The sequence below is a fragment of the Flexivirga sp. YIM B11880 genome (genome assembly GCF_058148645.1).
On sequence record NZ_JBMAMH010000003.1, the window covers coordinates 173,015 to 227,981 of the forward strand.

General features: G+C 68.5%; 59 protein-coding genes (2 of these 59 cut by a window edge). 30 read left to right on the top strand and 29 right to left on the bottom strand.

The genetic code is table 11. The features are described from left to right. Window positions 1-282, top strand: partial view of a hypothetical protein gene (locus ACN8HC_RS06855; RefSeq protein WP_490074218.1) — the 3' portion only. 69 nt of this gene lie to the left of the window's left edge; the window shows 282 of its 351 coding nt (coding positions 70-351); the start codon falls outside the window, past its left edge; it ends in the stop codon at window positions 280-282. On the opposite strand, the gene ACN8HC_RS06860 is transcribed toward ACN8HC_RS06855, so the two are convergent. Then, window positions 219-779: a hypothetical protein gene (locus ACN8HC_RS06860; protein ID WP_490074073.1), complete on the bottom strand. Its 561-nt coding sequence runs from the start codon at window positions 777-779 to the stop codon at window positions 219-221. The genes ACN8HC_RS06855 and ACN8HC_RS06860 overlap by 64 nt on opposite strands. A 753-nt stretch (window positions 780-1,532) precedes the next feature. Between ACN8HC_RS06860 and ACN8HC_RS06865 the strand changes: the two genes are divergently transcribed. Next, the gene (locus ACN8HC_RS06865) at window positions 1,533-2,918 is read left to right on the top strand and encodes a hypothetical protein (RefSeq protein WP_490074074.1); all 1,386 of its coding nucleotides are present in this window, start codon (window positions 1,533-1,535) and stop codon (window positions 2,916-2,918) included. A 263-nt stretch (window positions 2,919-3,181) separates the two neighbouring features. Here ACN8HC_RS06865 and ACN8HC_RS06870 read toward each other — a convergent pair whose 3' ends face one another. Beyond that, window positions 3,182-4,501, bottom strand: coding sequence for an HNH endonuclease (locus ACN8HC_RS06870; protein ID WP_490074075.1), 1,320 nt, complete (start codon window positions 4,499-4,501; stop codon window positions 3,182-3,184). A 302-nt stretch (window positions 4,502-4,803) separates the two neighbouring features. Here ACN8HC_RS06870 and ACN8HC_RS06875 point away from each other — a divergent pair, with 302 nt between their 5' ends. Next, window positions 4,804-5,751 (top strand): ferredoxin family protein, encoded by a 948-nt coding sequence (locus ACN8HC_RS06875; RefSeq protein ID WP_490074076.1) that lies wholly within the window; start codon window positions 4,804-4,806, stop codon window positions 5,749-5,751. A 49-nt stretch (window positions 5,752-5,800) separates the two neighbouring features. Here ACN8HC_RS06875 and ACN8HC_RS06880 read toward each other — a convergent pair whose 3' ends face one another. Further along, window positions 5,801-6,292 (bottom strand): GNAT family N-acetyltransferase, encoded by a 492-nt coding sequence (locus ACN8HC_RS06880; protein WP_490074077.1) that lies wholly within the window; start codon window positions 6,290-6,292, stop codon window positions 5,801-5,803. Beyond that, window positions 6,289-6,852, bottom strand: coding sequence for a DinB family protein (locus ACN8HC_RS06885; protein ID WP_490074078.1), 564 nt, complete (start codon window positions 6,850-6,852; stop codon window positions 6,289-6,291). Before ACN8HC_RS06885 ends, ACN8HC_RS06880 begins: the two co-directional genes overlap by 4 nt. Before the next feature lie 70 nt (window positions 6,853-6,922). Between ACN8HC_RS06885 and ACN8HC_RS06890 the strand changes: the two genes are divergently transcribed. From ACN8HC_RS06890 to ACN8HC_RS06930, 9 genes are all read left to right on the top strand, one after another. After that, entirely contained in the window at window positions 6,923-7,498 is a 576-nt protein-coding gene (locus tag ACN8HC_RS06890) for an HhH-GPD-type base excision DNA repair protein (protein WP_490074079.1), read from the top strand. A gap of 14 nt (window positions 7,499-7,512) precedes the next feature. Continuing rightward, the gene (locus ACN8HC_RS06895; protein ID WP_490074080.1) at window positions 7,513-7,737 is read left to right on the top strand and encodes a thiamine-binding protein; all 225 of its coding nucleotides are present in this window, start codon (window positions 7,513-7,515) and stop codon (window positions 7,735-7,737) included. Then, entirely contained in the window at window positions 7,730-8,110 is a 381-nt protein-coding gene (locus ACN8HC_RS06900) for a helix-turn-helix domain-containing protein (protein WP_490074081.1), read from the top strand. Before ACN8HC_RS06895 ends, ACN8HC_RS06900 begins: the two co-directional genes overlap by 8 nt. 330 nt (window positions 8,111-8,440) lie before the next feature. Beyond that, window positions 8,441-10,369, top strand: a complete 1,929-nt coding sequence (uraD, locus tag ACN8HC_RS06905; RefSeq protein WP_490074082.1) for a 2-oxo-4-hydroxy-4-carboxy-5-ureidoimidazoline decarboxylase — start codon at window positions 8,441-8,443, stop codon at window positions 10,367-10,369. Continuing rightward, a complete protein-coding gene (locus tag ACN8HC_RS06910) occupies window positions 10,366-11,742 on the top strand; it encodes an 8-oxoguanine deaminase (protein WP_490074083.1) in 1,377 nt (458 codons plus the stop codon). Before uraD ends, ACN8HC_RS06910 begins: the two co-directional genes overlap by 4 nt. Before the next feature lie 91 nt (window positions 11,743-11,833). Further along, window positions 11,834-13,282, top strand: coding sequence for a xanthine dehydrogenase small subunit (locus ACN8HC_RS06915; RefSeq protein ID WP_490074084.1), 1,449 nt, complete (start codon window positions 11,834-11,836; stop codon window positions 13,280-13,282). Further along, window positions 13,279-15,681, top strand: a complete 2,403-nt coding sequence (gene xdhB / locus ACN8HC_RS06920) for a xanthine dehydrogenase molybdopterin binding subunit (protein ID WP_490074085.1) — start codon at window positions 13,279-13,281, stop codon at window positions 15,679-15,681. The genes ACN8HC_RS06915 and xdhB overlap by 4 nt, the downstream gene beginning before the upstream one ends. Before the next feature lies 1 nt (window position 15,682). After that, complete coding sequence (gene xdhC / locus ACN8HC_RS06925) at window positions 15,683-16,504, top strand: xanthine dehydrogenase accessory protein XdhC (protein ID WP_490074086.1); 822 nt, start codon at window positions 15,683-15,685, stop codon at window positions 16,502-16,504. Then, window positions 16,501-17,781 carry a guanine deaminase gene (locus ACN8HC_RS06930; RefSeq protein WP_490074087.1) on the top strand — a complete coding sequence of 427 codons (1,281 nt, stop codon included), beginning with the start codon at window positions 16,501-16,503 and terminating at the stop codon, window positions 17,779-17,781. The genes xdhC and ACN8HC_RS06930 overlap by 4 nt, the downstream gene beginning before the upstream one ends. 5 nt (window positions 17,782-17,786) lie before the next feature. On the opposite strand, the gene ACN8HC_RS06935 is transcribed toward ACN8HC_RS06930, so the two are convergent. Genes ACN8HC_RS06935 through ACN8HC_RS06945 form a run of 3 tightly spaced genes read right to left on the bottom strand, consistent with a single transcriptional unit; the run spans window position 17,787 to window position 21,616 of the window. Then, entirely contained in the window at window positions 17,787-18,185 is a 399-nt protein-coding gene (locus tag ACN8HC_RS06935) for an MmcQ/YjbR family DNA-binding protein (protein WP_490074088.1), read from the bottom strand. Window positions 18,186-18,216: 31 nt separating this feature from the next. Next, entirely contained in the window at window positions 18,217-19,500 is a 1,284-nt protein-coding gene (locus ACN8HC_RS06940; protein WP_490074089.1) for a hydroxyacid-oxoacid transhydrogenase, read from the bottom strand. After that, entirely contained in the window at window positions 19,493-21,616 is a 2,124-nt protein-coding gene (locus ACN8HC_RS06945; protein WP_490074090.1) for a DNA gyrase/topoisomerase IV subunit B, read from the bottom strand. Before ACN8HC_RS06945 ends, ACN8HC_RS06940 begins: the two co-directional genes overlap by 8 nt. A 274-nt stretch (window positions 21,617-21,890) precedes the next feature. On the opposite strand from ACN8HC_RS06945, the gene ACN8HC_RS06950 reads away from it, so the two are divergent. Both ACN8HC_RS06950 and ACN8HC_RS06955 read left to right on the top strand, forming a co-directional pair. Next, window positions 21,891-22,112, top strand: coding sequence for a DUF7455 domain-containing protein (locus tag ACN8HC_RS06950; RefSeq protein WP_490074091.1), 222 nt, complete (start codon window positions 21,891-21,893; stop codon window positions 22,110-22,112). A gap of 97 nt (window positions 22,113-22,209) precedes the next feature. Further along, the gene (locus tag ACN8HC_RS06955) at window positions 22,210-22,689 is read left to right on the top strand and encodes a DUF456 domain-containing protein (protein WP_490074092.1); all 480 of its coding nucleotides are present in this window, start codon (window positions 22,210-22,212) and stop codon (window positions 22,687-22,689) included. A 10-nt stretch (window positions 22,690-22,699) separates the two neighbouring features. On the opposite strand, the gene ACN8HC_RS06960 is transcribed toward ACN8HC_RS06955, so the two are convergent. From ACN8HC_RS06960 to ACN8HC_RS06970, 3 genes are all read right to left on the bottom strand, one after another. Continuing rightward, window positions 22,700-23,095, bottom strand: coding sequence for an SCO2097 family morphological protein (locus ACN8HC_RS06960; protein ID WP_490074093.1), 396 nt, complete (start codon window positions 23,093-23,095; stop codon window positions 22,700-22,702). A gap of 159 nt (window positions 23,096-23,254) precedes the next feature. Then, window positions 23,255-23,692 carry an SAV_6107 family HEPN domain-containing protein gene (locus ACN8HC_RS06965; protein ID WP_490074094.1) on the bottom strand — a complete coding sequence of 146 codons (438 nt, stop codon included), beginning with the start codon at window positions 23,690-23,692 and terminating at the stop codon, window positions 23,255-23,257. Between the two features lie 85 nt (window positions 23,693-23,777). After that, the gene (locus ACN8HC_RS06970) at window positions 23,778-24,683 is read right to left on the bottom strand and encodes a methylenetetrahydrofolate reductase (protein WP_490074095.1); all 906 of its coding nucleotides are present in this window, start codon (window positions 24,681-24,683) and stop codon (window positions 23,778-23,780) included. Window positions 24,684-24,784: 101 nt separating this feature from the next. Here ACN8HC_RS06970 and ACN8HC_RS06975 point away from each other — a divergent pair, with 101 nt between their 5' ends. Continuing rightward, a complete protein-coding gene (locus tag ACN8HC_RS06975; protein WP_490074096.1) occupies window positions 24,785-25,864 on the top strand; it encodes a polyprenyl synthetase family protein in 1,080 nt (359 codons plus the stop codon). On the opposite strand, the gene ACN8HC_RS06980 is transcribed toward ACN8HC_RS06975, so the two are convergent. The 3 genes from ACN8HC_RS06980 to ACN8HC_RS06990 are packed head-to-tail and all read right to left on the bottom strand — an operon-like array spanning window position 25,800 to window position 26,872. After that, a complete protein-coding gene (locus ACN8HC_RS06980; RefSeq protein WP_490074097.1) occupies window positions 25,800-26,183 on the bottom strand; it encodes a lycopene cyclase domain-containing protein in 384 nt (127 codons plus the stop codon). The genes ACN8HC_RS06975 and ACN8HC_RS06980 overlap by 65 nt on opposite strands. Beyond that, window positions 26,180-26,497, bottom strand: a complete 318-nt coding sequence (locus tag ACN8HC_RS06985; RefSeq protein ID WP_490074098.1) for a lycopene cyclase domain-containing protein — start codon at window positions 26,495-26,497, stop codon at window positions 26,180-26,182. Before ACN8HC_RS06985 ends, ACN8HC_RS06980 begins: the two co-directional genes overlap by 4 nt. Window positions 26,498-26,500: 3 nt before the next feature. Continuing rightward, a complete protein-coding gene (locus tag ACN8HC_RS06990) occupies window positions 26,501-26,872 on the bottom strand; it encodes an Rv2175c family DNA-binding protein (RefSeq protein ID WP_490074099.1) in 372 nt (123 codons plus the stop codon). 177 nt (window positions 26,873-27,049) lie between these two features. Here ACN8HC_RS06990 and ACN8HC_RS06995 point away from each other — a divergent pair, with 177 nt between their 5' ends. Both ACN8HC_RS06995 and pknB read left to right on the top strand, forming a co-directional pair. Next, a complete protein-coding gene (locus tag ACN8HC_RS06995) occupies window positions 27,050-27,943 on the top strand; it encodes a transglycosylase SLT domain-containing protein (protein ID WP_490074100.1) in 894 nt (297 codons plus the stop codon). Between the two features lie 63 nt (window positions 27,944-28,006). Continuing rightward, window positions 28,007-29,869: a Stk1 family PASTA domain-containing Ser/Thr kinase gene (pknB, locus tag ACN8HC_RS07000; RefSeq protein WP_490074101.1), complete on the top strand. Its 1,863-nt coding sequence runs from the start codon at window positions 28,007-28,009 to the stop codon at window positions 29,867-29,869. 3 nt (window positions 29,870-29,872) lie between these two features. On the opposite strand, the gene ACN8HC_RS07005 is transcribed toward pknB, so the two are convergent. Continuing rightward, window positions 29,873-31,219 (bottom strand): class II 3-deoxy-7-phosphoheptulonate synthase, encoded by a 1,347-nt coding sequence (locus ACN8HC_RS07005; protein WP_490074212.1) that lies wholly within the window; start codon window positions 31,217-31,219, stop codon window positions 29,873-29,875. 77 nt (window positions 31,220-31,296) lie between these two features. Further along, window positions 31,297-32,097 carry a lysophospholipid acyltransferase family protein gene (locus ACN8HC_RS07010; protein WP_490074102.1) on the bottom strand — a complete coding sequence of 267 codons (801 nt, stop codon included), beginning with the start codon at window positions 32,095-32,097 and terminating at the stop codon, window positions 31,297-31,299. A gap of 135 nt (window positions 32,098-32,232) precedes the next feature. On the opposite strand from ACN8HC_RS07010, the gene ACN8HC_RS07015 reads away from it, so the two are divergent. Together ACN8HC_RS07015 and ACN8HC_RS07020 are read left to right on the top strand one after the other, a co-directional pair. Then, window positions 32,233-32,985 (top strand): alpha/beta hydrolase, encoded by a 753-nt coding sequence (locus ACN8HC_RS07015; RefSeq protein ID WP_490074103.1) that lies wholly within the window; start codon window positions 32,233-32,235, stop codon window positions 32,983-32,985. After that, window positions 32,982-33,479, top strand: coding sequence for a hypothetical protein (locus ACN8HC_RS07020; RefSeq protein ID WP_490074104.1), 498 nt, complete (start codon window positions 32,982-32,984; stop codon window positions 33,477-33,479). The genes ACN8HC_RS07015 and ACN8HC_RS07020 overlap by 4 nt, the downstream gene beginning before the upstream one ends. Here the strand turns inward: ACN8HC_RS07020 and ACN8HC_RS07025 are convergent. From ACN8HC_RS07025 to ACN8HC_RS07055, 7 genes are read right to left on the bottom strand one after another with little or no spacing between them, the layout of a single operon-like run. After that, complete coding sequence (locus tag ACN8HC_RS07025; RefSeq protein ID WP_490074105.1) at window positions 33,476-34,171, bottom strand: endonuclease/exonuclease/phosphatase family protein; 696 nt, start codon at window positions 34,169-34,171, stop codon at window positions 33,476-33,478. The genes ACN8HC_RS07020 and ACN8HC_RS07025 overlap by 4 nt on opposite strands. Further along, window positions 34,168-35,148, bottom strand: coding sequence for an ROK family glucokinase (locus ACN8HC_RS07030; RefSeq protein ID WP_490074213.1), 981 nt, complete (start codon window positions 35,146-35,148; stop codon window positions 34,168-34,170). Before ACN8HC_RS07030 ends, ACN8HC_RS07025 begins: the two co-directional genes overlap by 4 nt. Before the next feature lie 39 nt (window positions 35,149-35,187). After that, window positions 35,188-35,502, bottom strand: coding sequence for a hypothetical protein (locus ACN8HC_RS07035; RefSeq protein ID WP_490074106.1), 315 nt, complete (start codon window positions 35,500-35,502; stop codon window positions 35,188-35,190). Next, complete coding sequence (locus ACN8HC_RS07040; protein ID WP_490074107.1) at window positions 35,502-35,945, bottom strand: SRPBCC family protein; 444 nt, start codon at window positions 35,943-35,945, stop codon at window positions 35,502-35,504. The genes ACN8HC_RS07035 and ACN8HC_RS07040 overlap by 1 nt, the downstream gene beginning before the upstream one ends. Before the next feature lie 9 nt (window positions 35,946-35,954). After that, the gene (locus ACN8HC_RS07045) at window positions 35,955-36,794 is read right to left on the bottom strand and encodes a hypothetical protein (RefSeq protein WP_490074108.1); all 840 of its coding nucleotides are present in this window, start codon (window positions 36,792-36,794) and stop codon (window positions 35,955-35,957) included. Beyond that, entirely contained in the window at window positions 36,791-37,009 is a 219-nt protein-coding gene (locus ACN8HC_RS07050; protein ID WP_490074109.1) for a hypothetical protein, read from the bottom strand. The genes ACN8HC_RS07045 and ACN8HC_RS07050 overlap by 4 nt, the downstream gene beginning before the upstream one ends. Window positions 37,010-37,059: 50 nt before the next feature. Then, on the bottom strand, window positions 37,060-37,938 hold the full coding sequence (locus tag ACN8HC_RS07055; RefSeq protein ID WP_490074110.1) for a LysR family transcriptional regulator ArgP: 879 nt from the start codon (window positions 37,936-37,938) through the stop codon (window positions 37,060-37,062). Between the two features lie 72 nt (window positions 37,939-38,010). Between ACN8HC_RS07055 and ACN8HC_RS07060 the strand changes: the two genes are divergently transcribed. From ACN8HC_RS07060 to ACN8HC_RS07070, 3 genes are read left to right on the top strand one after another with little or no spacing between them, the layout of a single operon-like run. Beyond that, a complete protein-coding gene (locus ACN8HC_RS07060; RefSeq protein ID WP_490074111.1) occupies window positions 38,011-38,607 on the top strand; it encodes a LysE/ArgO family amino acid transporter in 597 nt (198 codons plus the stop codon). A gap of 49 nt (window positions 38,608-38,656) precedes the next feature. Further along, window positions 38,657-40,411, top strand: coding sequence for a DEDD exonuclease domain-containing protein (locus ACN8HC_RS07065; protein WP_490074112.1), 1,755 nt, complete (start codon window positions 38,657-38,659; stop codon window positions 40,409-40,411). Between the two features lie 21 nt (window positions 40,412-40,432). Next, complete coding sequence (locus ACN8HC_RS07070; protein WP_490074113.1) at window positions 40,433-40,714, top strand: Lrp/AsnC family transcriptional regulator; 282 nt, start codon at window positions 40,433-40,435, stop codon at window positions 40,712-40,714. Between the two features lie 7 nt (window positions 40,715-40,721). Here ACN8HC_RS07070 and trpD read toward each other — a convergent pair whose 3' ends face one another. Together trpD and ACN8HC_RS07080 are read right to left on the bottom strand one after the other, a co-directional pair. Continuing rightward, window positions 40,722-41,789 (bottom strand): anthranilate phosphoribosyltransferase, encoded by a 1,068-nt coding sequence (trpD, locus tag ACN8HC_RS07075; protein WP_490074114.1) that lies wholly within the window; start codon window positions 41,787-41,789, stop codon window positions 40,722-40,724. Between the two features lie 10 nt (window positions 41,790-41,799). Next, window positions 41,800-42,240, bottom strand: a complete 441-nt coding sequence (locus ACN8HC_RS07080; protein ID WP_490074115.1) for a response regulator transcription factor — start codon at window positions 42,238-42,240, stop codon at window positions 41,800-41,802. Window positions 42,241-42,432: 192 nt separating this feature from the next. On the opposite strand from ACN8HC_RS07080, the gene ctaE reads away from it, so the two are divergent. From ctaE to ACN8HC_RS07110, 6 genes are read left to right on the top strand one after another with little or no spacing between them, the layout of a single operon-like run. Continuing rightward, window positions 42,433-43,095, top strand: a complete 663-nt coding sequence (gene ctaE, locus ACN8HC_RS07085; protein ID WP_490074116.1) for an aa3-type cytochrome oxidase subunit III — start codon at window positions 42,433-42,435, stop codon at window positions 43,093-43,095. A 55-nt stretch (window positions 43,096-43,150) separates the two neighbouring features. After that, a complete protein-coding gene (gene qcrC / locus ACN8HC_RS07090; protein ID WP_490074117.1) occupies window positions 43,151-43,930 on the top strand; it encodes a cytochrome bc1 complex diheme cytochrome c subunit in 780 nt (259 codons plus the stop codon). Between the two features lie 41 nt (window positions 43,931-43,971). Then, the gene (gene qcrA, locus ACN8HC_RS07095; protein ID WP_490074118.1) at window positions 43,972-45,075 is read left to right on the top strand and encodes a cytochrome bc1 complex Rieske iron-sulfur subunit; all 1,104 of its coding nucleotides are present in this window, start codon (window positions 43,972-43,974) and stop codon (window positions 45,073-45,075) included. After that, window positions 45,075-46,877: a cytochrome bc1 complex cytochrome b subunit gene (qcrB, locus tag ACN8HC_RS07100; protein WP_490074119.1), complete on the top strand. Its 1,803-nt coding sequence runs from the start codon at window positions 45,075-45,077 to the stop codon at window positions 46,875-46,877. Before qcrA ends, qcrB begins: the two co-directional genes overlap by 1 nt. A gap of 22 nt (window positions 46,878-46,899) precedes the next feature. After that, window positions 46,900-47,898 carry a DMT family transporter gene (locus ACN8HC_RS07105; RefSeq protein ID WP_490074120.1) on the top strand — a complete coding sequence of 333 codons (999 nt, stop codon included), beginning with the start codon at window positions 46,900-46,902 and terminating at the stop codon, window positions 47,896-47,898. Beyond that, window positions 47,780-48,127, top strand: coding sequence for a metallopeptidase family protein (locus ACN8HC_RS07110; RefSeq protein WP_490074214.1), 348 nt, complete (start codon window positions 47,780-47,782; stop codon window positions 48,125-48,127). The genes ACN8HC_RS07105 and ACN8HC_RS07110 overlap by 119 nt, the downstream gene beginning before the upstream one ends. Before the next feature lie 55 nt (window positions 48,128-48,182). Here the strand turns inward: ACN8HC_RS07110 and ACN8HC_RS07115 are convergent, their stop codons facing one another. The 5 genes from ACN8HC_RS07115 to ACN8HC_RS07135 all read right to left on the bottom strand — a co-directional run bounded on the left by ACN8HC_RS07115 (window position 48,183) and on the right by ACN8HC_RS07135 (window position 53,107). Then, on the bottom strand, window positions 48,183-48,584 hold the full coding sequence (locus ACN8HC_RS07115) for a cytochrome c oxidase subunit 4 (protein WP_490074121.1): 402 nt from the start codon (window positions 48,582-48,584) through the stop codon (window positions 48,183-48,185). A gap of 9 nt (window positions 48,585-48,593) precedes the next feature. Further along, window positions 48,594-50,369 (bottom strand): aa3-type cytochrome oxidase subunit I, encoded by a 1,776-nt coding sequence (gene ctaD, locus ACN8HC_RS07120; RefSeq protein ID WP_490074122.1) that lies wholly within the window; start codon window positions 50,367-50,369, stop codon window positions 48,594-48,596. Further along, entirely contained in the window at window positions 50,369-51,295 is a 927-nt protein-coding gene (gene ctaC / locus ACN8HC_RS07125; RefSeq protein WP_490074123.1) for an aa3-type cytochrome oxidase subunit II, read from the bottom strand. Before ctaC ends, ctaD begins: the two co-directional genes overlap by 1 nt. Before the next feature lie 128 nt (window positions 51,296-51,423). Then, window positions 51,424-52,104, bottom strand: a complete 681-nt coding sequence (gene aat / locus ACN8HC_RS07130) for a leucyl/phenylalanyl-tRNA--protein transferase (protein ID WP_490074124.1) — start codon at window positions 52,102-52,104, stop codon at window positions 51,424-51,426. Window positions 52,105-52,120: 16 nt separating this feature from the next. Continuing rightward, entirely contained in the window at window positions 52,121-53,107 is a 987-nt protein-coding gene (locus tag ACN8HC_RS07135; RefSeq protein WP_490074125.1) for a carbohydrate kinase family protein, read from the bottom strand. Between the two features lie 55 nt (window positions 53,108-53,162). Here ACN8HC_RS07135 and ACN8HC_RS07140 point away from each other — a divergent pair, with 55 nt between their 5' ends. Both ACN8HC_RS07140 and ACN8HC_RS07145 read left to right on the top strand, forming a co-directional pair. Beyond that, window positions 53,163-54,464, top strand: a complete 1,302-nt coding sequence (locus ACN8HC_RS07140) for a M20/M25/M40 family metallo-hydrolase (protein WP_490074126.1) — start codon at window positions 53,163-53,165, stop codon at window positions 54,462-54,464. 134 nt (window positions 54,465-54,598) lie between these two features. Continuing rightward, on the top strand, window positions 54,599-54,967 hold the 5' end (the start) of the coding sequence (locus ACN8HC_RS07145) for a glucodextranase DOMON-like domain-containing protein (protein WP_490074127.1). It continues 2,940 nt past the right edge of the window; 369 of the gene's 3,309 nt are visible here — the first part of the coding sequence; the start codon lies at window positions 54,599-54,601; its stop codon lies beyond the right edge, outside the window.

Genomic DNA, 54,967 nt, shown 5'->3' on the forward strand with positions numbered 1-54,967 from the left:
TTGCAGGGGCAACTCGAAACAAACGAACTGCAGCTTCACGAACTCCGGATACAACTCGATGACAGTGCGGAGCAGCTCGCTGAATCACGCAACGAATTGGCAGTGACAAAAGGCAAGTTGGATGAAGTGGTGACTGCCAACTATGGGCATGAGAGGACGAGCGCGGCGATGTCCGTCAGTGGCCTGGCCGACTGCGAACACGGCGACCTCGGCTACCGTCAGTCTCCTTCGACCACCGTGGTCGGACTTTCGGCGAGCCTCATACCGGTTTGCTCGAAGTAGCGATCAAACTGGTGATTAGCGAACGAGTCGACAAGTCGAGCAAAGTCGAGTTCCCACCTCGTGACAACCTCCTCGAATTTCTCACCCATCGTCGGCTCGTCGTCGAGCGACTGGGTATGGCCGAGAGGCAGATAGACGCGGCCGCCGTCGGCGACGATCAGATGCTCGCGGTGTACAAGGGATCCGCGGTAGAAGATGTCTGCGAAAACGACGTGCGTCTTCGAGTTCGGAAATCCCTTCGACCACTCGAAACTGGTCTCATCGCCCTGGTCGCGATCAAGGCCCCAAGCGATGGTGATGTCGATGTCATCGCGGAGTATCGCCACCTCGGAGTGAGAGTCCTCCTCGATGAAGGCGCCTGGCCGTCCGTTATGCACGGAGTAGGTGCGGAACTCCCCGTGGTACGAGGGCCCAGTGCCGCCGCCCCAGCAGATGATTCGGTGCCAGTCGCGCGAACTGGTGTTGCGGATCGTGTTGCAGAGCTCGTCAAGACGCATGCGAAATAACTCCTTGGTTATCGGTGTGCTTACTGCCGATCGGACAACTGCGTGTCTACCAGCCACCACCGACACTCACCGCGAGTTGGATCCACACATGCCCAGGGACATCGTTCGACACCGGTAACTGAGCGCGGCACACCGCTCGCAGGTAGACGCGTAGCGCCCCATCGCTAACCTGCCCGCCGCGCCGACGCATGTCGATGAGGTAGCCGGGACTGCTGGGACGCGGTACGCGGCGGTGTGACTGTGCACAGGTGTCGGCGACGCTTGAAAATGAGGCTATAGCGCCGGGGCGTTTCCAGCGGTCATCGCATCCGCCTCAGATTGGAGCGCGGCCGACAACACGAGGCGAGATCCCTTGATGGTGCGCTGCAGAGGTTCCAGAGACACTGAGAGGCTCTAGCATGCAACTCGCGGGCCACACTCGGGGGTGGCGGCGGGATGACGCCATCGGCGGATCTTCGTGGCCGGTTATCTGAAGGCAAACGACGAGGGAACCCGCGCGCTGGCTTCGCCACTGGTATATCGTGCCTGGGTGGCCTATCGAGCCCGAAGGGGAGCACATTGTTAAGTCGAGCCAACCTGGGACAATTCAAGACTGCTCTTGGGGAGGCCTCGAGGACTCTGAACGAGAACGATCCCGAGCTATTACAGCGCTTCGTAGAGCTAACCCCAGGCATGCTGAATAGCCTCGAGGCGAACGTAAACCACCTAATTACGGGCCGACGTGGCGTCGGAAAGTCGACAACCTTGGCAGTTCTTCAGCAGAGGGCGAAGAACTCGGGCAAAAAGGTGATCTTTGTCGATGTCGAGACTCATAAGGACCGCGCATACCCGGACGTCGTAATCGAACTAATTCTTGATATTTTGGACCGTGTATCAATAAAACATGCCTGGTTCGGCGAAAGGCGACGATACATGCGTCAAGTTCGCAGCCTTACCAGCGTGCTGGCCGCCTTGCGGGACGCAGCTCCTGAGGTTCTTGTCGAATCAGGTGCGAGCCACCTCAGCAAGACGGCCGCCAGCATCGCCCTTGGCGGGCGCGTACAACGGCAGATGGCAAAGTTAACTGCGACTGTTTCGGCTGGGCGGTCCACGGTGGCAAGTCGTCGGACGTCTGCATCGTATTCGCGGAGAAAGGAGGATTATCTTCGTGACCTTGCTCCTGCGATATCCGAGACTCTGAACGACTCTGCACGCATCGAGGGAGCGTCTACCCTCTTAGTTGTTCTCGACGATTTCTATTTTGTTCAACGAGAGGCGCAGCCCATGGTGCTGGATCACCTCCATGGCATAACGAAAAAGAGCAGCATCCGCCTCAAGATTGGCAGCATCCAGTCACGCACTCAAACATACGCCGACGGTAACCCTCCCCGAGGCATGCAACCGCCGGGTGATCTGCAGAGATTGTCCTTAGACATCGGTCTCTCCGACTTCCATTCAGCCAAGGCATTCCTAGAGGAGGTTGCCGATAGGGTTCTCGCGCCTATAGGCCTAACCTTGCAAAGCACCGTCACCGAGACCGCCCGGGAGCGGGCAGTTCTCATTGCTGGCGGAGCGGTGAGTCGCGACTTCTTCGAGCTCTTGATTGATGCGTCAACGATCGCCTGGTCGGAACAGCAGCGTCTTGGCAAGGGTCGAGACGCCAAATTTCAGATCGCGGTGGAGGATGTCCAACGGGCGGCTCATCAACGACTGGATCAGAAGCGATCGGATCTTCGTAATGACGCAGGCAGGGATGCCGTCTCCTTAGAGGCCAGACTGGACGACATCATCGCTTTTGCGCGAGCGCGCAAGACGTACTACTTCCTCATTGAACAGGATCAGTTCAATTCGCATTGGGGTCAGGAAATCGTTGCCCTGGAGGACCTCAAATTTGTACACCGTATTCTGACCACGCGACCAAATACCGGAAAATGGCGCGGTGTGGATACCGTGGTGTTCATGGTGGATATCCCGACTCTCGTGACGCGCCGAATGAAACGTGCGCCCATACCTTTTTGGAAGGGTAGTGCTGAAGTTGACAAAATTCGCCGCGCTCAGTGGATATATCGTCCCGAGTGGAAATCGTTGCCAGCCAATGAAGGGCAGACACCAGAACTGGGTCCAGACCAAGAGGAACTTCCCTTTGAATAGAAGGCTGTTCCTCTGCGTCCCGAACGCATGGAAGGTGCAAAGCCTCGACGAAGCGCCCCTATCTGGGCGGAGTGCAGCAACCCTGTCTGGGCCGCGTCTCCGAGAACGCTCCAGCTGTACCTGCCGGGGTCCTCGCCGCCCGGGGAAGGCCGCCGGATGAAATGTCCGGAAACGTGGCGATGTTCGAGGCGCCTTCTCGAAGCGGGGATGTGACAGGTTCTCCAAGGGCCAACATGGGCTCCCATGAGAACCGAGGGCACGACTCAGCTCACAGTCGCCTTCGGAGCGTTCGCTGCTGAGCGGAACTCGATGCTCATCAAGGTCCGGGCGATCGGCGACGCCGTGGGCGGTCGGTGTCCGGGTGGCGCGGGCGGACGGCTGGTGAGCACGATGCCGCCGGTGACCACGACGGTTTCGCCGGCATCGCCGCCGACGAGGTGGTCGGGATGTTCTTTGTTGTAGTTGCAACGTTCGCAGAGGCCTTGGCCGTTGCGTTCGCTGGTGGCGCCACCGTGTGCGTAGGAGTCGATGTGGTCGATGTGCCGGATCGGAGCGTCGCAGAACGGAGTGCGGCAGGTGCGGTCGCGCAGGGCAATGAAGTCCGCGAGCAGCCCGGTGTAGCAGCGAGAAGGTGACTCCATCCCGACCAAGTCGCCGGTGCTGGGGTACGAGAAGAGCCGTCGCACCTGCACTGACTTTTTCGGGTCGCTGACCCATTCACGGGCCAGGTCGGCCGGGACCGGTCCATAGCCGGGAACCTCGGCCGGGATGTCACCGGTCAACGTGTCCAGCGGCATGATGAGGCTGACATGGACGTCGGCCGCGTCGCCGGCTGCGCGTCCGGTGACGCGTTCGACGAGGGTGTCGGCCATGACGTGTCCACGTGGGTGATCTGCGGTGGCATTCGCGTCGGCTTCGGCTTTGAGTGCCGCGTAGCAGGCGACGCCGTCCTTGACCGGCAGCAGAGCGGTCAGCCAGGTCATGCAGTCCGGGGCCGGTCGCAGACTGACCCGGCGGGCCGACTCGGCCTTGGCGCGGCGGGCGACGATAGCTTCGGGGTCGATCCGGTAGCCGGCGTCCTGAGTGGCGGCCATCAGCCGCCGGTATCCAACTCGGCCCAGTTGGGGCCGGATCTTCGCATCCACCTGCTCGCGGTCATTGACGGACAGGCAGGCCGTCTGGGCGACCACGCCGGTTGCCGCGTGTTCGTCGATCACGCCGGCCCGCAAGGCCTCGAAGGTCTGCGGCATCTCCCAGACCAGGGCGCGAGCCAGCCCGAGCAGTCGCGAGCCCAGATGCGGTGAGCAGCGACGTGCCGCCGCGACCTGTGAGCCGACGGCCCGGGCGGTGTCGGCCCGGCGCACGCCGCGTTCGACGTCCCGGGCACGCTGCCGGTCGTACAGCGCCGAGGTCGCCCGGGCCTGCCGGGCGCTGAGCGCGTTCTTCAACTCCTCGCAGGCCCGCACCTCCGCCAGCAGATCGTCGGCGTCGAGCGGCCCGTCGAGCCGGTCATGAAACGAGCGCAACACCTCAGCGGTGATCGGAGCCTCACTCCGTAGATCGTCACTGAGAATCTCGTTCATATGTCTCATAATACTCTCAATTTTGCTGGCGCACAACACCTTTCACTGATAGTGAGTCGTCATTTTTGGCTCGTCTTTGCGGTCCGAGCCGTCGAGGGTGGCACTCGTGATCTGGTTCGGGACTCGGCGTTGCGCTCCTGAGGCTCAGCGGTGGTTCGTTTGCGCCTCCCACCCGCACCGGCCCCCGTCCGACTCAGGCGGCGACTCCGCCAAACGCGCGACGACCTCGGACACAACACAACCTCCGGCGACCACTTCGTAGGCTTGGGCTCGAGACGGCCGCTACAGAACGGACACGCAGGATGACGACGCACGCCGCACCACGCCCGCCCGACGCCTGCTCCGTCGAATGGGACGACGCCGACCTGCCGGCGTGGGGCTCCGCGTCATACGCCACGTTCTGGGTGTGCCTGGAGCAGCCAGGGCCGTGGGGGCACAGCGCGATCACCGAGTCGCATCTCGATCCCCAGGCCGGTATGGCGCTCGAACGCGCCTGCGCCGACCGCGGCGGCCGGCTGCTGCTGATCCGGCGCCCCGGCGCGCACGCCGACGAGCCGCATGACGGGCCCCACGCGGTGTTCATCGCCGGCTGCCTCGACCGCGACCCCTGGCTGCTGACCGGCGAGATCCACGACCCGGCACAGCTGCTCGGGCTGCCCTGGGACGCCCTGCAGGAAGCCGATCCCGACCTCGTCACCGAGCGGCTGCCCGAGCTCGAAGAGACCCGCGACCCCGCGCTGCTGATTTGCACCAACGGCAAGCGCGACGTGTGCTGCGCGGTGCGCGGCCGGCCGATTGCGCTCGAACTGGGGGCAGCGCACCCGAACGCCGTGTGGGAGTGCTCGCACACCGGCGGGCACCGTTTCGCACCCACCGGCATCGCGCTGCCCTCCGGCCAGACCTACGCCCGGCTGACTCCGGCGCTGGCCGAGCTGGCCCTGCAGTCGGAGCGCCGCCACGAGGTTGCGGTGCAACTTGCCGGCCCGGAGCACTACCGGGGCCGCAGCTGCTTCCGGGCGCCTCTACAGGTCGCGGAAGCCTTTGTCCGCCAAGAGCTTTCCGGGCTCAGCGGGCCCGCGTTGACGGTGACCGGCCACCAGGTCGCCGACGGATCCTGGCGCTGTACGGTGACCCACACCGACGGCCGGCGCTGGACCGTGGACATCTCCGGAGAGGACGGCCCCGAGCTCAAGGCATCGTGCGCCAAGGCTCCGGCGCCGAGCACGGTATGGCGGGCCGCCTTCGCCTGATCTCGATACGGCCTCGGCTAGCGCCTCGGCCTACTCGATCAGCGTGGAGTCAGAGCTTCAGATACATCACGTGCAGTCCGACGAGCCCGTCCCGCGGATGCCGGAACGCCTCCGGGACCGTGCCGATGACCTCGAAACCCAGCGCCTTCCACAACCGCACGGCTGCAGCGTTCGACTCGACGACGGCGTTGAACTGCACCGCGTGATAGCCGGCGTCCCGCAGCCACTGCACGACATACTCACCGAGCGCCCGACCCACGCCACGACCGCGCGCCGCCGATCCGACCATGAAGCTCGCCGTGCCGATGTGGTCGCCGGGCCCGGGTCGATTCGGTCCCATGTGCGCGCTCCCCAGGACCGCTCCGCCTTCGTCGACCGCCACGACGGTGCACGCAGGTGACGTCTCCATCCACATCTCGCGAGCCTCGTCCTCCGACAGATCAGCGGGCAACGCGTAGGTCTCCGCCGCAGCGACGACTTCCTGCACGATCGGCCAGATCGCCGCCCAGTCCTCCTCGGTCGCCTTGCGAACACTGATCATTCGCCCACCCGCCCGTCGATCGACTGACGGAGCAGATCCGCGTGACCGTTGTGCCGGGCGTATTCCTCGATCATGTGGGTCACGATCCAACGCAGCGTGAACGGCGTCTCCGTGCGGCGGTCCGGCCGGGCGGACAGGGCGTCGAGGCCGCCGGACGCCAGAGCGCGATCGATGCCCGCGTCCGCGAGCGCCACGGACTTCTCGTAGAGCTCGGCGAGCGTTCCCGGCGCGTCCGTCGCACCGCTGTGCCAGTCCCAGTCCGGATCGCTCTTCCAGTCCACCGATGCCCACGGCTCCGGTTCCGCACCGCCGTGCAGCACCTGGTGGAACCACCACACCTCGACCAGCGCGAGGTGCTTGACCATCCCGCCGAGCGTCATGTCCGACGGCAGCAGGGCCACCCCGAGCTGCGCAGTCGTCAGCCCGCCGGTCTTCCAACGGAACGTGTCGCGCTGGTAGCGCAGGAATCCCAACAGCGTCGCGGCCTCATTCGCGCGGACCGGTGGGTCCTGGCGGGACGAGGGATCGACATCGGGCGTCGTCTCAGCTGCAGTGGTCATGGCGTCACCGTAGATGCGCCGAAAGTCCCGGCGCGAGTGAGTTGTTCACCGGAGGTCCTACGCTGTTCCCATGGCGCAGATCCGGATCGCACAGGACGACACCGCGGACGAGTTGCTCTCGACCGATCCGTTCGCGCTGCTCATCGGCATGCTGCTGGACCAGCAGTACGGCATGGAGCACGCTTTCCGCGGCCCGGCGAAGATCGTCGACAAGCTCGGCACCCTCGACCCCGCGACCATCGCGACGCAGGATCCGGAGAAGTTCGCCGACCTGTGCTCGACCCCGCCGGCCATCCACCGTTACGCCCGATCGATGGCCGGGCGCGTGCAGCAGCTCGCCCAGGTCGTCCTCGACGACTACGACGGCGACGCCTCCCGCATCTGGACCACGGCCGGCAGCACCGGGGAGCTGCTCGAGCGCCTCAAGGCGCTGCCCGGGTATGGCGACCAGAAGGCACGCATCTTCGCGGCACTCCTCGGCAAGCAGCTCGGCGTGACGCCGGACGGCTGGCGCGAGGCGATCGGCCCGTATGCCGAGCCCGGTTCGTTCCGTTCGGTGGCCGACGTCGTCGACGAGGTGTCGCTGCAGAAGGTGCGCGACTTCAAGAAGCAGGCCAAGGCGGCCGCGAAAGCCGGGGCGCAATGAAGGTGCGGGCAGAGATGACGACCGAGCCGTTCCAGGGCGAGGGCGAACTGCCGACCCATGTGCAGGCCGCGGCCGCCGCGCTGCGCGCCGACGGTCTCGAGCCGGACCTCGGGCCGCTCGGCACGTCGGTGGAGGGCGTGTCGGACGCCGTCATACCGGCGATATCGTCGGCCCTTCGCGAGGCACTCGGCGCTGGAGCGACACGCATCAGCCTGCAGGTGGAGCGGATCGATGACTGAGGCCACAGCCCGAGCCCACACCCTGGCGGACGCGTTGCAGCCGCTGCTCGACCGGGTCGGAGCGGTCGTCGTCGAGAGCGACCCGCAACCCGACGACATCCGGATCAGCTGGGAAGGCACCACGATTCACGTCCGCGTCCCCGGCGATCGCGACCTGTCCGACGGTCTCGCGCGACTGATTCAGAGCGTCGAGTTCGAGCTCGGCGGCAGTCTGGCGGAGCTGCCGCGCGCCGGGAAGCAGCATGCGGTGCGCCTGCTCGAGGAGCGGGGCGCGTTCGAGATGCGCCGTTCGGCGGAGACCGTGGCGGAGGCGATGGGCGTGTCCCGCTTCACCATCTACAACTACCTCAACCGCGTGCGCGTCGGCGACTGAGCAGGTGACAAGTCCCGTTCAACAAAGTGTTGACGGCGGTGTGACCCACCGCATACTCTTTTCCTCGCGATCAAATTTCATATCTTGAAATTCGCATTCCGTATAAGCGATCTATCGGTTCCTGTGGCATCTGAGACCACACCGACCGTCCGCACGCCAGGCGCGTGCGTCGCATGACCAGCGGAATCTCCCCCGGCCGGGCCGCCGAAGCGCGAAAATGCCCCTGCCACGCCCCACCATTGATGTCCCCCTGGACCGGAAGGACCGCTCGTAATGTCTGCTGCCACAGCTGAGGGAGTACGCCCCCGTGCGAAGCATCCCGTCGACGAAATGCTTCCCCCGCAAAAGCTCGCCGTCTACGGCATCCAGCACGTGCTGGCGTTCTACGCCGGCGCCGTCATCGTGCCCATCCTGCTCGCCGGCGCGATCGGACTCACCTCCGACCAGCTGATCCACCTGATCAACGCCGACCTGTTCACCTGCGGCATCGCCTCGCTGCTGCAGACCATCGGCTTCTGGAAGGTCGGGGTGCGCCTGCCGCTGCTGCAGGGAGTCACCTTCACGGCCGTGTCACCGATGATCATCATCGGCGTCAACGCCGGGGGCGGCGTCAACGGCCTGCTCACCATCTACGGGGCGGTGCTCGTCTCCGGCGTCGTGACGTTCCTGCTCGCGCCATACTTCGGCAAGATCGTGCGGTTCTTCCCACCGGTCGTGACCGGCTCGGTGATCACCGTCATCGGCTTCTCGCTGCTGCCCGTGGCCGCGGGCGACGCCCTGCTGCGCTGGGACCCCAAGACGCATTCCTACAGCGCCTCGGTGCTGAGCACCGACTCCCACGGCGCGTGGCACCTCGCGCCCGGCGGCTGGCGGACGCTCTGTCTGGCGCTCGGGACGGTCGTCGTCATCGTCGTCATCCAGCGCCTCTTCCGCGGCTTCATCCAGACCATCGCCGTGCTGCTCGGCCTGGTCATCGGCACCTTCGTCGCCTGGACGATCGGCGACGCCCACTTCGACGCGGTCAGCACCTCCAGCTGGGTCGGGGTCACCACGCCCTTCCACTTCGGTATGCCGAAATTCGCTGTCGCAGCCATTGTTTCGATGGTGCTGGTCATGCTGGTGACGATGGTCGAGACCTGCGGTGACGTCTTCGCGACCGGCGAGATCGTCGGCAAGCGACTGGACGGTGAGGACGTCGCCCGCGCACTGCGCGCCGACGGCCTGGCCACCTTCATCGGCGGCGTCTTCAACTCCTTCCCCTACACCTGCTTCGCCGAGAACGTCGGCCTGGTGCGGCTGACCAAGATCAAGAGCCGGTATGTCGTGGCCACCGCCGCGATCTTCATGATCATCCTCGGCCTGCTGCCGAAGGCCGGCGCGATCGTCGCCGGCATCCCGTCCTGCGTGCTGGGCGGCGCCGGCCTGGCGATGTTCTCCACCGTCGCGGTCGTCGGCATCCAGACGCTCGGCAAGGTGGACTTCAACGACCACCGCAACGGCATCATCGTGGCGACCTCCCTCGGACTGGCCATGCTGGTGACCGCCCAGCCGGGCGTGGCGACGCTGCTGCCGAAGGACTACCAGGTCTTCCTCGGCTCGGGCATCACCATCGGATCCATCTCGGCCTTCGTGCTCTACATGGTCTTCTTCCACGTGGGGACCAGCCGCGGCGCCGGTGTCGCGACCAGCCCGACCGGCAGCGTCATCGGTCTGGCGCAGGTCAACGAGATGTCGAAGGAACAGTTCGTGCACACCTTCGGACCGCTCTTCCAGGGCAACACCTGGATCATCGAGGACGCCTTCGAGCGGCGGCCGTTCGAGGACACCCAGGACCTGCGCGCGGCATTCCAGGAGGCGTTGTTCTCCGCCTCCGACGAGAGGCAGCGCGCTCTCATCGCCTGCTACCCCGACCTGAGCAGCCTGGACGTCACCGACGACGAGATCGGGGAGGCCTCGACGCGAGACCGCGCCGCGATCATGCTCAGCCAGTTGCGCGAGGACGAGCGTGCCGAACTCTCGTCGCTGACCGCGGCATACCGGGAGAAATTCGGCTTCCCCCTGGTCACCTGCGTCCGCGAGGCCGAGTCCTTCGAGCAACTCCTGGACCAGGGCCGGTCACGAATGGACAACTCGCGTCAGCACGAGCTGGTCACCGCATTGCTGGAGAGCGCCAAGATCGCCGGGCACCGCTTCGACGACCTGGTCGCCGACGCGGACCCGATCAACACGGCGCGGAGCCGAATGGCGACGACACCATGAGGGTTACCGTCATCGACGGCGCCACCGTCGTCACGATGGACGCGGACCGGCGCGAGCACCCCGTCGGCCACGTGGTGGTCGACGGGGGCCGGATCCGGTCCGTCGCACCCGGCCGCTACGTGCCGGACGGTGAAGATGTCGAGCTGATCGACGCCACCGGCTGTGTCGTGACGCCCGGGCTGGTCAACACGCATCACCACCTCTACCAGTGGGCAACCCGCGGGTATGCCGTGGACGCAACGCTTTTCGAGTGGCTGACCACGCTCTACCCGGTGTGGGGCACCATCGACGAGCAGATCGTCGGCGACGCCGCGGCGGCCGGCATCGGCCACCTCGCGCTGACCGGCTGCACCACCGTGATGGACCACCACTACGTCTTCCCCCGGGACGGCGGCGACGTGCTCGGCGCGGAGATCCGTGCCGCGGAGCAGGTCGGAGTCCGCTTCTTCGCGACTCGCGGGTCGATGGACCTCGGCCGGCGCGACGGCGGCCTGCCGCCCGACCATGTCGTCGAGACGCTCGACGAGATCCTGACCGCCACGGCGGCCGCGATCGACGAGCACCACGACCCGTCCCCCGACGCCATGGTGCGCGTCGGTGTGGCGCCGTGCTCGCCCTTCTCGGTCACCACCGACCTGCTCCGCGAGGCTGCGGCGCTGGCCAGGGACCGCGGCGTGCGACTCCACACGCACCTCGCCGAGACCCTCGACGAGGAGGACTTCTGCCGGCAACGGTTCGGCCTCACGCCGGTCGACTACATGGAGTCGGTCGGCTGGCTGGGCTCCGACGTGTGGTTCGCGCACGGGATCCACTTGGACGACAACGCTATCCGCACGCTCGCCGCCACCGGCACCGGCGTCGCGCACTGTCCGTCCTCCAACGCCCGGCTCGGCGCCGGCGTGTGCCGGACGCGCGACCTGCTCGCGGCCGGTGCGCCGGTCGGCCTCGGCGTCGACGGCGCCGCGTCCAACGAGGCGACGTCCATGCTCGAGGAGGCGCGGCATGCGCTGCTCTTCGCCCGTGCGCTGGGCGGGCCGACCGCGCTCGGTGTCCGGCAGGCGCTCGAGGCGGCCACCCTGGGCGGGGCGCGGCTGCTTGGCTGGGACGACCGGATCGGCTCGCTGGAGCCGGGCAAGCAGGCGGATCTGGCCGTATGGCGCCTCGACACCCTCGCACATGCCGGCATCGCGGACCCGGTCGCGGGTCTCGTACTCGGCACGCCTCCCCCGCTCGACCTCGTCCTGGTCGCCGGCCGGCCCGTGGTCCGCGACGGCCGGCTGGTCCGGGCGGACGAGAAAGCACTCGCCGCCGGCGCACGGAAAGCCGCACGACGTGTCGGCGCGCCGGCGCCCGCCCTGGCCGGTGGGCCGTGAACCCGGACCACACCGATACCCGGACAGGCTTGTTCAACAAATTGTTGAGCCGTAGAGTCGAATTGCGCTCCCGGCTCGAAAGGAGTCGCTGATGACCGATCTCTCGTCCGCACTGGACGTGACCGTCAACGGGCAACGTCACGAGTTCACCGATGCCCCACACACCAACCTGCTGGACTGGCTGCGGTCCGAGGGACTCACCGGCGCCAAGGAGGGCTGTGCCGAGGGTGAGTGCGGCGCGTGCTCCGTGCTCGTCGCGCGTCCCGACGGCAACGGCGGCACGCAGTGGACAGCGGTCAACGCCTGCCTGCCGCCGGCCGCCGCCTTCGCGGGTCAGGAGATCGTCACCTCCGAAGGCTTGGGCACCGCCGACTCGCTGCATCCTGTCCAGCGGGAGATGGCGGTTCGCGGCGGCTCCCAGTGCGGCTACTGCACGCCGGGTTTCGTCTGCAGTATGGCGGCCGAGTACTACCGCCCGGACCGCACCCCGTGCGACCACGCCGACCCCGAACATGGCGCGAACGGCTTCGACATCCACGCACTCTCCGGCAACCTGTGCCGGTGCACGGGATACCGGCCGATCCGCGACGCGGCATACGCGCTCGGTGACGTGCCGCAGGACGACGAGCTGGCAGCCCGCCGCGAGTCGCCGGCACCCGAGGCGCTGCCCACGGCATACAGCGTCGAGGGCCGGCAGTTCGTCCGTCCCGCGTCGCTGAGCGAGGCGCTCACCGTGCTACGCGACAACCCCGGCGCCGTGCCGGTCGCCGGGTGCACCGACTGGGGCGTCGACGTCAACATCAAGTCGGCTCGCGCCGAGCTGGTCGTCGGGCTCGACCGGTTGCCGGAGCTGCGCACCTTCCAGGAGACCGAGTCGTATGTCGAGCTCGGTGCCGCGCTCACGCTCAGCGAGATCGAGCAGCTGCTCGACGGACGGATTCCGTTGCTGGCCAAGCTCTTCCCGCAGTTCGCGTCCCGCCTGATCCGCAACGGAGCCACCATCGGCGGCAACCTCGGCACCGGCTCACCGATCGGCGACACGCCGCCCGCGCTGCTCGCGCTGGACGCCGAGCTGGTCCTCACCGGCCCCGGCGGCAGCCGCGTCGTGCCGCTCGCCGACTACTTCACCGGATACCGGCAGACCGTTCGCGCCGCGGACGAGCTGATCCAGTCGGTGCGGATCCCGTTGCCGTTGTCCGAGATCACCGCGTTCCACAAGATCGCCAAGCGGCGCTTCGACGACATCTCCAGCGTCGCCGTCGGCTACGCCGTCGACGTCGTGGACGGCGTCGTGCGCAAGGCCCGCATCGGCCTGGGCGGGGTCGCCGCCACGCCCCTGCGCGCCACCGCGGTCGAAGCCGCCTTGGAGGGCAAGCCCTGGACGGCCGAGACCGTCCGGGCCGCTGCCGCCCTGCTCCAGGAGGAGGGCACCCCGATGGACGACCACCGAGCCAGCAGCAAATACCGCCGGGCGATGCTCAGCACCTCGCTGCGCAAGATCTACGCCGAGACCGCTTCCCAGGAAGGTGACGTCGCATGAGCTCCCTGTCTGACCGCCCCGAGAACCCCGTTGTCGGAGAAGCGATTCCGCACGGGGACGCCGCCGCTCACGTCACCGGCACGGCGCTCTACACCGACGACCTGGTCGGCCGCATGCCCGACCTGTTGCACGCCTACCCGGTGTCGGCGCCGCATGCCCACGCGCTGGTCACGCGACTCGACACCGCACCGGCATACGACGTGCCGGGCGTGGTCCGGGTGCTGACCGCCGACGACGTGCCCGGCGTGAACGACTCCAACATCAACCACGACGAGCCGCTCTTCCCGACCGAGGTCATGTTCTACGGGCACCCGGTGTGCTGGGTGCTCGGCGAGAGCCTGGAGGCCGCGCGCCTCGGCGCCGCAGCGGTCGAGATCGACTACGAGGAGCTGCCGTCCATCGTGACGATCCCCGAGGCCATCGCCGCGGAGAGCTTCCAGGGTCGCGCCCCGACCGTGTCCCGCGGTGACGTCGAAGCCGGTATGGCGGCGGCCACCCGCGTTTTCAGCGGCACCTGGGAGGCGTCGGGTCAGGAGCAGTTCTACCTGGAGACCCAGGTGTCGATCGCCTACGTCGACGAGTCCGGGCAGGTCTTCATCCACTCCAGCACCCAGAACCCCAGCGAGACCCAGGAGATCGCCGCTCACGTGCTCGGCATCACCTCCTCGGAGGTCACCGTGCAGTGCCTGCGGATGGGCGGCGGGTTCGGGGGCAAGGAGACCCAGGCCAACGGGTATGCCGCCATCGCGGCGCTGGGCGCCACGCTGACCGGACGCCCGGTCCGGGTGCGGCTGAGCCGCAACCAGGACATCCAGTTCACCGGCAAGCGCCCTGACTTCCTCTCCACCTGGGAAGCGGGCTTCGACGACGAGGGTCATCTGCTGGCGCTCAAGGTCGTGCTGACCGCCGACGGCGGGTGGAGCCTGGACCTGTGCCAGCCGGTCCTGTCGCGGGCGCTGTGCCACATGGACAACGCCTACTGGATCCCCAACATCCACGCGCACGGTCGCATCGCCAAGACCAACCGCACCTCGCACACGGCGTTCCGTGGCTTCGGCGGCCCGCAGGGCATGCTGCTCACCGAGAACATCCTCGGCACCGTGGCACCCCAGCTGGGCCTGACCGGCGAGGAGATCCGCCGGCGCAACTTCTACCGGTCCGCGGATCAGACGACGCCGTACGGCCAGCGGGTGCGGCAGATCGACCGCCTGCACCAGATCTGGGAGCAGTTGCTGACCGAGAGCGACTTCGCGGGACGGCAGCGGGAGATCGAGCAGTTCAACGCCACGCACGAGCACACCAAGCGCGCCATCGCGGCGACACCGGTGAAGTTCGGCATCTCGTTCAACAAGAGCTCGATGAACCAGGGCGGCGCGCTCGTGCTCGTCTACAAGGACGGCTCGGTGCTGGTCAACCACGGCGGCACCGAGATGGGTCAGGGTCTGCACACCAAGATGCTGCAGGTCGCGGCCACCGCACTCGGGCTGCCGCTCGCGAAGGTGCGGCTCGCGCCGACCCGCACCGACAAGGTGCCCAACACCTCCGCCACGTCCGCCAGCACCGGCGCCGACCTCAACGGTGGCGCCGTCAAGCACGCCTGCGACCAGATCCGCGACCGCCTCGCCGTCGTGGCGGGCGGCATTCTCGGTGTGCCGCCGGCCGACGTGCGGTTCGCCGACGGCACGGCATACGGATTGAACAGCGAGCGCGCGCCGATCCCGTGGGAGGAGTTGGTGCGGACCGCCTATCTGCAGCGCATCCAGCTGCACGCGGCCGGCTACTACCGCACCGAGGGCCTGGAGTGGAACGAAGAGACGTACCAGGGCTCCCCGTTCAAGTACTTCTCCTACGGCGCGGCCGTCGCCGAGGTCGAGGTGGACGGCTTCACCGGTGCCTACCGCACGCGGCGGGTCGACGTGGTGCACGACGTCGGTGACAGCCTGTCACCGCTGATCGACCTGGGTCAGATCGAGGGGGCGTTCGTGCAGGGCGCCGGCTGGCTGACGCTCGAGGACCAGCGCTGGGACGCCGGCGACGGGCCGACCCGTGGCCGGTTGAGCACACAGGCCGCGAGCACCTACAAGCTGCCCAGCTTCTCGGAGATGCCCGAGGTGTTCAACGTCACGATGTTCAAGAACGCCACCGAGGAAGGCGCGATCTACGGCTCCAAGGCCGTCGGTGAGCCGCCGCTGATGCTGCCCATCTCGGTGCGTGAGGCGCTGCGCAAGGCGGCCGCCGCGTTCGGTCCCGCGGGCAGGAGTGTGCACTTGGCCTCCCCGGCGACGCCGGAGGCGGTCTACTGGGCGATCGAGGACGCTCGTGCGGCGTCGAACGACGTTGTGGTGGAGGAGATCTCGGACGTTCTGCCCGCCGGTCAGCCGGTTCCCTCAGGAGTATGACGTGAACTGGTATGACGCCATCGGCCTGCTCCGGCAGCAACGGCGTGCCGCGGTCCTGGTGACGCTGGTGGACGTCCGCGGGCATGCCCCGCGGGAGGCCGGCGCCAAGATGGTCGTGACCGCGGATGCCGTCTTCGACACGATCGGCGGCGGCAACCTGGAGGAAACCGCCGTATCGGTGGCCCGCAAGGCGCTCGGCTCCGACGAACCCACCGGGCCGCAGGAGCTGACCGTGTCGCTGAGCGACAAGGCGCCGGCCGAGCACGGCGTCCAGTGTTGCGGTGGAGAGGTGCGGATCCTGCTGGAGCCGCTGCGGATCCGGCCGTCGATCGCGATCTTCGGAGTCGGCCACGTCGGCCTCGAGCTCGCCCGCATCCTCGCCCGTCACGAGGTCGAGCTGCACCTGGTCGACTCGCGTGCGGCACACCTCGCCCCCTCGCGATTGGCGGTGCTGGGCGACGCGGTGGCGAGCGTCATACCGCACACGGCACCGGTGCCCGAGGTCGTGCTGGGCGAGGTCCCGCCCGGCACACACGTGCTCGTGATGACCCACGACCACGCCGAGGACATCGCGATCTGCGACGCCGCCCTGCGCTGTGCGCACCTGGGCAGCATCGGCCTGATCGGCTCGTCGGCGAAGTGGGCACGCTTCCGGCGCCGGCTCACCGAGGAGGGCCACGACGAGGCCGCCCTCGCCCGCATCACCACACCGATCGGGCTGCCGGACCTGCCCGGCAAGCAGCCGGCGATCATCGCGCTGAGTGTCGCGGCCGACCTGGCCCGGCGTTTCGCCGTCGCGCCCAGTGCGGCGGTGCCGCGATGACGATCTATCACGCCACCGTCCTCGACACACCGGCCGATCCGTTCACCGGGGGCGCGTTACGCGCCGAGTCCGAGATCGCGTTGGCCGTCACCGATGGCCGGATCACCGCGCGCGGTCCGCTCACCCAGCTGCGCGCTGACGCCCCGGACGACGACGTCGTCGACCTGCGCGACGGTGTGCTGCTGCCCGGCTTCGTCGACACGCACGTGCACTTCCCGCAGGTGCGCGCCATCGGCGCCCTCGGCATGCCGCTGCTCGACTGGCTCGAGCACTGCGCGCTACCGGAGGAGGCCCGGCTGCGGGAGCCGGCATACGCACGGACCATCGCGCGCGAATTCCTGCACGGGCTGACGCGCGCCGGCACGACCTCGGCGCTCGTCTTCGGCTCGCACTTCGCGTCCGCCGTCGATCTGCTCTTCGCCGAAGCGGAGCGGATCGGACTGCACCTGACGTCCGGGCTGGTCGTGTCCGACCGCCTGCTGCGGGAGGACCTGCTCACGACGCCCGAGCGTGCGTATGACGAGTCGGTCGCCCTGGCGGCCCGCTGGCAGGGTCACGAGCGGATCCGCTATGCGGTCACGCCACGCTTCTCCTACTCGTGCAGCGGAGACCTGCTGGAGGCGTGCGGCGCGGCATACAAGGACATCGACGACGCCTGGTGCACCTCGCACGTCAACGAGAACGTCACCGAAGTCACTGAAGTGTCAAGGCTTTTCGGTGGATCAAGCTATGTGGGGACCTACCAGGACCACGGGCTGCTCGACGCGCACACGGTGCTGGCGCACAACGTGCACCCGACCGATGCCGAACTGGACATGCTGTCGGCCAGCCGAGCGGCGGTCGCGCACTGCCCGACCAGCAACGCGTCGCTGGGCAGCGGCATGTTCCCGCTGGGGGCCCACCTGCAGCGCGGCGTCCGCGTCGCGATGGGCACGGACGTCGGTGGCGGGACCGGGTTCTCCATGCTCAAGGAGGGGCTGCAGGCCTACTTCATCCAGAGCCTGCTGGGCGGCCAGGGCGTGCCGTTGACCTCGGCGCACCTGCTGCACCTGGCCACCGCGGCCGGCGCCGACGCACTCGGCCTGCGCGACGATGTCGGCGATCTCAGCGTCGGCAAACAGTTCGACGCGGTTCTTGTTGCGCCGGAAGCCGATTCACCGCTGGCCGTCGGCATCGAGCACGCTGCCGGCGCGGAGGACGCACTGGCGAAAATCTTCGCCATGGGCACGCCGGCGGACATCGCGCGGGTCTGGATCAACGGCGAGCAGGTCACGTAGCCTCGTCAGCCGGTGAGCGGGTGCTCCTCGAGGTAGGCAGCCGCCAGCCTCTTCGGCGCCCGGTCCAGCCATGCCTCGGTGACGATCTCGGTGAGCTCGTCGACCCCGATCTCCTCGAGCCGGACGAGCACCGCGGGATATCCGTCGAAGTGCGGGATGGTGAAGTAGATCGACGGATCGTCGGCGATCAGAGCGTGTTTCACGCCCTCATCCGGCACGCGGACGCCCAGGATCTCACCCTCCGGGGCCGCGTCGCCGAGTTCCGCGCGATCTTTCGCGTGCAGCGGGCGCTCCCACACGAACCCCTTGCCCCTGACCCGCCACATGAGATGGCCCCACGACACCTTCGTGTCCACCTCCGGCAGCTCGGCCACGATCCGCCGTACGTCGTCCCAGTCCGCCATACCGGGCGACTCTACGCAGGAGCCCGCAGCGTCACCAGTTCTCGATCGACCGGGTGAGGATGCCGGCGATGTCGTCCTCGGTGGGCGTCTTCGGGCAGGTCGACAGGAGCCGCTGCTGCTTCATCACGCCGGGCACGAGCTCGGGGACGTCCGACTCCGAAAAGCCGACCGCACCGACGCCGTTGGGGATGCCGATGTCCCTCATCAGGGCGGTCAGCACCGCCGGCAGCTGCTCGCGCGGGTTCGGCTGCTCCGGCGTGTCCGGGCCGAGCAGCGCCGCCACCCGCAGGTGTCGCTCCGGCGCCGCGTCGAAGGAGAAGCGGAACGCCTCGGGCGCGGTCAGGGACACGGCCATGCCGTGCGGCACCATCGGCTCGTCGCCTGGATAGCCGGACGGGTGGAAGTCCTGGACCTGACCGGCGATCGGATAGGCGTTCGCGTGCGGAATGTGCACACCCGCGTTGCCGAATCCCATTCCGGCGAAGGTCGCGGCCTGCATCATGTCGACCCGTGCCTGCTCGTCGTCGGCGCCGTGCAGCACGGCTCGCCGGAAGGCGCCGGCGAGCAGGGTCAGCGCCCGTTCGCACCAGACGTCGGACACCGGGTTGGCCCCGCAGTAGGTCACCCGCTCCTCCGGCCGTTTCCTGCGGTATGCCGAGAACGGCTTCGCGGTGTAGGACTCCGCAGCATGGCACACGATGTCCATGCCGGCCGCCGCGGTGACCTCCGGCGCCAGCGTCATGGTGAGCGCCGGGTCGACCACGGCCATGGTGGGCCGTAGGCGCCAGTGGCTGATGCCGGTCTTCACCCGCATCGACAACACGTCGAGCACGCACATCGCGGTGCTCTCGGATCCGGTGCCGGCGGTGGTCGGCACCGCGATCAGCGGCTTCAGCGGGCCGGGTGGCACCTGCGCGCGACCGATCGGCGCGTTGAGATAGTCGCCGAGCTCACCGGGGAACGTCGTCAGCAGGTTGACCGCCTTCGCGGTGTCGATCGACGACCCACCGCCGACGGCGACGAACGCGTCCCACGGCCCCTGCGCGGCGGCATACTCCACCGCCTTGGTCATCGAGTCGTCGGTCGGCTCGACGTGGACGCTGGCGAAGACCTCGGCCTCGATCCGGTAGCGCCGCAGGGCATCCGCGACCCGCAGCGGGATGCCGGTCGCCGCGAGTACGGGGTCCGTCACGATCAGCGCCCGCGACACCCCGAACTGCGCCAGGTCGAAGCCGATCTCGTCGCTGGCACCGACGCCGAACTTCAGCGGTGGCGCGCCCCAGGTGAAGATCGTCTCGGCGGACTCGTCATGCATCGATGCGCTCCCGGTCCAGCTCCTTGGCCGACTCGACGATGAAGTCCTTGCGCGGGGCGACGTCGCTGCCCATCAGCAGGTCGAAGACCCGCTCGGAGTTCTCCGCGTCCTTCAGGGTGACCCGACGCAGCGTGCGGTGCCGGGGGTCCATCGTCGTCTCGGCCAGCTGCGAGGCATCCATCTCGCCGAGTCCCTTGTAGCGCTGCGGCTGCTTGACCGTGCGGCCCTTGCGCTGGAACTGCGCCATCACCTGGCGCATCTGCTGCTCGGAGTAGGTGTAGACGACCTCGCCCTTGGCCCGCCCCTGCGCGGTGGTCTCGATGCGGTGCAGCGGCGGCACCGCGGCGAAGACCCGGCCCGCCTCGACGAGCGGTCGCATGTAGCGGAAGAACAGCGTGAGCAGCAGCGTGCGGATGTGGGCCCCGTCGACGTCGGCGTCGGTCATCAGGATCACCTTGCCGTAGCGCGCCATCTCGAGGTCGAAGGTGCGTCCCGAGCCGGCACCGACGACCTGGATGATCGAGGCACACTCGGCGTTCTTCAGCATGTCGCCGATCGACGCCTTCTGCACGTTGAGGATCTTGCCGCGGATCGGCAGCAGCGCCTGGAACTCCGAGTTACGCGCCGCCATGCCGGTGCCGAGCGCACTGTCCCCCTCCACGATGAACAGCTCGGTGTGGTCGGTGTTGTTCGACCGGCAGTCCTTCAGCTTGCCCGGCAGCGAGGAGGACTCGAGCGCGTTCTTGCGACGGATCGTCTCCTTCTGGACGCGCGCATGGATGCGCGCCTTCATCTCCGCGACGACCTTCTCCTGGAGCTGGGTCGACTGCGTCTTGAACTCGCGCTTGGTCGAGGTCAGCCGTGCGGTGAGCTCCCGCTCGACGACCTTGCTGACGATCTGCCGGACCGCCGAGGTGCCGAGCACTTCCTTGGTCTGCCCCTCGAACTGCGGCTCCGCCAGCCGGACGGTGACGACCGCGGTCAGGCCCGCGAGGATGTCGTCCTTCTCAACCTTGTCGTTGCCGACCTTGAGGCGCCGCGAGTTGACCTCCAGTTGCTTGCGGAAGACCTTGAGCAGCGCCTGCTCGAAACCGGCGATGTGAGTGCCGCCCTTGGGGGTGTCGATGACGTTGACGAAGGACTTCACCCGCTGGTCGTAGCCGGTGCCCCAGCGCACGGCGACGTCGACGCCGCAGACCCGCTCCACCTCGGTCGGTGTCATGTGTCCCTGGGAGTCCAGCACCGGAACCGTCTCGGTGAAGGTCGACTCCCCCTCGAGCCGCCATACGTCGGTGACCGAGGGGTCGGGTGCCAGGAACTCGGTGAACTCCGAGATGCCCCCCTCGTGCAGGAAGACCTCCTCGTGCGGTCTGTGCTCTCCGGGCGTGCCCGGCAGGCCGCGCTCGTCCCGCACGACCAGGGTGAGCCCAGGCACCAGGAAGGACGTCTGCCGGGCCCGCGAGATCAGCTGGTCGTAGTCGAACTTCGCGTCCCGCAGGAAGATCTGGGGGTCGGTCCAGTAGCGGATGCGGGTGCCCGACACGCCGCGCTTGGTCTTGCCCACGACGCGCAGCTCGCTGCCCGCGGTGAACGGCGCGAAGGGCGAGTCCGGGCTGGGCCCGGACTTCGGGTCGTCGAAGACGCCCGGCTCGCCACGTCGGAAGCTCATCGCATAGGTCTTGCCCCCGCGATCCACCTCGACGTCGAGCCGGCTGGACACCGCGTTGACGACCGAGGCGCCGACTCCGTGCAGGCCACCGGACGCGGCATACGACCCGCCACCGAACTTGCCGCCTGCGTGCAGCTTGGTGAAGACCACCTCGACACCGGTCAGGCCGGTGCGCGGCTCGATGTCGACGGGTATGCCGGCACCTCGGTCCGCGACGGCCACCGACCCGTCGGCATACAGCGTCACCAGCACGTGGTCGCCGCGACCGGCGAGGGCCTCGTCGACGGCGTTGTCGATGATCTCCCAGACGCAGTGCATCAGTCCGCGGCCGTCGGTCGAGCCGATGTACATGCCCGGCCGCTTGCGGACCGCCTCCAGGCCTTCGAGCACCTGCAGGTGCCGTGCGGTGTATTCGCTCTTGGACGTGGCGGACGGACTGGCGGTCACGAGTGGTGCTCTCCTGGCTGGTGCAGCCCGCGGACGGGCGTAACGGCTTCGAGGCAGATTAACGCTCGGCACCGACGCCGCCGCGCAGGCTCACGGCGCAGCCGCCCGTTTTCGGGAACCGGGAGCGGCCGGAGGATCGTCGCAACGTCACGACTTTGTGAAGGACGCCACACGCCGTGCATTTGTTTCGCCGGGAATCCCTTCACGTGATTGACTGTTGACTACTTCGACGACGGAAACCCCCGGGTGACCGAGGGAGACCCGCAACGAGAGGATGAAGACCGTGACTACTGCAGTTGCCCGAACCTTGACCGCATCCGATCGCTGCGACCGCTGTGGCGCACAGGCCTTCATCCGTGCTCGCCTCGGCTCCGGCCAGGATCTGCTCTTCTGCGCCCACCACGGGCGTGAGCACCTGGACAAGCTGCGCGAGGTCGCTGAAGAAGTGATCGATGAGACCGACCGCCTGCACAGCGAGTCCACGATCGAAGTGTGATCCCCACCCAGCAGACGCGCGAAGGGCGGCGCACCGCGATGGCGGTGCGCCGCCCTTCGGCATACCTGACGGCACGGCCGTCGGCTAGGTTTCCGCCGTGGACGCTGTGACCGTGCTGGCCGGACTGATGATCTTCGTCGGCATCCTCGGCCTGGTCGTCCCGGTCCTGCCGGGTCTGTTGCTCTGCCTCGCCGGCGTGCTGCTGTGGGCGTCACACGTCGGCACCGCGGTGTCGTGGACGGTCTTCGGCTGTTGCGTGCTGGTGGCGGCCGTCGGCTGGGTGGTGCAGTTCCTCGTGCCCAACCGTCGCCTCAAGGAAGCCGGTGTGCCGGCCGTGGCCAAACTCGCCGGGCTCGTGGGCGCGGCCGTCGGGTTCTTGGTGATCCCGTATGTCGGGCTCTTCGTCGGTTTCCCGGTCGGGGTGTTCGCCGCCGAGCAGGTCCGGCTCCGCGACTCGCGGCGCGCGTGGGTGGCGACCAAGGCAGCCGTCACAGCGGTGCTGACCAGCATCGGCATCGAACTGGCGGCAGCGGTCCTGGTGTCCTGGATCTGGGTCGTCGGGGTCGTGCTGACGTGACGGCGAAGCCCTACCAGCCCTGGCCGCGGCGGCGGTCCCAGCGCTCCTCGAGGCGCTGCATGAAGCTGCCGTTGCTGCGCGTCTGCCGCTTGGGATGTGCGCTGCTGATGGAGCCGTCGTCCTGCACGGTGCCGAAATCGCGGAGGCTCACCGGCTTGAACGCGTATGCCGCGGCCGCCACCATCACCACGAAACCGACGACACCGAGCCAGACGTGTGCCGTCGCCATACCACCGATCACCAGTGCGAGGCCGACCACGAGGCCGCAGACGCCGACGGCGATGCGGCGCCGGAGCCGGCTGCGGCCCGGATGGGCGACCATGTGTGACGCAAACTTGGGATCCTCTACCTTGAGCGCCTGCTCCATCTGGTCGAGTAGGCGCTGCTCGTGCTCCGAAAGCGGCACGTTGACCTCCCAATGTCCGACGGTCGCCACCACGCAGCGACCGGTCCGCCGGCTATCCCCGACTGATTTACCCAGGATAGTTCGCCACGATACGTGACGGTAGGTGCCCACGTCCTTACCGTCCCAAAACCGCTGTGGACAGCGGTCTGCGGCCGTCCGTCAGCCCGCCGTGGTCGGCGCGACGCACGCGGTGAACGACTCCACCATGGGCAGCCCCAGGTGGCCGAGCACCAGCTCGAGGAACGCCTCGACCTGCCGCACCAGGTCGTCGGCTTCCCGTGTCGAGATGATCGACTCACCACGCTCCATCCGACTGCGCCGCCGTGCGGTGCCCGCGAAGAACTGCGCCCACTCGGCCAGCTCCGGCGCGACGGCCGGCAACACGGCCCACACGTTGCGCGGGCCTGACCGTGGACTGCGGCGGGCGTCGGCGGCCAGGACCGCCGCCGCGGCTCGCAATGCCGCGAGGTGCGCGAGCCGGTAACGCTCTTCGGCGGTCTCGGCATGACATGCCTGCAACAGCCCGATGCGAGTGCGTTCGACCAGATCGAGCACGGTGCCGGCGACCGGAGCGGGTGACACGGGGCGAGCTGACATGCGGTCCTCCTCGAAGCGACTGGTCGAATGTTTGTTCGACTCCTCTTCGAGGCTAGCAATCGCCACCGACACGGCCGGCGGCCAGTCAGACCAGGCTGCCCTGGCGGAGGTTCGCGAAGACCTCCAGGGTCGCCGTCGACTTGTTCATGGTCATGAAGTGCAGACCCGGCGCGCCCTCGCGCAACAGTCGCTGCGAGTGTTCGGTGCAGATCGCGATGCCTTCGCGGCGAACCGCCTCCGGGTCGTCTCCTGCAGCGGCGATGCGGTCCACCACGTCCTGCGCCAACGGCTGACCGTTGAGCTCGGTGAGCCGCTGCAACTGTCCGGGCGCCGTCACCGGGAGCAGCCCGGGGATGATCGGCATCGTGCAGCCCCGGCGGTCGACCAGGTCGCGCAGTCGCAGGTAGGCGTCGACGTCGGTGATCATCTGGGTGATCGCGAAGCCGGCGCCGGCCTCCGCCTTACGGACCAGCGTGTCGGCGTCCTGCTCCAGCGAACCCGACTCCGGATGTTTGTCGGGGAAGGCTGCGACCCCCACGGTGAAATCGCCCAGCGACCGCACCAGTGCGACCAGCTTGTCGGCGTGATCCAGCCCCTCCGGGTGCGCCCGCCAGACCGCCGACGGGCCGCCGGGCGGGTCGCCGCGCAACGCCAGGACGTTGCGGATGCCGACCGCGGCATACTCCCCGACGACGCGCCGCAGCTCGGCCACCGAGGAACCGACACAGGTCAGGTGCGCCATCGTCCGCAGCGTCGTCTCCTGCTCGATCCGCCCGGTGATGCGCACGGTCCGGTCACGGGTGGAGCCGCCCGCGCCATACGTCACCGAGACGAAGGTCGGGTGCAGCTGCTCCAGGCGGCGCACGGAATTCCAGAGGACCGCCTCTGCGCGCTCGCTGCGCGGCGGCATGAATTCGAAGCTGAAGGACGGGCCGTCCTCGGCGAGCAGCTCCGGGATCGGGCGCGCGGACCGGTCGTGGCGCGTCGTCATGCCAGTCAGCTTACGGATCGGTATGCCGACTACGCTCGACAGATCACCATCCGGTACACCGACTGCGCCCGTGCGGTCAGCATTGGAAAGGGACCACCGTCGTGCCCACCGCGGACCTTGACGACCTGCGCGCCCGTGTCCAGCACGCCCTCGACGAGGAGCGCCGGACCCAGGCGGCGATCCTGGCCCCCCTCGGCCCGGAGATGGCCGACCTGCTCGACGCGGTCTTCGCGTTGCTCAGCGGCGGGAAGCGGTTGCGCGCCGGCTTCTTCTACTGGGGCTACCGCGCGGCGGGCGGCGCGGACTCCCACGAATTGGTGCGCGCGGCCACCTCGCTCGAGGTGTTCCAGGCGGCAGCGCTGCTGCACGACGACGTGATGGACGACTCGGATGTCCGGCGCGGTATGCCGTCGGCCCACCGCAGGCTCGCCGAGGTGCATCGGCAGCGGGGGCTCGCCGGTGATCCGGACCGGTTCGGCGAAGCCGGCGCCATACTGGCCGGCGACCTGTGCCTGAACTGGACCGACGAGGTCTACTCCACGAGTGGCCTGCCTGCGGACCAGCTCGCGCGCGGCCGGCGAGTGCTGGACACCATGCGCACCCAGCTGATGGGCGGACAGTATCTCGACGTCGTGGAAGCCGCGCAGACCTGGGACGACCTGCCGACCAGCGAACGCGTTGCCCGAGCCCGCAAGGTCATTCGCTTCAAGAGCGCGAAATACACCGTCGAGCAGCCGCTGCTGATCGGCGCCTCCTGCGCGGGAGCCGCCGACGCCACGCTGGCCGCCCTCTCCGACTACGGTCTGGCGCTCGGGGAGGCGTTCCAGCTGCGGGACGACCTGCTGGGCGTGTTCGGGGATCCGGACCGCACCGGCAAGCCCGCCGGCGACGACCTGCGCGAGGGCAAGCGGACCGTGCTCATCGCCTTCACGCTGGAGGGTCTGGCGCCCACTGACCGGGACCGCTTCCAGGCGGCCTTCGGCGACCCCGCCGTCTCACCGGAGGACTTGGCCTGGCTGCGCGAGCAGTGCGTCCGCTCGGGGGCGGTCGACCAGACCGAGAAACTCATCACCGCCCAGGCGGATACGGCTCGTCGTGCCCTGGATGCGGCCGAGCTCACCGACGCCGGACGCGCCGCGCTGCTCGACTTGATCGACATCTCCACCGCACGCTCGTCGTGAGCCGAGGCGCGGACCACGAGCGCCACGAGACGATCGTGACGAGGATCAGCGCGAAGCCGAAACCGATGTCCTCCACCGGGGCATAGCAGATCCGCCAATTGCCAAGGAACTGTGGTCGATTCGTGCCCAGGATGGCCGTGCCGTCATACGTCACGATGCGCCGCCCGGTCAGCCAGCCGTTGACGGCGAGCTGGCCGAGGAAGCAGATCGCGTACGAGATCCACCACTGCCGGGTCAGGACGACGCGAGTGCGGACCACGACGAGGTCGAGCAGCAGCGCGGCGACGACCGCGACCGCTGCGAGCGCCGTGTAGGTCATCCGCCGCGCCGGTCGAGCAACACCCCGACCGCCTCATAGCAGGCGATCGCCGCGAACGGGATGACCAGGAAGAACGCCCACTCCTCCAATGGCAGACCCAGCAGACGTGCGTCGAGCACCTGCGCGGCATCGAAGTGCCACTGAGCGGCGCGCGTGGCCAGCACGTCCCAGCTGACGAACGGGACCGCAGCGCAGCCGATGGCGACCAGTACCAGCCCGACTCGGCGCACGCGCTGCAGTCGGAAGGCGGGCACCAGGGGCGTCGTCACCGCCAGGCACGCGACGAGCGCCGCGGCATACGCCAGGTAGCGCACGAGCTAGAAGGCGAGCTCGGCCGCCCGCTTACGGACCTCCGCCTTGCGGTGCGCCTGCAGCATGGTGACCGGCGAGCCCTCGACCGGCAAGGTGGGGTCGACCGTGAAGAGCCATTCCAGCGCCTCGACGTCCGACAGCCGAGCGTCGAGCAGCACCGTGATCGTCCCCTCGATGCCGGTGAGCAGGTGGTCGTCCTCGACGAAGGCCGCCGGAACGCACAGGGCGTTGTTGGGCCCGACCCGATGCGCGAGGACGACCTTGTCGTCGACCAGCCGGCGCGCCTGGCGCTGCGTCAGGCCGAGCGCGTCTCCCAGCTCGGGAATCGACAGCCACTCCCCGACCAAGGTCTCCAGATCACTCGCCGCATCAGCCACGGGCCGAGTCTAGGAGCCCGGCCGTTCCGCTGCCCGGCCGGGCGGTTCCGACACGCCTGCCGCCCGCGGGTCGGCCACCCCCGAGCCGGTACGCACTAGTTTAGCTAGGCGTCACATCTGCCCCAGCTGCCACATTCGGCACTCGCGCCCGCGGTTGCCCGACGGCGAAGGAGACCCATGGCACCCCTCACGACCGGCGCACCGCTCGTCACGGCGCACGCCATCCATGCCAAGGCCAACACTCACGGTGCGAAGAAGAAGGCGCACCGCCACGCAGCACCCAAGAAGTCGAGATCGCCGAAGTTGCATCCGCGCCGGACGACGCACGTCGCGAAGAAGGCTGTGCGCAGGACGTCGGCCTACCGGGTGCGGCCCGGCGACAACCTGACCGCCATCGCGGCGCGCTACGGCGTGTCGCTCAGCGCGCTGATCAAGGTCAACCACTTCGGCAATCCCAACCTCGTGTTCAGCGGCTCGACGATCCGCATTCCGCACCACTCGGCAACGCACACCAGCCGGAAGACCACGACCCGGAAGGCCACCAGCCGCCACCACCGGCGCTCGAAGGCCACGCCGAGACACCGGACGACCCCCAAGAAGACGACCGCCAGGAAGTCGAGGGCGAGTCGTCTCGCCGCCAGGGTGGCGGCCACCCGGGCAGCACTGGCGCGTCGGCACGTGCCGACGCGGACCCAGACCAAGAAGATCATCGAGAAGACCGCCCGGCGTTACGGCGTCAACCCCAAGCTGGCGCTCGGCATCGGGTGGCAGGAATCCGGCTGGAACCAGCGCGCGGTGTCACCCGCCAACGCGATCGGCGCCATGCAGGTGATGCCGCAGTCCGGGGAATGGGCCTCGGCGATGGTCGGTCGCAAGCTCAACCTGATGGACGCGCACGACAACGTCACCGCCGGCGTCGCGATCCTGCGCTACCTCACCAGCAACGCGAAAGACCTGAACCAGGCGATCGGCGGCTACTACCAAGGGCTCGGCGCCATGCGCGAGCACGGACCCTATCCGGACACGCGGCGGTACATCCGGAACGTCCGGGCCCTGATGCATCGTCTCTGACGGAGGAGTCGCCGATGGCGCGCCGTCGCCGGCGCTGAAGCACGAGGTTCGTAGACTTTGAGCGTGTCAGTATCCGCACCATCGCTCGTCGGTCGCACGATCGACAAGCGATATGTCATCCGCGAGCACCTCGCGGACGGCGGCATGGGTTCGGTCTATGTCGCGCTCGACGAGCGGCTCGACCGCGAGGTCGCCCTCAAGATCATGCGGCCGGACCTGGCCCGGGACGACAATTTCGTGGCGCGCTTCCGCCGGGAGGCACGCTCCGCCGCACGGCTGACCCATCCCAACGTGGTCGCGGTGACCGACCAGGGCGTCGACGAGGACTACGTCTTCCTGGCGATGGAGCTGGTCCGCGGGCAGACGCTGCGGCAGCTGATCCGGCGGGACGCCCCGCTGCCGGTCGGACGGGCGCTGGAGATCACCGAGGGCATCCTCATGGCGCTCGACGCCGCACACCGCGCCGGCCTCGTCCACCGCGACGTGAAACCGGAGAACGTCCTGATCGGTCAGCACGCCGTGAAGGTCGCCGACTTCGGGCTCGCCCGCGCGGTCACCAGCGACACCGTCACCGGGGACAGCGACGTGTTGCTCGGGACTGCTGCCTACCTCGCCCCCGAGCAGGTCGAACGAGGCCGTGCCGACGAGCGCAGCGACGTCTACTCCGCGGGGCTGCTGCTCTTCGAGATGCTCACCGGGGAGAAGGCGTTTCCCGGTGAATCCCCGATCAACGTCGCCTACCAGCACGTGCACGGCACCATGCCCCGGCCGTCCGACGCGGTGCCGTCGGTGCCGACCGAGGTCGACGGCATCGTCATGCGGGCGACCGCCAAGAACCCCGACGAACGGCCACCCGACGCCGGCGCGATGCTCCAGGAACTGTGCGCGGTGCGGACCCGGCTGAGCACGCAACTGCTCGAGGCGACACCCGTCACCGGCACCGCCGGCGGCTCGGCGGCACACGTCACCGGTCCGCTGGCCGGCGACCGCACCCGGCACCTCGAGCGGCCCAGTCCCCCGCCGATCACCCGTGGCCGCCGACGTCGCGGGCCGTGGATCGCGGCGATCCTGGTCGCAGTCCTGGTGATCGCCGGTGGCGCCGGCTGGGCGTTCACCCGAGGCCCGTGGGGTGAGGTCGCCGTGCCGACCGTGGCAGGGGTGCAGCAGGGTCGCGCGGTGAGCGCCATACAAGACGTCGGGCTGCACGCCAAGGTCCGGCAGATCTTCTCCGAGAAGATTGCCAAAGGCGTCGTGATGTCGAGCAATCCGGGCGCCGGCCGGGACCTGCGCAAGAACTCCACCGTCACCCTCACGGTCTCCAAGGGGCCGGAGCGCTTCACGGTGCCGTCGCTCGTCGGGGCGTCCGAGTCGGCCGCCAAGGCGGCACTGCGCGGAGCGCACCTCACGGTGGGCGCGGTGACGACGGCGTATGACGAGACGATTCCCGCCGGCAAGGTGCTGTCCGCCGACCCGAGCCCGGGCAGCACCCAGCAGCGCGGGACCGCGGTCGACCTGGTGATCAGCAAGGGCAAGCAGCCGATCGACATCACCGATGTCACCGGGATGCCCAAGAACGACGCGCAGCAGCAGCTCACCGACGCCGGCTTCACCGTCACCTTCGGTCCGGCGCAGCACAGCGACACGGTGGCGGCGGGCGACATCATCAGCCAGGACCCGAGCGGTGGCGTGGGCCACCGGGGCGACCAGATCCGGCTCGTCGTCTCGAAGGGGCCGGTGATGGTCACCGTGCCGAAGGTCATCGGCATGAGTTCCGGCGCCGCGAAGGACAAACTGGAGTCCCTCGGATTCCAGGTGAAGACCAGCTACCCGCTGCTGCTGCCGGTGCTGTTCCAGGTCCAGGGTCAGTCGGTCAAGCCGGACACCCAGGCGCCCAAGGGCAGCACGATCACCATCGACGTGGTCTGAGTCTCAGCGGTGGGCGGAGAGCATCTCCGCGACGAGGAAGGCCAGCTCGAGGCTCTGCTGGTGGTTCAGCCGCGGGTCGCAGGCGGTCTCATAACGCTTCTCCAGGTCGGCGTCGATGATCTTCTCGCTGCCGCCGAGGCACTCGGTGACGTCGTTGCCGGTCAGCTCGACGTGCAGCCCACCCGGGACGGTGCCGAGGCCGCGGTGAACCTCGAAGAAGCCCCGGACCTCCTCGATGATGTCGTCGAACTCGCGCGTCTTGTAGCCGGTGGAGGACTCGAAGGTGTTGCCGTGCATCGGGTCGCAGATCCAGACCACCTGCGCGCCGGTCTCGGTGACCCGGCGGACGATCGCAGGCAGCTTGTCCCGCACGTTGCCGGCGCCCATCCGGGTGATGAAGGTCAACCGGCCGGGCCGGCGCTCGGGGTCGAGCCGGTCGATGAGCTGGACGACCTCGGCCGGGTCGGCCGTCGGGCCGAGCTTCACGCCGATCGGGTTGTGGATGCGCGCAGCGAAGTCGACGTGCGCGTGGTCCAGCTGCCGGGTCCGTTCGCCGACCCAGACGAAGTGACCGGACACGGCGTAGGGGTTGCCGGTGCGCGAGTCGATGCGGGTCAGCGGCTGCTCGTAGTCCAGCAGCAGCGCTTCGTGGCTGGCGAAGAACTCCACACCGGACAACGGGGTCGAGTCGAAGTCGACGCCGCAGGCGAGCATGAACTTCATCGCCCGGTCGATCTCCCGCGCGATCGATTCGTAACGCGAGTAGGCGGCGTTCGCGATGAAGCCGCGGTTCCACTCGTGCACCTGCCGCAGATCGGCGAAACCGCCTGTGGTGAAAGCCCGCACGAGGTTCAGGGTCGACGACGCCGTATGGTAGGCGCGCAACAGGCGCTGGGGGTCGGGTGTCCGTGACGCCGGGGTGAAATCGAAGTCGTTGATGATGTCGCCGCGGAAGGCCGGCAACGTCACGTCACCCCGGGTCTCGGTGTCCTTGCTGCGCGGCTTGGCGTATTGCCCGGCCAGCCGGCCGATCTTGACCACGGGCGTGCTCGCGCCATACGTCAGCACGGCGGCCATCTGCAGGATGGTCTTGACGCGGTCCCGAATGTTGTCCGCCGTCGCCTCCGAGAAGCGCTCGGCACAGTCGCCGCCCTGCAGCACGAACGCGTCACCGACGGCGGCCGCCGCCAACCGCGAGCGCAGCACGTCGCACTCGCCGGCGAAGACCAGCGGCGGAGCGGCGGCGAGCTCGGCACGCACCTGACGGACCGCGTCCACGTCCGGCCACCGCGGCTGCTGCAGGGCAGGCAGCTCGCGCCACTCGACCTGCTCGGCCAGCAGACGGTGCATGGTGGGGGTGTCAGGAGTCGTCGTGCTCACCCGTCAAGGGTACGGGCGCGCGATGGGTGCGCCGGACACGGTATTGCCTACTGGGACTCTGCGTCCGCCCGCTCCTCGCCGGCTTCCGCCTTCTCGTCCTTGAGGTGCTGCAACCGGTCCTTGGCGTGGGTCGCGAGGGCCGCCGCTCCCCCGCCGATCTCCTTGGCCTTCTGGGTCAGGCCCTTCTTGACCGAGGCGCCGTAGACATCGACGTACTCCTGACCGCTGAGCAGCATGATCTCGTACATCACCTCGTCGGTGACCGAACGCAGCACGAAGCGGTCGTCCTGCATACCGTCGTAGCGGGAGAAGTCGATCGGCTTGCCGAACCGCACGTGCGGCCGGATGATCCGGCCGAACAGTTTGCCCTGGGGTGCAATGACATCGGTGCCGATGACGCCGACCGGTATGACGGGAGCTCCCGACTCCAGCGCGATGCGCGCGATGCCGGTCTTGCCCTTGTAGAGGCGCCCGTCCGGAGACCGCGTGCCCTCCGGGTAGATGCCGAACAGCTCGCCCTTGCGCAGGATCCGCAGACCGGTCTCCAGCGCGCCGGCGGCTGCGGTCCCACTGGACCGGTCGATCGGGACCTGGCCGGCACCGGAGAAGAACGCCTTCTGCAGGCGCCCCTTGAGACCAGGCGTGTTGAAGTATTCCGCCTTCGCCACGAACGTCACTCGGCGCGGGATGACCAGCGGCATGAAGAGCCAGTCGGCGATCGACAGATGGTTGCTCGCGAGGATCGCCGGGCCCTCCTCCGGCACGTGCTGCGCGCCCTCGACCGTCGGCCGGAAGATGCCCTTGAGCAACGGGCCGAGGAGCACCCATTTGAGCAGCCAATAGAACACCGGGTCTCCTTCGCGCTGCGGCGAACCAATAGGTCAGGTTTCGTGCAGGATACGGCAGCATGCCCGCGCACGCCGCCGAGGTGGAAGGATGATCCCGAGCCCACTCCCACTCGCGACGCGCACCAAGGAACGACGATGAACGTGCTGCCCGGAGCCGAACCGTTCGCCCACGATGGGTCGCGCACGGGTGTGCTCGTGTGCCACGGTTTCACCGGGACGCCGCAGAGCATGCTGCCGATCGCCCGCCGCTGCGCCGACGAAGGCTTCACCGTCCGGCTGCCGCGGCTGCCCGGCCACGGCACCCACTGGAAAGATCTCAACCGAACCCGCTGGATCGACTGGTGGTCGGTGGTCGACGCGGCATACAGCGAGCTGCACCAGCGCTGTGACCATGTCATCGCGGTCGGTATGTCGATGGGCGGCACCCTGGCGACGCTCGCTGCGCAGAAGTACCCGCACGGGATCAACGGGCTGGTGCTGATCAACCCGGCATACGTCATGCGCGACATCCGGCTGAAAGCGCTCCCGGTGCTGCAGCACGTGGTCCCGTCGATCGCCTCGATCGCCGGTGACATCAAGAAGCCCGGGGTGTCCGAGCTGGCCTACGAGCGCACGCCGCTGCGGGCGCTCCAGTCGCAGCGCCGCATGTGGGAGAAGGTCACGCGGGACCTGCCACAAATCACTCAGCCGCTGCTGCTGCTGCACTCGCCCGACGACCACGTGGTGCCGCCCGAGTGCTCGGCGCTGCTGCTGGCCCGCGTCTCGAGCACCGACAAGACCGAGGTCCTGCTGCACGACAGCTACCACGTCGCAACCCTCGACAACGATGCACAGCTGATCGAGGATGAAACCGTGCAGTTCATCCATCGCGTGACCGAGGCGTCATGAGCCTCGAGGGCCGCGAGGAGCCCGAGAAGCAGACCGACATCGATCGCCGGTTTGCTGAGATCGTCGCGCAACTGCAGTCCGACGAAGCCGCGTGGGACGGCCCGGACGGGGACGACGAGACCGGCGACGGCACGGAGCCGGATCCGGCAGGCGGGCAGGACCAATCCGCGCAGCCGGTAGCAGAGCTTCCGGCACAGTGGCGGATGCCGCCCAGCGGTTCGGCGTCGTTGCTCGATGACGACGACGAGACGTTCGTGCCGGCGCCGCCACGGCCACTTCCGAGCGGTGAGGAGGACATCGGCTTCTGGACGATGATCGGCTGCCTCGTCGGCGGCCCGCTCTGGCTGCTCTATCTGTTCTTCTTCGACCGCTACGCGCAATCCCTGTGGTGGGTGCTCGCGTGCGCCCTCTTCGTCGCCGGCGTGGTCCAGCTCGTCATGCGGTCGCCGAAGAACCGCGACGACGACCCGGACGACGACGGCGCCGTGCTCTAGTCCGACAAAGAACTCAGGTCGAGGTCGACGACGATCGGCAGATGATCGGTCGCGGCCGCCAGCAGGGTCCTCGGCAGTTCGAGGTCCGGCACCGCAGCGTTCAACTCCCGGGAGGCGAAGATCGCGTCGATCCGCTTGTGCGGATGCCGGGCGGAGAAAGTCGGCGCGTCTGCGGAGACCTCCGTCAGCTCGCCGGCCAGGAAACGCCACGTCGGGCCGGCCGGCTCCTCGTTGAGATCTCCCCCGAGCACCATCGGGGTCGCGGCGTCGGCGGCACCGAGCAGGGCCCGCGCCTCCGGCAGCCGGTCGGCGGCGCGCAACGAGAGATGGACGCTGCACGCGACGATCGGGCGGTGACCGGGCAGCCGGACGGTCGCCGTCCCGTAGCCGCGCGGCTCGTCGAAGCGGCGCACCGGGAGCGGGCCGTGGTGTGCGTCGAGGACGTCGAGGCGCAGGCTGGTCATCAGGGTGGTGCTCATGCGGAAGCGCTGGCCGCCGAACCAGGTGAGTCCGAGCGCGTCGGCGAAATTGGCGATCCGATGTCCGGACAGCGGGTGCCGCGGCACCTCCTGCAGCAAGAGCACGTCGGGCGCGATGCGCCCGATGACTTCGACCACCGCCGCGCGGTCGTCCTTCAGCCCGCGGACGTTGTATGACGCCACCCGGATCCGGTGTTCCGCAGGGGTACTCACGCGCTCTCCGCCGTGACCGAGGTGCGCGCCAGGTCCGCCGCACCGATGAAACCGGCCTCGTTGCCCAGCGCGGCCTGCACGATCCGCGCCTCCGGCCGGTAACCGCGACCGGCCAGGTGCCGCCGGAACGAGTCGCGGGCGGGGTCGAGCAGCATGCCCCCCGCCGCACTGACCCCGCCACCGATCACGAAGGCTCCCGGGTCGAACGCGTTGGCCAGGTTGGCCAGACCGGTGCCCAACCAGGTGCCGATCTCGGCGAGCAGCTCCGCCGCCGTCGGGTCGCCCGCCCGAGCCGCCTCGGTGATCATCGGTCCGGTCAGCTGCCGGGGGTCGCCACCGACGCTGTCGGCGAGGTCGTGGGCGAGCGGCGAACCGGCCAGGACGAGCGACCTCGCTTCCCGGACCAGTGCATTGCCGCTGGCGTACTGTTCCCAGCAGCCGCGGTTGCCGCACTCGCAGCGGTGCCCGCCCGGCATCACCTGCATGTGCCCGAACTCTCCGGCGATGCCGAAGCGGCCGCGCTGGATGCGACCGTCGACGACGATGGCGCCGCCGATGCCGGTCCCCAGATTGACCATCAGCACGTGGGACTCACCTCGGACATTGCCGAAGCGGTATTCGGCCCAGCACGCGGCGTTGGCGTCGTTGTCGACGAAGACCGGTATGTCGAGACGCGCGAGCAATGCGTCCCGCAGCGGTTCGTGCCGCCAGGAGAGGTGGGGTGCGAAGACGACCGTCGCCCGGTCCGCCGCGACGAAACCGGCCGCACCGATGCCGACCGCGACCACGTGGGCGTCGGTGCGGCTGCGCAGCTCCTGCACCACCTCGACGATGAGGTCCTCGACGACCTTCGGCTCGGTCGTCCGATGTGGCGTGTCGCGGCGCACCTGATCGATCACGCTGCCCGCGGCATCGACCAGTCCGCCGGCGACCTTGGTGCCACCGATGTCGATCCCGATGGCGAGCGCCGACTCCAGCTCGGTCACCTGCTCCGCTCCTTGGCTCGGTTCTCCACGTCAGTCCTCGCCACCCGGCTCACCGTCGGCCGCGCGACGCTGCTCTGCCGCCGAATGCAGACCTCCGGCCACCATGCTGAGCAGGTCGGCGACCCGGTCGAGGAGTTCGGGCTGCACCGCCTGCAGGAGACCGGCGGCCCGGCACACCGGGCACATCCGGCACACGGTCTCCACCGAGTCGCCGTGGGAACAGCCGCAACCCGTCGGTTCGCCGTCGACGCGCTCGGAGCCGGCACCGGCCCAGGTAGAGAACGCCTGTGCCAGCTTGGCGGCCTCGTCGGCGACGGAGGTCTCCTCGTGTTCGTCGGCGGCCATCAGCTCTCGACGCGCTTCTTCAGGCCCTTCAGGGCCGTGTCGATGATCGTCTTCTCGGCCTTGCGCCGGAGCATGCCGATCACCGGGATGCTGAGGTCGACGCTCAGCTCGTAGCTGACGTCGGTGGTTTCGCCGCCACCGGTCAACCGGTAGACGCCGTCCAGCGACTTCAGGATGCTGGACTTGACCAACTGCCAGGAGACGACGCCGGTGCCGTCCTCCGCGACGTCCCAGCTGTACGCGAGCGTGTAGGTGTCCTTGATGACGCCCGCGTCCAGCGTCATCCGCACCTGGTCGGGCCAGCCCTGCTCGTCCTCGCTGAGCACCTCGGCCTCCTTGATCTGGCCCGTCCATTCGGGATAGCCGTCGAAGTCGGCGATGACGTCCAGCACCTCGGCGGGTGCGGCCTTGATCGTCACGGAGGACTTGGTGCGGTCAGCCATGCGGGGAGCCTACCCGCCCGCCCGGCCGAACTCGGTGCGCAAGAAGCGTGCGTAGGCCGCAGCCAGCGCGCCGATGCTCGTCCCGAATGCACCTGCGAAGGCATCCCGATGTCCCGCGTCCGCGGACCGCACGAACGCGACGAAGCGCGCCTGTCCGAAGCGGTCGGCGAGGAAGCGGCACCACACATACGCCTGCTGGTATGCCGCCGCCGGACGCGCGGCGAACTGCGCGTCGGCCGGGGGCCCGGTCGGACCGTGCCCGGCCCGGACCGCTGCGGCGACCTGCGGCGACAGCTGTGCCGGGCTCAGGGTGCTGAAGTGGTAGGCGGTGAACTCGGCGGAGCCCTCGATGATCCAGTGGGCGACCCCCGCCAGCGACGCCTGATGCAACGCCACGTGGGTCAGCTCGTGGGTGAGCACGACGACTCGTCCTTCCGCGGTCACCTCCCGGAACAGCGACGGTGCGAGCAGGACGCGCCCGTCGGGCGTGGTCGTCGCCGCGAGCTGCGCGCCGCCCTCGGCGGAGCCGCCTCGAGCGCGGAACTGCGCCTCGGTCGCCGGCACCTCGATCAGGATCCGGCCCCGGAGCACGGCGGCACCCCAGACCTGCCGGACCCGTGACACCGCGACTCCCGCGTCCGCGGCGACCTCGCGCAGCCGCGCCGGGCCGGCCGTCCCGGTGACGACGACTTGCCCCTGGCGGACCGTCGCCGCGCCCGCCCACGCCGCTGAGGTCGCCCGCGCCGGCGAACCTGCGGGCGTGCACCCGCCGAGCACGGAGGCCACCCCCGACACGCCGATCCAGCACGCCATACGCCTGCTGACCGGTGATCGGGAGGCGGAGCTCACCCGGTCGACCGTAGCGGGTCCCAGGGCTCGATCCGCGCGGTGGCCGAGACCGCCTCCTGCGCCGTGATCAGGCCGGCCGACGCGAGCGTGTCGACCGCCCGCCGCTCGTCCGCGTCCAGGCGCTGCTCCAGCGGGGCGAGCTGCAGCAACGCCGTCACCATGCACTCGGCGCACCGCCGTTCGCGTGCCGGGCACGAATCGCAGTCGATCCGCATGTCATCACCTCTTCCTCGTCGTGGCCGGTCTCCGACCGTCGACAGGCACGCTAGAACCCACGTGTGACAGCGCCCCTCCTCGCAGCTCGTTCGACGACCTCCGTGAGCCGGTCGAGGCGCTCGGTCCGCAACCGCCAGGCCTGCCAGTAGAGCTGCACGTCGATGTGCTCACGCAGGAACGGCACCAGCCGCTCCGCGTCCAGCAACTCCCGCGCCTGCGCGACCGGCACCATCCCCCAGCCGAGCCCCGCCGCGACCGCCGCGACGAACGACTCGGACGAGGGCACTTCGTGCACGGTCGGCGGACCTGCGATCCCGCGCCTCCGCAACAACTCCTGCTGCAGGTCGTCACGGTCGTTGAACCGCACCGACGGCATCGCGGCGAGGTCGACGGCCCGGCCCTTGCGATAGCGCTCCCGCAACTGCGGAGTGCACATCGGCAGGTATCGCATCCGGGCCAGCGGGACGACGGAACATCCTTGGACGGCAACCGGATCGGCCGTCACGGCGGCCACGACGGCACCGGACCGCAGCAGCGCGCTGCTGTGCGCCTGGTCCTCCACGCGCAACCGGAGGGCGACGTCCGGCCAGGTGGCGACGGCGCCGAGGACGTCGTGGAACCAGGTCGCCAACGAATCGGCATTGACGGCCAGGGCGAGTTCCTCCACTCCGCCGTCGCGCAGGCCGAGCTGGTCGAGCGCCTCGTTCTCCAGGGCGGCACGCTGCCGGCCGAGACGCAACAGGATCTCGCCTGCCGGGGTCGGCCGCACCGGCGAACTTCGTTGCACCACAACCGCGCCCGCAGCACTCTCCAATGCCCGGATGCGCTGGCTCACCGCTGACGGGGTGATGCGCAACCGGCGGGCCGCAGCTTCGAAGGTGCCCTCGTCGGCCACTGCGACGAGGGTCTGCAACTGATCGTCCTGCATGAAGCAATGCTAATCATCGATGAGAATCATTCGTTGGACTGCACCCGCCCTCACCCGTAGGTTGGCGGCATCATGCTCGCCCCGCTGTTCACCGGTCTGTTCACCGGCCTGTCCCTCATCGTCGCCATCGGCGCCCAGAACGCCTTCGTGCTGCGTCAGGGCCTCACCCGCTCGCACATCGGCACCGTGGTGCTGATCTGCATCGCCGGCGACGTGCTGCTCATCACCGCGGGTGTCGCGGGAGTGGGAGCGGTCATCCGCAGTCATGCCACCGTGCTCACCGCCTTCAAGTGGCTCGGCGCGGCATACCTGGTGTGGTTCGGGATCAAATCGTTCCGCACCGCCGGGCACCCGCACACGCTCGATGCCCGGCCGTCGGTCACCCGTGGTTCGGTCGTCGGTGCGGCGCTGGCGATCACCTTCCTCAACCCGCACGTCTATCTCGACACCGTGCTGATGCTCGGCAACATCGCCAACCAGCAGGGGGCGCTGGCGCGGTGGTGGTTCGCGCTCGGCGCATGTCTCGGCAGCATCACCTGGTTCACGACGATCGGGTATGGCGCGCGGCTGGCAGCGCCGCTGATGCGGCGGCCGGCGACCTGGCGGGTGCTCGACGTCCTCATCGGCTGCATCATGGTGACCGTCGCGGCCCTGCTGATCCTCGGCTGACGGCGCGCCTCGGGCCGGATTGTCATACCCCGCACCTACGTTCGTCGGTATGACGATGCCGGCACCGATCCAGTCGACCTTCGACGACCTCGGCACCCCGCTGGCCGACGTGACGTTCGTGGTGCTCGATCTGGAGACGACCGGCGGCAGCGCGACCGAGTGTCAGATCACCGAGATCGGCGCGGTCAAGGTCCGGGGCGGCGAGGTGCTCGGAGAATTCCAGACTCTCGTCAACCCTGGGGAGCCGATCCCCGCGTTCATCTCCGTCCTGACCGGCATCACCGATCCGATGGTCTCGCTGGCGCCCCGCATCGGTGCCGCACTGCCGGCCTTCCTGGAGTTCATCGGGGACGCCGTGCTCGTCGCACACAACGCGCGCTTCGACATCACCTTCCTCAAGGTCAATTGCGAGCGGCTGCAGCTGGCCTGGCCGGGCAACACGGTCCTCGACACAGTGCACCTGGCTCGGCAGCTGGTGACTCGCGACGAAGCCCCCAATCACAAGTTGTCTTCATTGGCACGGGTTTTCGGCACCCGCGTGACCCCCGACCACCGCGCATTGCACGACGCGCAGGCAACCGTCGACGTCCTGCACGGCCTCATCGAGCGGGTGGGCAACCTCGGAGTGCACACTCTCGAGGAGCTGCGGTCCTACACCTCGAGGGTCACGCCGCAGCAGCGCCGCAAGCGGTTCCTTGCCGACGACCTGCCGTCGGCACCCGGCGTGTACGTCTTCAAGGACGAGCGCGGCGAGCCGCTCTACATCGGCACGTCCATCGACATCAAGCGACGGGTGCGGGGCTATTTCACCGCGAGCGAGCAGCGCAGCCGGATGGCCGAGATGGTGCGCCTCGCGACATCGGTGACGCCGATCGTCTGCCAGACGACGCTAGAGGCACAGGTGCGCGAGTTGCGGCTGATCGCCCGGCACAAGCCGCGCTACAACCGCCGGTCCCGGCATCCGGAGCGGGCAATGTGGCTCAAACTCACTGCGGAGCCCTTCCCCCGCCTGTCGATCGTGCGGTCCGTCAAGGACGACGGCGCGACCTACGTCGGGCCGTTCGGCACTCGCGGCGCGGCGGAGCAGGCCGCTGCCGCCGTGCACGAGGTCGTGCCGCTGCGGCAGTGCACCCACCGGCTGTCGGGCAAGGGCACCGGCACGGCCTGTGCTCTCGCCGAGATGGGCCGGTGCGGTGCGCCGTGCGAGGGGCGGCAGTCGCCCGACGACTATGCCGCCGTGGCGCGGCGAGTGGCCGACGCTCTGCAAGGGGACGGCCACGAGGTGCTCGGCGCACTCACCGCGCGCCTCGACCGGCTCTCCGCGGACGAGCGATTCGAGGACGCGGCGGTCGTGCGCGACCGGATGCTGTCGCTGGTCCGTGCGGCCGCACGGGCTCAGCGCATGGCTCCGCTCGCGACCAGCCCCGAGATCGTCGCGGCCGCCCCCACCTACGCCGGGGGCTGGGAGTTCACCTGCGTCCGCTACGGCCGCTTCGCCGGCGCGACGGTGTGCCCGCCGCGTGCCGACACCCGGACCTACATCGCCGCGCTGCGAGAGAGCGCCGAGCACGTGGAGCGACCCGAGGCGCCGATCCCCGCCGCCATCCCGGAGGAGACGGAGAAGATCTTGCGCTGGCTGGAGCAGCCCGGGGTGCGCATCGTGGACATCGACGGGATCTGGATCTGCCCGGTCGGCGGGGCGGTCGGTGCCCAGGCATTGCTCGACGACACGATCGGGCGGGCAGAGGTCCCCGGCTTCGACGACTCCTCCAGCTGGCACGAGCAGCGCCGCGCCACGGCGTGACCGGGTGACTAGGCTGACTGCATGATTTCTGCGATCGTGATGATCAAGGCGGACGTGCACCGCATTCCGGAGGTTGCCCAGGAGATCTCCGAGATCGACGGCATCGCCGAGGTCTACAGCGTCACCGGCGATGTCGACCTCATCGCGGTCGCGAAGGTCGCGCAGCACGAGGACTTCGCCGACGTCATCGCCGACCGGCTCAACAAGGTGGAGGGCGTCCGCGACTCGCAGACGCACATTGCGTTCCGCACCTACTCCAGCCGGGACCTCGGCGCGGCCTTCGCCATCGGCCTCGACGACTAGGACACGACTAGGAGCGCACTGCTTCGGTCGCTGCCGCCCACCGGTCGACGACCGCCGCGGCGGCGCCCGAGTCGATCGCGTCACGCGCCTGCGCCATACCGGCGTCCAGCGCCTCGTCCAAGTCGGAGTGCGCGCCGAAGCGGCCGTCCGCCTCACCGGCGGCCACGACCGCCAGGGCCAGGCCGGCGTTGAGCAGCACCGCGTCGCGCACCGCGCCGGGCGACCCGTCGAACACCGAACGCGCGACACCGGCGTTGAACTCCGCGTCACCGCCGCGCAGCGCGTCGATGGGCGCCGGCTCGATGCCGTGCTGCCGCGGGTCCACCGTGTGGACGCTGATCTCGCCGTCGCTGACCCAGTGCACGGTCGAGGTCGTCGTCACCGTCACCTCGTCCAGGCCGTCGTCGCCACGAGAGACAGCAGCATTGCGGCCGCGCTCGGCGAACACACCGGCCATCAACGGCACCATCCGCGGATCGGCCACGCCGATGGACGCGTAGCGCGGCGCGGCCGGGTTGGTCAGCGGGCCGAGCACGTTGAACGCCGTGCGGATCCCGAGCTCGCTGCGGGTCGGCGCCGTGAACCGGAACGAGGGATGGAAGGTCTGCGCGAAGCAGAAGGTGATGCCGGCCTCGCGCGCCACCTCGGCGACCTCCGGCGCCGTCAGGTCCAGCCGGATGCCGAGCGACTCCAGCACGTCGGCGGCGCCCGATCTCGACGACGCGGCACGGTTGCCGTGCTTGACCATCGTCACGCCGGCGCCGGCACAGACCACCGCCGACATCGTGGAGATGTTGACGGTGTGCGCACCGTCGCCGCCGGTTCCGACGATGTCGAGGGTGCGGCCGGTGACCTCGATCGGCACGGCGTGCCGGATCATCTCGTCCGCCAGCCCGCGGAACTCCTCGACCGTCTCGCCCTTCGCCCGCAGCGCGACGAGGAACCCGGCGATCTGCGAGCCGGTGGCCTCACCGGACATGATGCGGTTCATCGCCCACGCGGCCTCGGCGGTGGTGAGGTCCTGACCGTCCAGCAGCGTGTTCAGCAGCCGCGGCCAGGTGACGTCTGCTGCCATCCCGAAGTCCTCAGGCGTCGGAGCCGCGACGGACCAGGTCGGCGATGGCCGAGCCGATGGTCAGTGGGTCGACGGGATGCGGGACTGCCGCGTCACACTGCGACCACACCGCGAGCCAGCCGTCCGAGGGGCGGCCGGTCAGCACGAGCACCGGCGGGCAGTCGAAGACTTCGTTCTTCAGCTGCCGGCACAGGCCGAGCCCGCCGAGCTTGGCCGCCTCGCCGTCGAGGATCAGCAGGTCGTAGTGCTCCTTGTCGACCGCGTCGATGACCGCCGCCGGAGTTGCGCACTCCCGCCAGCTGACGATCTCGACGTCCTTCGCCGGACGGCGCCCCACACCGAGGCGCACCGCGTCGCGGGTGGTGATGTCGTCGCTGTAGAGCAGGACGGTCAACTGGTGCACGGCGGCACTGGCCGCGCCCGCCGGAACCACTGCAGAGGATGCACTCATGAGCCAAGATGCTACTGGCCCGCGCGGGAACCACCGACGGCAGCCGGACGTTGAACGGTGCGAGGTCGGCCCGATCCCGGTGCGGCGCGCAGGGGCCATTTCGGCCCTGCCCGCACCGTCTCGCAGTTCGGCTGTCACGAAAAGGAACTCGTCAGGGGGTCGGCGGCGCGCGGCTGCCCCGATGGGGCCATAATGGCCAACGTGGCGACCGCAACGACGGCTCATACGAGCGATTCCCGGATCCCGGCAGGTCACGGACCTGTCAGTCGGCCCAACCTGACGGCAGTCGGGACGATGGTGTGGCTGGCCAGCGAGCTGATGTTCTTCGCAGGACTCTTCGCGATGTACTTCACGATCCGGTCCGTGGCAGGTCCGCTGTGGACCGAGCGCACCAGTCATCTCGAGGTCGGTTACGCCTTCGGCAACACGCTGGTTCTGGTGATCTCCTCGATCTGGTGCCAGTTCGGCGTGTTCAAGGCCGAGGCCGGCAAGCCGCACCGGGACGGCAAGCTCTGGCAGGTCGGCAGCTGGGGCATGCGCGAGTGGTATGTCCTGGCGTTCCTCTTCGGCGCCGTCTTCGTCTCCGGCCAGGTGCTCGAATACTCCAACATGTTCGGCGAGGGCATCTCGCTCAACTCCGATGCCTACGGCTCGATGTTCTACATGACCACCGGGTTCCACGCGCTGCACGTGACCGGCGGGCTGATGGCCTTCCTGATGATCATCGGGCGCACCTTCACCGCCAAGAAGTTCACCCATCACCAGGTCACCGGTTCGATCGTCGTGTCCTATTACTGGCACTTCGTCGACGTGGTCTGGATCGCGTTGTTCTTCACGATCTACATCCTGCAGTGACAGGCCGCGCGCCGATGTTGACCTCCCATCCCTCCCTCGACGACAGGACGACTTCGTGAGTTCACTCGTTGCCCGCCGCCGGCACCCGGCAGCGATTGCGATCGTGTTGCTGCTCGGCCTCATCCTCACCGGTGGCCTCTACGCGGCGTTCGCTCCCAAGAACGCCGACGCGGCCACCGGCAACAGTCAGGCGGTCGCGGCCGGTCACAAGCTGTTCCTGTCCAACTGCGCGACCTGCCACGGCCTGGACGCCTCCGGCAGCAAGGACGCTCCGTCGCTGATCGGCGTCGGCGCCGCCGCCGTCGACTTCCAGGTCGGTACCGGCCGTATGCCGCTGACCGCGCCCGGCGTGCAGGCGGAGCGCGGTGCGGTTCAGTTCAGCAACCAGGAGATCTCCGAGCTCTCGGCATACGTCGCCTCCCTGGGCGTCGGTCCGTCGATCCCGTCGTCCAGCTTGACCAGCGGCGGTGGCGACATCGCCAAAGGCGGCGAGCTGTTCCGCGTCAACTGCGCGATGTGCCACAACTTCGCCGGCTCCGGCGGGGCGCTGACCCGCGGCAAGTTCGCTCCGAACCTGATGGACGTCTCCGGTCGGCACATGTACGAAGCGATGCTCACCGGCCCGCAGTCGATGCCGGTGTTCAACGACTCCAACCTGAGCCCTCAGGACAAGAAGGACATCATCTCCTTCCTGATGAACGTCAAGACCGAGGCGAGCCCGGGCGGCTGGAGCATGGGCAACCTCGGCCCGGTCCCCGAGGGTCTCTTCGCCTGGACCATCGGCATCGGCATGCTGATCTTCATCGCAGTCTGGCTCGGTAAGAAGGCCGCCTGATGACCGACCACCACGACGCTTCCATCTCGAAGGAGCCGGCTGTGAGCCACGACGAGTCGGGCCAGGCCGTCGCGACCCGCGACGAGCACGCACTACTCCCGGACCGCTTCCCGAACCCCGGCCTGCCCCCGCACGAGCACCGGCTCGGTGACCACAACGAGGCAGCCGCCCGGCGCAGCGAGCGACAGGTCGCCGCGCTCTTCACGATCTCGATGATCGCCACCGTGCTGTTCGTCGTCGCCTACGCGATGATCGGCCAGGACGAGAGCATCACACTGCCGATCCTCGGCAAGGTGCACGCACTCCATGTCGCCCTCGGTGTCACGCTGGCGCTCTCGCTGCTCGGCATCGGCCTCGGCGCGATCCACTGGGCCAAGACGCTGATGTCCGACGAGGAGGTCGTCGAGGAGCGTCATACCTTGCGCTCCGACGACGAGGCCCGCGCCGGCGCTCTCAAAGTGCTCTCCGACGGCGCCGAGTCGGCCCAGATCAACCGCCGGCCGCTCATCAAGTACACCCTGGGCGGCGCGCTCGGCCTGTTCGCCGTGCCACTCGGCCTGCAGCTCGTGGGTGGTCTGGGTCCGTTCAAGGGCGACGTCCAGGACCTGCGCACGACGCTGTGGGACACCGGTGTGCCGGTGCTCGGGCCGGGCGGCAAGCCCGAGATGCGCAACGGCAAGGTCGTCACCCGTCCCCGTCGCCTGATGCGCGACCCGGAGGGCACCGCCATCCGGCTGTCCGACGTGACGCTCGGCTCGGTCTTCCACGTCCTGCCCGAGGGCATCAACGACACCGACGACCCCGCCAACCAGAAGGTCAAGGCCTCGGTGATCCTGATCTCCTTGCAGGAGAACCTGATCAAGAGCACGCGTGAGCGCGACTGGGGCATCGACGGCGTCGTCGCCTTCTCCAAGATCTGCACGCACGTGGGCTGCCCGGTCGGCCTCTACGAGCAGACCACCCATCACCTGTTGTGTCCGTGCCACCAGTCGACCTTCGACCTCACCGAGGACTGCAAGGTGATCTTCGGCCCGGCCAAACGACCGCTGCCGCAGCTGAAGATCGAAGTTGACGACAACGGGTACCTCTATGCACCGCACGGCTTCGACCAGCCGGTCGGCCCGAGCTTCTGGGAGCGTGGCTGATGACCGCCTACCGAGTGAGTGAGCAGGACAAGGCCCGCAGCACCGCTGACGCGTTGCGCGCGGACGACAAGCAGGATCCGCCCTCGGGCGACGGCGGTCCGGTCGGCGCCATCGCCAACTGGTTCGACGAGCGGACCGGCGGGGCGCGCGGCGTGCGCTTCCTGCTCAAGAAGGTCTTCCCCGACCACTGGTCCTTCATGCTGGGTGAGATCGCGATGTACTCGCTGGTCATCCTGCTGATCACCGGCACCTTCCTGACCTTCTGGTTCGTCCCGAGCATGGGCGAGACGACATACACCGGCTCCTATGTCCCGCTCAGGGGCGTGGAGATGAGCCAGGCGTTCGCCTCGACCGTCAACATCTCGCTGGACATCAAGGGCGGTCTGCTGATCCGGCAGATCCACCACTGGTCTGCGCTGATCTTCGTGGTCGCGATCGCACTGCACATGTTCCGGGTGTTCTTCACCGGTGCCTTCCGCAAGCCGCGCGAGATCAACTGGATCATCGGCCTCCTGCTCGCGATGCTCGCCATGGTCGAGGGCTTCATCGGCTACTCGCTGCCCGACGACCTGCTGTCCGGCACCGGCATCCGCGCGATGCAGGGCTTCATCCTGTCGATCCCGATCATCGGCACCTACATCAGCTACATCCTGTTCGGTGGCGGATTCCCCGGAGAGGACATCATCCCGCGGTTCTTCACCATCCACGTGCTGCTGCTGCCGGCGGTGATCGTAGGCCTCTTCACCGCGCACATCATCCTGGTGATGGTGCACAAGCACACCCAGTACCCCGGCCCGGGCCGCACCAACAAGAACGTCGTCGGTTTCCCGATGATGCCGGTCTACGCCGCCAAGGCGGGCGGCTTCTTCTTCGTGGTCTTCGGCATCACCGCGCTGATTGCCGGCCTGGTGTCGATCAACCCGATCTGGATGTACGGCCCCTACGCGCCGACGATGGTCACCGCCGGCTCGCAACCGGACTGGTACATGGGCTTCGCCGACGGCGCGTTGCGCTTGCTCCCCGGCTTCCTGGAGTTCAACCTCTTCGGCAAGACCTGGAGCTTCAACATCATGATCGGCGCGATCCTGATGATCCCCATTCTGTGGACCGTCATGGGTCTCTACCCGTTCGTGGAGAAATGGGTCACCGGCGACAACGAGGAGCACCACCTCCTCGACCGGCCGCGCAACCGTCCGACCCGCACCGGCCTGGGCATGGCTGCCATCACGTTCTACGGCATCCTGTTCGCCGCGTGCGGCAACGACATCATCGCGATCAAGTTCCACCTGTCGATCGACGACATCACCGAGACCTTCCGGGTCGCGCTGATCGTGGCGCCGATCGTGGTGTTCTGGGTCGTCAAGCGCCTGTGCCTGTCGCTGCAGCGTGCCGATCGTGACCTGGTGCTGCACGGCCGGGAGACCGGCCGGCTGGTGCGCACCGCCAAGGGCCGCTTCTTCGAGGCGCACCAGCCGCTCAACGAATACCAGCGCTGGCCGCTGGTGTCGTTCACCTCTCCGGCGCCCGCCGAGCTGCCGCCGGCCACCGACGAGCACGGTGTACGTCGCAAGGGTGCGCGCAAGGACCGGCTGCGCGCCCGGCTCTCGCACTACTACTTCAAGGACCGGGTCGAGCCGGTCACCCCGCTGGAGCTGGCCGCCGCGCACCACGACGGCCACGCCGCCGAGGCGATCGAGTCGCACCCGGACGAGGCGGAGTCGGGCCACATGCACGGTGGTGCCGAGGAGATCGGGGCGGCGCACGCCTACGGTCATCCGACACCACACGACAAGCAGGACTGACCACCCGGGGACGCGCTGAGCCGTGACACGTCGGGGCTGGTTCCTCTTCGCGGTGATGTGCGTCCTCTGGGGCATCTCCTACCTGTTCATCAAGGTCGCCGTCGACGACGTGTCGGTGCCGGTCCTCGTCTGCGCGCGCACCGGCGGTGGCGCACTGGTGCTGCTGCCGTTCGTCGCCCGGCACGGGATGTCGTGGGTGCTGCGCGACATACGCACCCACTGGAGATGGATCGTCGCCTTCGCCGTCGCGGAAATGATCGGACCGTGGTATCTGCTCTCCTCCGCTGAGCGCCGGATCGACAGCGGCCTGGCCGGCCTGTTGATCGCCGCCGTGCCGATCATCGGCATCCTCGTCGGCCGGCTGCTGGGTGACCGCGAGTCGCTCGGCGCGGCCCGCTGGAGCGGCCTGCTGCTCGGCCTGGCCGGCGTGTGCGCGCTGGCGGCACCCGCGCTGCGCGGTGGTGACGCGATCGCGATTGCCGAAATGGCCGTCGTGGTCCTCGGCTACGCGACCGCACCGCGGCTGGCCGCCAAACATCTGGCCGCCGTGCCCGGCGTAACCCTGTCCGCGGCGTCCCTCACCATCGCCGCCGTCGCGTACCTTCCGTGGGCCGTCGCGACCCGGCCGGCGCACAATCCGGGCGCGGCTGCCTGGGCATCGATGGCCACGCTCGCCGTGCTGTGCACGGCCCTCGCCTTCATCGCGTTCTTCGGCCTGATCGCCGAGGTAGGGCCGAGCCGGGCGATGGTGTTCACCTACGTCAATCCCGCCGTCGCCGTGCTGGCCGGGATGCTCGTACTGGACGAACCGTTCACGCTCGCCATGGCGATCGCGTTCCCGCTGATCATCGCCGGTTCGGTGCTGGCCACCACCCGAAGGGAGCCGATCCGTGCCCGTCACCATGACCCGGGAGGAGTTCGAGGACGCGGCCGCCGACGCGCTGGACCTGATCCCGCAGGAGCTGTTCGACCGGCTGGAGAACGTCGCGATCACCGTCGAGGACGAGCCGCCGCCCGGTAGCGTCCCGGGCCTGCTCGGGCTGTATGTCGGAGTGCCACTCACCGAGCGCTCGTCGGCGTACGGCTTCGGGAACCTGCCGGACCACATCTACCTCTTCCGCGGCCCGCTCACGCGCCACTGCGCGACCCGGGACGAGCTGCTGCACCAGATCCGGATCACCGTCCTGCACGAGATCGGGCACTACTTCGGCATCAGCGATGAGCGCCTGCACGAGCTGGGCCGGGGATGACGCGTGAAGCGGCCCGCCATACAGCAGATGTATGACGGGCCGCTGCCGGGACAACTCAGATCGAGTGCTCCCCGTGGAAGTACTCGAAGACCCAGCCGATCGCGGCCAGGGCGATGAACGGGACGGACAGCATCACCAGCCACCAGCCGACCGCGAGGCCAAGTGCCAGGACCGCGCAGGACGCACCGAGGAACAGCGGCCACCAGGAGTGCGGGCTGAAGAAGCCGTAGTCACCCTCGACGTCGGCCTGCTCGCCGAGCGGGTCGTCGTCCGGACGCACGTCGATCTTGCGGCCGGTCCACCACAGGAACCCACCGATCAGCGCACACAGACCACCGGTCAGGTAGAGCGCGACCGACCCGACCGGCTCCCGCCAGTAGGTGAAGATGCCGTAGATGGTGCCCATGACCACGCTGAAGAGGCAGAGCAGCCCGAACAGCTTGAATTCGACCTTCATGAACGGACCTCACTCACCCTTCCGCGGGTTGTCACCCATGAACGTCTGGTCACCGCGATCGGCCGGGCCCACCAACTGGGCCAGCGTCTCCTCGGCCGGCTTGACCGTCCACTTCGCGGCTTGTGGGTGGTGCAGGTCGAACGCGGGCCGCTCGGACCGGATCCGGGGGATCGAGTCGAAATTGTGTCGCGGCGGCGGGCACGAGGTGGCCCACTCCAGCGACGCACCGTAGCCCCACGGGTCGTCGACCGTGACCTTGGGCGCTGTGCGCCAGGTCTTCCACACGTTGTAGATGAACGGCAGCATCGAGACGCCCAGGATCAGCGCACCGACCGACGAGATGTCGTTCATCCACTGGAAGTCGTCCGAGGGCAGGTAGTCGGCGTAGCGGCGGGGCATGCCCTTCACACCCAGCCAGTGCTGGATCAGGAACGTCGTGTGGAAGCCGATGAAGAGGAGCCAGAAATGCAGCTTGCCGAGCTTCTCGTCCAGCATCCGGCCGGTGAGCTTGGGCCACCAGAAGTACCAGCCGGCGAACATCGCGAACACCACGGTGCCGAACACCACGTAGTGGAAGTGCGCGACCACGAAGTAGGAGTCGGTCAGGTTGAAGTCCAGGGCCGGGCTGGCCAGGATGACCCCGGTCAGACCGCCGAAGAGGAACGTCACCAGGAAGCCGATCGCCCACAGCATGGGTGTCTCGAAGGAGAGCGAGCCGCCATACATCGTGCCGACCCAGTTGACGAACTTCACACCTGTCGGCACCGCGATGAGCATCGTCATGATGGCGAAGAACGGCAGCAGCACCTGTCCGGTGGCGTACATGTGGTGCGCCCACACGCTGACCGAGAGGGCGGCGATGGCGATGGTCGCGAAGACGAGGGTCTTGTAGCCGAAGATCGGCTTACGGGAGAAGACCGGGATGACCTCGGAGATGATGCCGAAGAACGGCAACGCGATGATGTAGACCTCCGGGTGCCCGAAGAACCAGAACATGTGCTCCCACAGCATCGCCCCCGCGGTCTGCGGGTCGAAGACGTGTCCGCCCATCACCCGGTCGATGCCGAGCCCGAACAGCGCCGCGGCCAGCACCGGGAAGACGACGAGCACCAGGATCGAAGTGATCAGGATGCCCCAGGTGAAGATCGGCATCCGGAACATCGTCATACCGGGTGCGCGCATGCACACGATGGTGGTGATGAAGTTGACCGACCCGAGGATGGTGCCGAAACCGGCGAGCGCCAGACCGAAGACCCAGAGGTTGCCACCCACGCCGGGGCTGTAGGTCGCGTTGGACAGCGGGTTGTAGGCGAACCAGCCGAACGCCGCTGCGCCCTGCGGGGTGAGGAAGCCGGCGCTCGCGATGAGGCCACCGAAGAGGTAGAGCCAGTAGGCGAACATGTTCAGCCGCGGGAACGCCACGTCCGGCGAACCGATCTGCAACGGCATGATCGCGTTGGCGAACGCGGCGAACAGCGGCGTCGCGAAGAGCAACAGCATGATCGTGCCGTGCATCGTGAACAGCTGGTTGAACTGCTCGGGGTTGTCCACGATCTGCAGGCCGGGCGCGACGAGCTCGGCGCGGATCAGCAGCGCGAGCACACCGCCGATCAGGAAGAAGGCGAACGAGGTGATGAAGTAGAGGTTGCCGATCACCTTGTGGTCGGTCGCGGTGATCCACTTGACGATGGTGCGTCCGGGGTGCCGCGTCGACGACGGGGTGGTCGGGCGCGCGCCGCCGGTGCTGTCGGCGTCCCCGACGCGCGGTGTGGCGATGCTGGCCATTACTTGGCTCCTTCGGTGATGTCCGAGCCCTTGATTCCCGACGGCAGGAACTGCTGGTACTCCTTCGCGTCCCTCGACTCGATGGCCGATCCCTCGCGGTTGAGCGCGTTCGACAGGAAACCGACATTGCCCTGGGCGCGCAGCTGCTGCATCTTCTTGTTGTAGTCAGCCTGACTGACGACCTTGACGTTGAACAGCATCTGCGAGTGGTAGGCGCCGCACAGCTCGGCGCACTTGCCCTGGTAGGTGCCGATCTGGGTCGGGGTGACGTCGAACTTGTTGACCTTGCCCGGTATGACGTCCATCTTCTGCAGGAACTGGATCACCCAGAACGAGTGGATGACGTCCCGCGACGTGAGCACGAACTCCACCCGCTTGTCGACCGGCAGGTAGAGCGTCGGGATGGTCGTCTCCGGATCCGGCGCGCTCATGTCGGCCTGCTTACCGGCCTCGTAGACGCCGGAGTTGACGTAGTTGAAGTCCCAGGACCACTGCTTGGCCACCACGTTGACGACAAGGTCCGGCTTGCCGCTGGTGTCGAGCATCTTGTTCTCCATCTGCACGGTCTTGCCGAAGAACACCGACACCATCAGGATCGGCACAACCGTGAAGAGGATCTCGATCGGGACGTTGTAGGCCAGCTGCGGCGGCAGACCGACATCGGTCTTCTTCCGCCGGTAGCGGACGACGCAGTAGAAGATCATCCCCCAGGTGATGACACCCACGAGGAGCGCCCAGAGCCACGCCGACACCCAGAAATCGGTGATCTGGTGGCTGAGGCTCGTGACCCCCTTGGGGAGGTAACCGCGCTTCTCCACGGGGGTGCAACCGGTCAGCAGCAACGAGCTGACGGCGATCAGACCTGCGAAGGCGACCTTGCTGCGCCGCCGCGTCCCGGAAGCCGGGGAGCGGCGTGCGGATTCCACGAGGGGTTTGTCAGATCCGGGCACAGGCAAACCCTATCCCAGCCGCGTCGGCGGTCGTCGTCAGGGCAGCCGGACGACGAGTGGCAATTCGACTGTCCCAACGACCGACTCGGCGAATTCGTGCCCTGCTACGACCAACAGGACGGCAGCGGGAGGCGACTGGCCTGCTCGACCCGTCGCAGATAGTCCGTGCGATGAATCTCCCGGACGCCGAGCGTCGCCAGGTGGTCGGTCCGCCACTGCACGTCGATCAGCCGCCGATCGTCGCCGTCGTCGAAGACCAACTCGGTCAGCGCCCAGACCGCGACCTTCCCGGCGTCCGTCGCGTGGTGGAACATCGACTCCGCGGCGAACAGGCCGCCCGTGCACACGCCGTACAGGCCGCCGACGAGGCGGTCATCGGCGTCCCACGCCTCCACCGAGTGCGCCCAGCCGAGCCGGTGCAGGCGCTGGTATGCCGCCGTGATGTCCGGGGCGATCCACCGCCCGCTCCGGGACGGGTCGGCGCACGCTTCGACCACCTCGTCGAACGCCAGGTCCCAGGTGACCCGGTAGCGGTGCCGAGAGCGGCGCAGTGACCGCGACACGTGGAAGTCGTCCTTGAGCAGCACGCCGCGGCGCACCGGGGACCACCAGCCGATCGGCCGGCGCCCGTCGTCCCCGATGCCCATCGGGAACATGCCCGAGCGGTATGCCGCGAGCAGCGTGCCCGGCTCGAGGTCGGCGCCGACGGCGATCAAGTCCTGCGCGACGTCGTCCTGGCGTTGCTCGTCGAGGTTCCACCGGCTGGGTGCGGGTTCGACCGGCACGGGCTCGGCGCCGGTGTCAGCCCCGCCGGCAGGCGAGGTGCGGCCGGACCGCGGCGACGGTCTGCTCGCCGTAGGACTGCCCGAGGCGGGTGAGGAAGTCGTCCTGGCGCAGCACGTATTCCTGCGTCCCGACGGTCTCGAGCACGTAGGTCGCGAGCATCGAGCCGAGCTCCGCGCAGGTGCGCAGGTCCAGCTCCCAGATGAGACCGGCGAGGAACCCGGCGCGGAACGCGTCGCCGACACCGGTGGGGTCCACCCGCCCGACCTCGCGCGCGACCGGCACCTCGATCGGGTCCTCGCCGTGCCGCTGGATCAGGGCGCCGTCCTTGCCGCGGGTGATGACCCGGGTGCCGACCTGCTGGAGGACCTCGTCCGCGGACCAGCCGGTCTTCTGCTCGGTCATGTGCGCTTCGTATTCGTTGGTGAAGAGGTACTGGGCACCGCTGATCAGCTCGCGGATGAACGGGCCGTCGGCGAACGCGAGCTGCTGGCTCGGGTCCGCGATGAACGGTATGCCGCGCTGCCGGCACTCGACGGTGTGCCGACGCATCCCCTCCGGGTCGGAGGGACCGACCATCACCATGTCCAGCCCGCCGACTCGCCGGGCGACCGGGGCCAGCTCGATCTCGCGGGCCTCGCTCATCGCACCCGCGTAGAACGTGGCGATCTGCGCCATGTCCTCGTCGGTGGTGCACACGAAGCGCGCGGTGTGCCTGGTCTCCGAGACGTAGACCGACTCGCAGTCCACGCCGTGCCGCTCCAGCCAGGACCGGTAGTCGGCGAAGTCCTCGCCGACCGCGTCGACCAGGATCGGGTGGAGGCCGAGGTTCGCCATACCGAAGCAGATGTTGGCGGCCACTCCCCCGCGCCTGATCTGCAGATCGTCGGCCAGGAAGGACAGCGAGATCTTGTCCAGCTGATCCACGACGAGCGAGTCGGCGAAGCGACCCTTGAACGTCATCAGGTGATCGGTGGCGATGGACCCGGTCACGGCGATCTTCATGGGATCAACGTAACGAGTCGGCACCGGCGCGGCATACGCCGCCTATGATCCGGACATGCCGGATGCCGTCGCCGCCCTGCAAGCCGCCGTCCGGCGCCGCACCGTCGCCGGGGACGGCAACGACGACGCGGAGTTCGAGGGGCTGCACGACGACCTGCGCCGCTGTTTCCCGCGGCTGTTCGCCGCGTGCGAGCAGGTCACGTTGCCCGACCACGCGCTGTTGCTGCGGTGGCCCGGCGCTGCGACGGACCGGCCGATCGTGCTGATGGCACACCAGGACGTGGTGCCAGTCAATCCGCGGGACGAGTGGACCCACCCGGCATACGGCGGCGAGCTGGTGGCCGGCGTCATCTGGGGGCGGGGGACGCTGGACTGCAAGGGATCGCTGGTGGCGATCTGTACGGCTGTCGAGGAGCTCCTGGCAGCCGACTTCCGGCCGGCCCAGGACGTGTGGCTGTCGTTCGGCTCCGACGAGGAACTGCAGGGGACGACCGCGCCGGCCGCCGTGGTCGCCCTGCGTGAGCGCGGGGTCGAGCCGTGGCTGGTCCTGGACGAGGGAGGTATGGCGGTCAGTGGCGCCTTTCCCGGCGTCGCGGAGCCGCTCGCCGTGATCGGCCTGGCCGAGAAAGGCGTGGTCGGCCTGGAACTCGTGGCCCACGGGCACGGCGGGCACGCGTCGATACCGCCGGCACACAGCGCGCCGGCCGCTCTGGCCCGCGCCATCCTGGCGCTGGAGAAGCATCCGGCGCCGGCCCGGTTGCCCGAGCCGACCGTCGAGATGCTGCGGCGGATCGCGCCATACATGCGCGGTCCGCTCGGCGCGATCGTCGGCCGGGCCGCGGCGCTGCGCCGCCCGCTGGCCCAGCTCTTCGCCCGGCTCGGTCCGTCCACCGCCGCCATGACCCGCACCACCTACGCGCTGACCCAGCTGACCGGCGCACCGGCCACCAACGTCCTCGCGACGACCGCGACCGCCGGCCTCAACGTGCGCGTCGCCATCGACGAGACGGCCGAGGACGCGATCGACCGGGTGCGGACCCTCGTCGGGGACGACATCGAGGTGGTCGTGCACAACTCCTACGACCCGAGTCCGGTCGCCGAACTGGGCGATGCTTATGCGCTGCTGGAGCGCATCACCCGGGAAGTGCTGCCGGACGTCGTCCCGGTGCCGTATGTCGTGCTCGCCGCCACCGACGCCCGCCACTTCCAGCGGGTCTGGCCGAACTGCTACCGCTTCACCCCGTTCCGGATGAACGAGGCCCAGCGGCAGAGCCTGCACAACGTCGACGAACACCTCGAGGTCGACTCCCTGCTGGAGGGCGTCCGCTGGTATCGAGCCCTGCTGCAGGCACTCTGACCGCTCTCTCACTTCGTGGGATGCCGGTCCACCGAGAACCCCACGGCAGGTGGTTGCGGGTGTAGCGTCCCCTCGCCGGATTCCCCCGGCAGGACGGTGCACTCCCGACATACCCCCACGGACAGCAGGTTTCCATGACCAGACGTGCACGTACCCTTCTCTGCCTCGGCACCGCGGCGATCGCCGCCCTCGGACTGACCGCCCCTGGCACGCCGGCGCACGCGACCACCCCGGCAGCTGCGCCGGACGGACCCGGTGTGCTCAGCCACTTCGATCTCGCCCGCAAGGACTGCGTCGGCACCGCGGCCCACGGGTCGAAGGTCCGGTACACCGTCGCGGGCGGTGTGCTGTCCGACGTCTACGAACCCACCATCGACAACTCCGAGGTGCAGTCGCTGCAGTACGTCGTCACCGACGGCAGGACGTTCACCGACCTGCAGAGCCGCGATCTGACCTACACGGTGTCCGCCGACCGCACCGGTATGACGTGCACGGTGACCGCG

What these genes read in the sequence shown, in the direction of transcription:
- ACN8HC_RS07140 (WP_490074126.1), top strand. Translation starts at nt 53,163, where the DNA reads ATGCCGGATGCCGTCGCCGCCCTGCAAGCCGCCGTCCGGCGCCGCACC.
- ACN8HC_RS06890 (WP_490074079.1), top strand. Translation starts at nt 6,923, where the DNA reads ATGGCGCAGATCCGGATCGCACAGGACGACACCGCGGACGAGTTGCTC.
- ACN8HC_RS07065 (WP_490074112.1), top strand. Translation starts at nt 38,657, where the DNA reads ATGACGATGCCGGCACCGATCCAGTCGACCTTCGACGACCTCGGCACC.
- ACN8HC_RS07005 (WP_490074212.1), bottom strand. Translation starts at nt 31,219, where the DNA reads ATGCACCGTCTGCTGGCCGAGCAGGTCGAGTGGCGCGAGCTGCCTGCC.
- ACN8HC_RS07115 (WP_490074121.1), bottom strand. Translation starts at nt 48,584, where the DNA reads ATGAAGGTCGAATTCAAGCTGTTCGGGCTGCTCTGCCTCTTCAGCGTG.
- ACN8HC_RS06880 (WP_490074077.1), bottom strand. Translation starts at nt 6,292, where the DNA reads ATGATCAGTGTTCGCAAGGCGACCGAGGAGGACTGGGCGGCGATCTGG.
- ACN8HC_RS06900 (WP_490074081.1), top strand. Translation starts at nt 7,730, where the DNA reads ATGACTGAGGCCACAGCCCGAGCCCACACCCTGGCGGACGCGTTGCAG.
- ACN8HC_RS07020 (WP_490074104.1), top strand. Translation starts at nt 32,982, where the DNA reads ATGAGCCTCGAGGGCCGCGAGGAGCCCGAGAAGCAGACCGACATCGAT.
- ACN8HC_RS07110 (WP_490074214.1), top strand. Translation starts at nt 47,780, where the DNA reads ATGACCCGGGAGGAGTTCGAGGACGCGGCCGCCGACGCGCTGGACCTG.
- ctaE (WP_490074116.1), top strand. Translation starts at nt 42,433, where the DNA reads ATGGCCAACGTGGCGACCGCAACGACGGCTCATACGAGCGATTCCCGG.
- ACN8HC_RS06940 (WP_490074089.1), bottom strand. Translation starts at nt 19,500, where the DNA reads ATGCATGACGAGTCCGCCGAGACGATCTTCACCTGGGGCGCGCCACCG.
- ACN8HC_RS06950 (WP_490074091.1), top strand. Translation starts at nt 21,891, where the DNA reads ATGAAGACCGTGACTACTGCAGTTGCCCGAACCTTGACCGCATCCGAT.
- uraD (WP_490074082.1), top strand. Translation starts at nt 8,441, where the DNA reads ATGCTTCCCCCGCAAAAGCTCGCCGTCTACGGCATCCAGCACGTGCTG.
- ACN8HC_RS06910 (WP_490074083.1), top strand. Translation starts at nt 10,366, where the DNA reads ATGAGGGTTACCGTCATCGACGGCGCCACCGTCGTCACGATGGACGCG.
- ACN8HC_RS07015 (WP_490074103.1), top strand. Translation starts at nt 32,233, where the DNA reads ATGAACGTGCTGCCCGGAGCCGAACCGTTCGCCCACGATGGGTCGCGC.
- ACN8HC_RS06965 (WP_490074094.1), bottom strand. Translation starts at nt 23,692, where the DNA reads ATGTCAGCTCGCCCCGTGTCACCCGCTCCGGTCGCCGGCACCGTGCTC.
- ACN8HC_RS06995 (WP_490074100.1), top strand. Translation starts at nt 27,050, where the DNA reads ATGGCACCCCTCACGACCGGCGCACCGCTCGTCACGGCGCACGCCATC.
- ACN8HC_RS06930 (WP_490074087.1), top strand. Translation starts at nt 16,501, where the DNA reads ATGACGATCTATCACGCCACCGTCCTCGACACACCGGCCGATCCGTTC.
- ACN8HC_RS06895 (WP_490074080.1), top strand. Translation starts at nt 7,513, where the DNA reads ATGACGACCGAGCCGTTCCAGGGCGAGGGCGAACTGCCGACCCATGTG.
- qcrB (WP_490074119.1), top strand. Translation starts at nt 45,075, where the DNA reads ATGACCGCCTACCGAGTGAGTGAGCAGGACAAGGCCCGCAGCACCGCT.
- ACN8HC_RS06860 (WP_490074073.1), bottom strand. Translation starts at nt 779, where the DNA reads ATGCGTCTTGACGAGCTCTGCAACACGATCCGCAACACCAGTTCGCGC.
- ACN8HC_RS06915 (WP_490074084.1), top strand. Translation starts at nt 11,834, where the DNA reads ATGACCGATCTCTCGTCCGCACTGGACGTGACCGTCAACGGGCAACGT.
- ACN8HC_RS06885 (WP_490074078.1), bottom strand. Translation starts at nt 6,852, where the DNA reads ATGACCACTGCAGCTGAGACGACGCCCGATGTCGATCCCTCGTCCCGC.
- ACN8HC_RS07080 (WP_490074115.1), bottom strand. Translation starts at nt 42,240, where the DNA reads ATGAGTGCATCCTCTGCAGTGGTTCCGGCGGGCGCGGCCAGTGCCGCC.
- ACN8HC_RS06935 (WP_490074088.1), bottom strand. Translation starts at nt 18,185, where the DNA reads ATGGCGGACTGGGACGACGTACGGCGGATCGTGGCCGAGCTGCCGGAG.
- ctaD (WP_490074122.1), bottom strand. Translation starts at nt 50,369, where the DNA reads ATGGCCAGCATCGCCACACCGCGCGTCGGGGACGCCGACAGCACCGGC.
- ACN8HC_RS07060 (WP_490074111.1), top strand. Translation starts at nt 38,011, where the DNA reads ATGCTCGCCCCGCTGTTCACCGGTCTGTTCACCGGCCTGTCCCTCATC.
- xdhB (WP_490074085.1), top strand. Translation starts at nt 13,279, where the DNA reads ATGAGCTCCCTGTCTGACCGCCCCGAGAACCCCGTTGTCGGAGAAGCG.
- ACN8HC_RS07040 (WP_490074107.1), bottom strand. Translation starts at nt 35,945, where the DNA reads ATGGCTGACCGCACCAAGTCCTCCGTGACGATCAAGGCCGCACCCGCC.
- ACN8HC_RS07050 (WP_490074109.1), bottom strand. Translation starts at nt 37,009, where the DNA reads ATGCGGATCGACTGCGATTCGTGCCCGGCACGCGAACGGCGGTGCGCC.
- ACN8HC_RS06970 (WP_490074095.1), bottom strand. Translation starts at nt 24,683, where the DNA reads ATGACGACGCGCCACGACCGGTCCGCGCGCCCGATCCCGGAGCTGCTC.
- trpD (WP_490074114.1), bottom strand. Translation starts at nt 41,789, where the DNA reads ATGGCAGCAGACGTCACCTGGCCGCGGCTGCTGAACACGCTGCTGGAC.
- ACN8HC_RS07035 (WP_490074106.1), bottom strand. Translation starts at nt 35,502, where the DNA reads ATGGCCGCCGACGAACACGAGGAGACCTCCGTCGCCGACGAGGCCGCC.
- ACN8HC_RS06875 (WP_490074076.1), top strand. Translation starts at nt 4,804, where the DNA reads ATGACGACGCACGCCGCACCACGCCCGCCCGACGCCTGCTCCGTCGAA.
- ACN8HC_RS06870 (WP_490074075.1), bottom strand. Translation starts at nt 4,501, where the DNA reads ATGAACGAGATTCTCAGTGACGATCTACGGAGTGAGGCTCCGATCACC.
- ACN8HC_RS06980 (WP_490074097.1), bottom strand. Translation starts at nt 26,183, where the DNA reads ATGACCTACACGGCGCTCGCAGCGGTCGCGGTCGTCGCCGCGCTGCTG.
- ACN8HC_RS07070 (WP_490074113.1), top strand. Translation starts at nt 40,433, where the DNA reads ATGATTTCTGCGATCGTGATGATCAAGGCGGACGTGCACCGCATTCCG.
- ACN8HC_RS07135 (WP_490074125.1), bottom strand. Translation starts at nt 53,107, where the DNA reads ATGAAGATCGCCGTGACCGGGTCCATCGCCACCGATCACCTGATGACG.
- ACN8HC_RS07055 (WP_490074110.1), bottom strand. Translation starts at nt 37,938, where the DNA reads ATGCAGGACGATCAGTTGCAGACCCTCGTCGCAGTGGCCGACGAGGGC.